The sequence below is a fragment of the Microcoleus sp. S28C3 genome (genome assembly GCF_036700785.1).
Taxonomy (GTDB): domain Bacteria; phylum Cyanobacteriota; class Cyanobacteriia; order Cyanobacteriales; family Microcoleaceae; genus Microcoleus; species Microcoleus asticus.
This window is the reverse complement of the sequence record NZ_JAUBPO010000016.1, coordinates 1-57,671: the sequence shown is the minus strand read 5'-3', so window position 1 is coordinate 57,671 and position 57,671 is coordinate 1. Positions and strand designations below refer to the sequence as shown.

Annotated in this window: 52 protein-coding genes and 1 pseudogene (1 of these 53 running past the window's edge); 18 read left to right on the top strand and 35 right to left on the bottom strand. The window is 46.0% G+C overall.

Going from position 1 to position 57,671, the window contains the following annotated elements:
• Both QUA13_RS07285 and QUA13_RS07280 read left to right on the top strand, forming a co-directional pair.
• Positions 1–355: the 3' portion of a VWA domain-containing protein gene (locus tag QUA13_RS07285; protein WP_333197708.1), read on the top strand. Its footprint begins 251 nt before the window's first position; the window shows 355 of its 606 coding nt (coding positions 252–606); its start codon lies beyond the left edge, outside the window; it ends in the stop codon at positions 353–355.
• Between the two features lie 72 nt (positions 356–427).
• Entirely contained in the window at positions 428–913 is a 486-nt protein-coding gene (locus tag QUA13_RS07280; RefSeq protein ID WP_333197707.1) for a salt stress protein, Slr1339 family, read from the top strand.
• Between the two features lie 241 nt (positions 914–1,154).
• Here the strand turns inward: QUA13_RS07280 and QUA13_RS07275 are convergent, their stop codons facing one another.
• The 8 genes from QUA13_RS07275 to QUA13_RS07240 form a co-directional block, all read right to left on the bottom strand.
• Positions 1,155–1,712, bottom strand: a complete 558-nt coding sequence (locus QUA13_RS07275) for a dCMP deaminase family protein (protein WP_333197706.1) — start codon at positions 1,710–1,712, stop codon at positions 1,155–1,157.
• 38 nt (positions 1,713–1,750) lie between these two features.
• Positions 1,751–2,185, bottom strand: a complete 435-nt coding sequence (gene dut / locus QUA13_RS07270) for a dUTP diphosphatase (protein ID WP_333185926.1) — start codon at positions 2,183–2,185, stop codon at positions 1,751–1,753.
• Positions 2,186–2,328: 143 nt separating this feature from the next.
• Entirely contained in the window at positions 2,329–3,051 is a 723-nt protein-coding gene (thyX, locus tag QUA13_RS07265) for an FAD-dependent thymidylate synthase (RefSeq protein WP_333197705.1), read from the bottom strand.
• Positions 3,052–3,187: 136 nt separating this feature from the next.
• Positions 3,188–3,370, bottom strand: coding sequence for a hypothetical protein (locus QUA13_RS07260; protein WP_333197704.1), 183 nt, complete (start codon positions 3,368–3,370; stop codon positions 3,188–3,190).
• Complete coding sequence (locus QUA13_RS07255; RefSeq protein WP_333197703.1) at positions 3,367–3,585, bottom strand: hypothetical protein; 219 nt, start codon at positions 3,583–3,585, stop codon at positions 3,367–3,369. The genes QUA13_RS07260 and QUA13_RS07255 overlap by 4 nt, the downstream gene beginning before the upstream one ends.
• A gap of 4 nt (positions 3,586–3,589) precedes the next feature.
• Positions 3,590–5,848 carry an ATP-binding protein gene (locus QUA13_RS07250; RefSeq protein WP_333197702.1) on the bottom strand — a complete coding sequence of 753 codons (2,259 nt, stop codon included), beginning with the start codon at positions 5,846–5,848 and terminating at the stop codon, positions 3,590–3,592.
• A 108-nt stretch (positions 5,849–5,956) separates the two neighbouring features.
• Positions 5,957–7,288 (bottom strand): response regulator, encoded by a 1,332-nt coding sequence (locus tag QUA13_RS07245; RefSeq protein WP_333197701.1) that lies wholly within the window; start codon positions 7,286–7,288, stop codon positions 5,957–5,959.
• Positions 7,281–10,049 (bottom strand): ATP-binding protein, encoded by a 2,769-nt coding sequence (locus QUA13_RS07240; RefSeq protein ID WP_333197700.1) that lies wholly within the window; start codon positions 10,047–10,049, stop codon positions 7,281–7,283. Before QUA13_RS07240 ends, QUA13_RS07245 begins: the two co-directional genes overlap by 8 nt.
• A gap of 115 nt (positions 10,050–10,164) precedes the next feature.
• On the opposite strand from QUA13_RS07240, the gene QUA13_RS07235 reads away from it, so the two are divergent.
• Entirely contained in the window at positions 10,165–10,356 is a 192-nt protein-coding gene (locus QUA13_RS07235; protein ID WP_333197699.1) for a hypothetical protein, read from the top strand.
• A 298-nt stretch (positions 10,357–10,654) separates the two neighbouring features.
• Here the strand turns inward: QUA13_RS07235 and QUA13_RS07230 are convergent, their stop codons facing one another.
• Both QUA13_RS07230 and QUA13_RS07225 read right to left on the bottom strand, forming a co-directional pair.
• On the bottom strand, positions 10,655–10,837 hold the full coding sequence (locus QUA13_RS07230; RefSeq protein ID WP_445242687.1) for an SDR family oxidoreductase: 183 nt from the start codon (positions 10,835–10,837) through the stop codon (positions 10,655–10,657).
• Between the two features lie 279 nt (positions 10,838–11,116).
• A complete protein-coding gene (locus QUA13_RS07225) occupies positions 11,117–11,740 on the bottom strand; it encodes a Uma2 family endonuclease (protein WP_333197697.1) in 624 nt (207 codons plus the stop codon).
• A 145-nt stretch (positions 11,741–11,885) separates the two neighbouring features.
• Between QUA13_RS07225 and QUA13_RS07220 the strand changes: the two genes are divergently transcribed.
• The 3 genes from QUA13_RS07220 (at position 11,886) to QUA13_RS07210 (ending at position 14,461) form a co-directional block, all read left to right on the top strand.
• Positions 11,886–12,455: an HD domain-containing protein gene (locus tag QUA13_RS07220; protein WP_333197696.1), complete on the top strand. Its 570-nt coding sequence runs from the start codon at positions 11,886–11,888 to the stop codon at positions 12,453–12,455.
• A gap of 50 nt (positions 12,456–12,505) precedes the next feature.
• Entirely contained in the window at positions 12,506–13,639 is a 1,134-nt protein-coding gene (locus QUA13_RS07215) for an ABC transporter ATP-binding protein (protein WP_333197695.1), read from the top strand.
• A gap of 417 nt (positions 13,640–14,056) precedes the next feature.
• Positions 14,057–14,461: a hypothetical protein gene (locus tag QUA13_RS07210; RefSeq protein ID WP_333197693.1), complete on the top strand. Its 405-nt coding sequence runs from the start codon at positions 14,057–14,059 to the stop codon at positions 14,459–14,461.
• Positions 14,462–14,535: 74 nt separating this feature from the next.
• Here the strand turns inward: QUA13_RS07210 and QUA13_RS07205 are convergent, their stop codons facing one another.
• The 4 genes from QUA13_RS07205 to rbfA form a co-directional block, all read right to left on the bottom strand.
• Complete coding sequence (locus tag QUA13_RS07205; protein ID WP_172186863.1) at positions 14,536–14,766, bottom strand: DUF4327 family protein; 231 nt, start codon at positions 14,764–14,766, stop codon at positions 14,536–14,538.
• Between the two features lie 362 nt (positions 14,767–15,128).
• The gene (locus QUA13_RS07200; protein ID WP_333197692.1) at positions 15,129–16,772 is read right to left on the bottom strand and encodes a glycoside hydrolase family 3 N-terminal domain-containing protein; all 1,644 of its coding nucleotides are present in this window, start codon (positions 16,770–16,772) and stop codon (positions 15,129–15,131) included.
• Positions 16,773–16,792: 20 nt separating this feature from the next.
• Positions 16,793–16,936, bottom strand: a complete 144-nt coding sequence (locus QUA13_RS07195) for a hypothetical protein (protein WP_333197691.1) — start codon at positions 16,934–16,936, stop codon at positions 16,793–16,795.
• Between the two features lie 3 nt (positions 16,937–16,939).
• On the bottom strand, positions 16,940–17,362 hold the full coding sequence (gene rbfA, locus QUA13_RS07190; RefSeq protein WP_333197690.1) for a 30S ribosome-binding factor RbfA: 423 nt from the start codon (positions 17,360–17,362) through the stop codon (positions 16,940–16,942).
• A 200-nt stretch (positions 17,363–17,562) separates the two neighbouring features.
• Between rbfA and QUA13_RS07185 the strand changes: the two genes are divergently transcribed.
• A complete protein-coding gene (locus tag QUA13_RS07185; RefSeq protein ID WP_333197689.1) occupies positions 17,563–17,766 on the top strand; it encodes a hypothetical protein in 204 nt (67 codons plus the stop codon).
• Positions 17,767–17,907: 141 nt separating this feature from the next.
• Positions 17,908–18,147 (top strand): regulatory protein SipA, encoded by a 240-nt coding sequence (gene sipA, locus QUA13_RS07180; protein ID WP_333067909.1) that lies wholly within the window; start codon positions 17,908–17,910, stop codon positions 18,145–18,147.
• Between the two features lie 141 nt (positions 18,148–18,288).
• On the opposite strand, the gene QUA13_RS07175 is transcribed toward sipA, so the two are convergent.
• Positions 18,289–21,654 (bottom strand): EAL domain-containing protein, encoded by a 3,366-nt coding sequence (locus QUA13_RS07175; protein WP_333197687.1) that lies wholly within the window; start codon positions 21,652–21,654, stop codon positions 18,289–18,291.
• Positions 21,655–22,188: 534 nt separating this feature from the next.
• Between QUA13_RS07175 and QUA13_RS07170 the strand changes: the two genes are divergently transcribed.
• Entirely contained in the window at positions 22,189–22,629 is a 441-nt protein-coding gene (locus QUA13_RS07170) for a pentapeptide repeat-containing protein (RefSeq protein WP_333197686.1), read from the top strand.
• Positions 22,630–22,780: 151 nt separating this feature from the next.
• Here the strand turns inward: QUA13_RS07170 and crtH are convergent, their stop codons facing one another.
• Positions 22,781–24,325 (bottom strand): carotenoid isomerase, encoded by a 1,545-nt coding sequence (gene crtH / locus QUA13_RS07165; RefSeq protein WP_333197713.1) that lies wholly within the window; start codon positions 24,323–24,325, stop codon positions 22,781–22,783.
• A gap of 239 nt (positions 24,326–24,564) precedes the next feature.
• Positions 24,565–24,822: a hypothetical protein gene (locus QUA13_RS07160; RefSeq protein WP_333197685.1), complete on the bottom strand. Its 258-nt coding sequence runs from the start codon at positions 24,820–24,822 to the stop codon at positions 24,565–24,567.
• Between the two features lie 37 nt (positions 24,823–24,859).
• Here QUA13_RS07160 and upp point away from each other — a divergent pair, with 37 nt between their 5' ends.
• The 3 genes from upp (at position 24,860) to QUA13_RS07145 (ending at position 26,605) form a co-directional block, all read left to right on the top strand.
• Positions 24,860–25,510 carry a uracil phosphoribosyltransferase gene (upp, locus tag QUA13_RS07155; RefSeq protein ID WP_333197684.1) on the top strand — a complete coding sequence of 217 codons (651 nt, stop codon included), beginning with the start codon at positions 24,860–24,862 and terminating at the stop codon, positions 25,508–25,510.
• Positions 25,511–25,739: 229 nt separating this feature from the next.
• Positions 25,740–26,207 carry a TMEM165/GDT1 family protein gene (locus tag QUA13_RS07150; protein ID WP_333197683.1) on the top strand — a complete coding sequence of 156 codons (468 nt, stop codon included), beginning with the start codon at positions 25,740–25,742 and terminating at the stop codon, positions 26,205–26,207.
• 104 nt (positions 26,208–26,311) lie between these two features.
• Positions 26,312–26,605 (top strand): TMEM165/GDT1 family protein, encoded by a 294-nt coding sequence (locus tag QUA13_RS07145; RefSeq protein ID WP_172186872.1) that lies wholly within the window; start codon positions 26,312–26,314, stop codon positions 26,603–26,605.
• Positions 26,606–26,970: 365 nt separating this feature from the next.
• Here the strand turns inward: QUA13_RS07145 and QUA13_RS07140 are convergent, their stop codons facing one another.
• Entirely contained in the window at positions 26,971–27,477 is a 507-nt protein-coding gene (locus QUA13_RS07140) for a hypothetical protein (RefSeq protein ID WP_333197682.1), read from the bottom strand.
• Positions 27,478–27,798: 321 nt separating this feature from the next.
• On the opposite strand from QUA13_RS07140, the gene QUA13_RS07135 reads away from it, so the two are divergent.
• A complete protein-coding gene (locus QUA13_RS07135; RefSeq protein ID WP_333197681.1) occupies positions 27,799–29,049 on the top strand; it encodes an MFS transporter in 1,251 nt (416 codons plus the stop codon).
• Between the two features lie 232 nt (positions 29,050–29,281).
• Positions 29,282–31,450, top strand: a complete 2,169-nt coding sequence (locus QUA13_RS07130) for an iron uptake porin (RefSeq protein ID WP_333197679.1) — start codon at positions 29,282–29,284, stop codon at positions 31,448–31,450.
• Between the two features lie 246 nt (positions 31,451–31,696).
• Here QUA13_RS07130 and hisIE read toward each other — a convergent pair whose 3' ends face one another.
• On the bottom strand, positions 31,697–32,347 hold the full coding sequence (gene hisIE / locus QUA13_RS07125; protein ID WP_333197678.1) for a bifunctional phosphoribosyl-AMP cyclohydrolase/phosphoribosyl-ATP diphosphatase HisIE: 651 nt from the start codon (positions 32,345–32,347) through the stop codon (positions 31,697–31,699).
• Between the two features lie 355 nt (positions 32,348–32,702).
• Between hisIE and hemL the strand changes: the two genes are divergently transcribed.
• Complete coding sequence (gene hemL / locus QUA13_RS07120; protein WP_333197677.1) at positions 32,703–34,001, top strand: glutamate-1-semialdehyde 2,1-aminomutase; 1,299 nt, start codon at positions 32,703–32,705, stop codon at positions 33,999–34,001.
• Between the two features lie 399 nt (positions 34,002–34,400).
• Here hemL and QUA13_RS07115 read toward each other — a convergent pair whose 3' ends face one another.
• From QUA13_RS07115 to QUA13_RS07085, 7 genes are all read right to left on the bottom strand, one after another.
• Positions 34,401–35,441, bottom strand: coding sequence for a tetratricopeptide repeat protein (locus QUA13_RS07115; protein ID WP_172186878.1), 1,041 nt, complete (start codon positions 35,439–35,441; stop codon positions 34,401–34,403).
• A 446-nt stretch (positions 35,442–35,887) separates the two neighbouring features.
• On the bottom strand, positions 35,888–36,661 hold the full coding sequence (locus QUA13_RS07110; RefSeq protein ID WP_333045652.1) for a BMC domain-containing protein: 774 nt from the start codon (positions 36,659–36,661) through the stop codon (positions 35,888–35,890).
• Positions 36,662–36,866: 205 nt separating this feature from the next.
• Positions 36,867–37,532 carry a carbon dioxide concentrating mechanism protein gene (locus tag QUA13_RS07105; RefSeq protein WP_333197675.1) on the bottom strand — a complete coding sequence of 222 codons (666 nt, stop codon included), beginning with the start codon at positions 37,530–37,532 and terminating at the stop codon, positions 36,867–36,869.
• A 289-nt stretch (positions 37,533–37,821) separates the two neighbouring features.
• On the bottom strand, positions 37,822–39,477 hold the full coding sequence (locus tag QUA13_RS07100; RefSeq protein ID WP_333197674.1) for a ribulose bisphosphate carboxylase small subunit: 1,656 nt from the start codon (positions 39,475–39,477) through the stop codon (positions 37,822–37,824).
• 111 nt (positions 39,478–39,588) lie between these two features.
• Positions 39,589–39,894 (bottom strand): EutN/CcmL family microcompartment protein, encoded by a 306-nt coding sequence (locus tag QUA13_RS07095; RefSeq protein ID WP_172186882.1) that lies wholly within the window; start codon positions 39,892–39,894, stop codon positions 39,589–39,591.
• Positions 39,895–40,152: 258 nt separating this feature from the next.
• On the bottom strand, positions 40,153–40,494 hold the full coding sequence (locus QUA13_RS07090) for a carbon dioxide-concentrating mechanism protein CcmK (protein WP_006635058.1): 342 nt from the start codon (positions 40,492–40,494) through the stop codon (positions 40,153–40,155).
• Positions 40,495–40,590: 96 nt separating this feature from the next.
• Positions 40,591–40,902 carry a carbon dioxide-concentrating mechanism protein CcmK gene (locus QUA13_RS07085; protein ID WP_006635059.1) on the bottom strand — a complete coding sequence of 104 codons (312 nt, stop codon included), beginning with the start codon at positions 40,900–40,902 and terminating at the stop codon, positions 40,591–40,593.
• Between the two features lie 626 nt (positions 40,903–41,528).
• Between QUA13_RS07085 and QUA13_RS07080 the strand changes: the two genes are divergently transcribed.
• Positions 41,529–43,403, top strand: coding sequence for an NAD(P)H-quinone oxidoreductase subunit F (locus QUA13_RS07080; RefSeq protein WP_333197672.1), 1,875 nt, complete (start codon positions 41,529–41,531; stop codon positions 43,401–43,403).
• A gap of 135 nt (positions 43,404–43,538) precedes the next feature.
• On the opposite strand, the pseudogene QUA13_RS07075 reads toward QUA13_RS07080, so the two are convergent.
• Together QUA13_RS07075 and QUA13_RS07070 are read right to left on the bottom strand one after the other, a co-directional pair.
• A pseudogene (locus tag QUA13_RS07075) lies at positions 43,539–44,018 on the bottom strand (Uma2 family endonuclease); the annotation flags it as partial.
• Between the two features lie 221 nt (positions 44,019–44,239).
• A complete protein-coding gene (locus tag QUA13_RS07070; protein WP_333197671.1) occupies positions 44,240–44,401 on the bottom strand; it encodes a hypothetical protein in 162 nt (53 codons plus the stop codon).
• Between the two features lie 126 nt (positions 44,402–44,527).
• On the opposite strand from QUA13_RS07070, the gene QUA13_RS07065 reads away from it, so the two are divergent.
• Both QUA13_RS07065 and QUA13_RS07060 read left to right on the top strand, forming a co-directional pair.
• Positions 44,528–46,039, top strand: a complete 1,512-nt coding sequence (locus QUA13_RS07065) for an NADH-quinone oxidoreductase subunit M (RefSeq protein ID WP_333197670.1) — start codon at positions 44,528–44,530, stop codon at positions 46,037–46,039.
• Between the two features lie 282 nt (positions 46,040–46,321).
• On the top strand, positions 46,322–47,488 hold the full coding sequence (locus tag QUA13_RS07060; RefSeq protein WP_333197669.1) for a CO2 hydration protein: 1,167 nt from the start codon (positions 46,322–46,324) through the stop codon (positions 47,486–47,488).
• A gap of 348 nt (positions 47,489–47,836) precedes the next feature.
• Here the strand turns inward: QUA13_RS07060 and QUA13_RS07055 are convergent, their stop codons facing one another.
• The 7 genes from QUA13_RS07055 to QUA13_RS07025 all read right to left on the bottom strand — a co-directional run bounded on the left by QUA13_RS07055 (position 47,837) and on the right by QUA13_RS07025 (position 57,349).
• The gene (locus QUA13_RS07055) at positions 47,837–48,556 is read right to left on the bottom strand and encodes a PHP domain-containing protein (protein WP_333197668.1); all 720 of its coding nucleotides are present in this window, start codon (positions 48,554–48,556) and stop codon (positions 47,837–47,839) included.
• Positions 48,557–48,746: 190 nt separating this feature from the next.
• Positions 48,747–51,203, bottom strand: a complete 2,457-nt coding sequence (locus QUA13_RS07050; RefSeq protein ID WP_333197667.1) for a bifunctional serine/threonine-protein kinase/ABC transporter substrate-binding protein — start codon at positions 51,201–51,203, stop codon at positions 48,747–48,749.
• A 170-nt stretch (positions 51,204–51,373) separates the two neighbouring features.
• Positions 51,374–52,135 carry a ZIP family zinc transporter gene (locus QUA13_RS07045; RefSeq protein WP_333197666.1) on the bottom strand — a complete coding sequence of 254 codons (762 nt, stop codon included), beginning with the start codon at positions 52,133–52,135 and terminating at the stop codon, positions 51,374–51,376.
• A 412-nt stretch (positions 52,136–52,547) separates the two neighbouring features.
• The gene (locus tag QUA13_RS07040) at positions 52,548–53,786 is read right to left on the bottom strand and encodes a HetZ-related protein (RefSeq protein ID WP_333197664.1); all 1,239 of its coding nucleotides are present in this window, start codon (positions 53,784–53,786) and stop codon (positions 52,548–52,550) included.
• A gap of 586 nt (positions 53,787–54,372) precedes the next feature.
• The gene (gene dtd / locus QUA13_RS07035; protein ID WP_172186893.1) at positions 54,373–54,828 is read right to left on the bottom strand and encodes a D-aminoacyl-tRNA deacylase; all 456 of its coding nucleotides are present in this window, start codon (positions 54,826–54,828) and stop codon (positions 54,373–54,375) included.
• Between the two features lie 177 nt (positions 54,829–55,005).
• Positions 55,006–56,136: a GTP-binding protein gene (locus QUA13_RS07030; protein WP_333197663.1), complete on the bottom strand. Its 1,131-nt coding sequence runs from the start codon at positions 56,134–56,136 to the stop codon at positions 55,006–55,008.
• A gap of 124 nt (positions 56,137–56,260) precedes the next feature.
• Positions 56,261–57,349 (bottom strand): glycosyltransferase, encoded by a 1,089-nt coding sequence (locus QUA13_RS07025; protein WP_333197661.1) that lies wholly within the window; start codon positions 57,347–57,349, stop codon positions 56,261–56,263.
• Between the last annotated feature and the right edge of the window lie 322 nt (positions 57,350–57,671).

Here is a 57,671-nt window from a genome sequence, read left to right as displayed (position 1 = left end):
GAATTTAGCTGCTGTTCTGCAAGACGCCCTGAGCAGTTATTTTCAGCGCAAAGCATCCGGTAAGACCAAGCAAAATGGGGAAACAATATTAGTGGTGACGGACGGGGAACCGGACGATCGCAAAGAAGTGATGAAAACGATTATAGAGGCTTCGCGGAAGCTCGATCGAGATGAAGAGTTGGCGATTTCTTTCATTCAAGTAGGGAATGCGCCGGAAGCGACTAAGTTTCTCAAGATATTAGATGACGAACTGCAAAGCGCTGGGGCTAAATTCGATATCGTTGATACTGTCACGATGGATGATATTGAAGGAATGACCCTGACGGAGGTATTGCTGAATGCAATAACTGATTGAGGAGGCGGGCGAAGTTTCCGTGATTATATTGGGGCCAGTTGGCCCAGCAGCATTTTTTAGGGGGTTTAAGTTATGGAATCGATCGATCGCCTGTTAGGTGAACTTAAGGCAGAGTATCAAGCATCTCAAAAAATTGCTGAGTTGAAAAGTCAGGCGTCGGTGCAAGCACAAGCGCCGTCAAATCCAACATTTAAAACATCAGATATAAATTTGTATGCTAGTCCTTTGGATCGGGATTTGGCTCAAATTAAGGCTGAGTACGAAGTGCAAAATAAAGCTCAGGAAGCAGCTTTACAGGAACCGCTTAAGGCTGAGCACGAAGCACAAAATAAAGCTCAGGAAGTGGCTTCACTTGAACCGCGGCCAGCAGAAAAAGTCGCGGGCCCGCAGTTGGAAGTACAAACGCACAGACAGAAAGTTAGGCAAGCTCAGGTTTGGCTGAAAAAGTTGGATAAGAATTCCGATGAGGGATATTGGTTCGATCAGTTTGCTTTTAAGTATTCTTCGAGGATAGATGCAGCGATCGACTATTTGCAAGCTGTGAATGAGTTTGATTGAGTCAACTACACGGTATTCACAATTTGTGAAAAGGTTTTTTGGTTAATTGCCCTCTCTATTTGTTGTAAGGACACGGCAGTGCTGTGTCTTTACAAAGCGTAAAATAAATATCATTTGTATCACGCGGGATTTAGGATACGGCACTGCCTTATCCCTACAAATGGCTAGCAAATAAATATCATTTATAGGAACACAGCACAGTTATTTCCTGTGGCTGCCACAACCACGGGGAGGATTGCTCCTATACTAAATTTTTGGACACAGATGTAGGATTCAACAAAAACAAAGCCGCCTTTTTTGCTGTATCTTCAGATAGCTGAATTTGTTTTAACTCAACAATACCTTCACTGATAAAAGTATCTCTCAAAGCAGCTTTTTCTCCGCTGTTAAAAGTCGTTTCGTAAAACACTTCTCGAATTCCAGCCGCAATGACTAATTTCAAACAATAGATGCAGGGTTCTAAAGTGACGTAAATACTAGCCCCAGCAGTAGATATACCGTGTTTAGCAGCTTTGGCGATCGCATTTGCTTCTGCGTGAACCGCCCGCGAAGGCAAAATTTTGCTGGCATCGCAACTGCTTAAACCAGGATAGCAGAAGCCTTGAGTAGTACAGTGTGCCGAACCTGACGGCGAACCGTTATAACCAGTGGCTAAAATTTGCCTATCTTTAACTATTACCGCACCTACGGGAAATGCCAGACAAGTCGATCGAGTTGCGGCTAATTTTGCCAACATTAAAAAGTATTCGTCCCAGTTTGGTCTTTGAAGGGGTTCGTAGTTGTCTGGTGTATTGTCCATTTAAAATGTAGAATTATAACTGTATTGAGACAATTGATTTATGGCGAGATTCCAGTCGAGCCAAATCCATTATCTCCCCTAGAGCTGGTACTTAACATTTTTACTTCTTCAATTTCCACGTGAATTACCGGCGCGATTACCATTTGAGCAATTTTCATGCCTTTTGTCACTTGAAAAGAAGTTTGACCGTGATTGATTAAGATTACTTTGATTTCGCCTCGATAGCCCTCATCTATTGTTCCTGGTGCATTGAGTACAGTGATTTGGTGCTTGAGAGCTAAACCGCTTCTGGGACGAATTTGAGCCTCTGTTTTTTGGGGTAATTCTATGGATATGCCTGTATTAATTAACTGGCTTTTTCCCGGAGTAATTTCTAATTCATCTATAGAAAACAAGTCCAGTCCAGCATCAGTATCATGGGCATACTGCGGGATTATCGCTAATTCATGCAGTTGCAGAATTTTTAGTTTCATTTTGTTTCTTCCTTCTACCTTCTACCTTCGGCTACAGCAGATTCCACGTTTATGAAGTATACCCCATATCGCTCAATCCCCGTAGGGACAAGGCACGGTGCGGTGTCCCTACTACACTTCATAAACCTGGAGTACGCTGTATATTACGGCGCTAGCCTTGCTTTTCCCAGACGAGTAGTTGTGTACCAATTGGCAATGTCCGGTGCCCAATTCTCAAAATGAGGCCACATCATTTCGCAGAGTTTTTGAATTTCTAGTTGAGCATTTTTCTTATTTCTCAAGTCAGAAAAATGCAGGAAAGACCTTAAATTGAAACTGACTACAAAATGCTGACGGTAGTCAAAGGGTAATTTGCCTCTGGCGTGTTCCTCGGACATACCGCCGTCGAAGTCAATTTTATAACGTTTAGCGGCTTCTAGACACCACTCTAAATCTTTTTGTCTTTGTTCGGGAGAATAGTAGTATTTTTTGCCTTCGCGGTCTGTATAATAATCTACTGGACGCAGGTAAAAAATATCTTCTATATCTTTTTTGCCGATTGCTGCATCAAGAAATTGATTTCCTGTATAGCGGAGAGATTGCACATCGAATGATACTCCTACACGATGAGTTCTCGCCTGCTGCATGACACTGTGGGGAAAGTAGCCGCAATTAAAAATAATTTGGGGATGTTCTAAGGGGCCGTAATGCCCCCGATCGCCTGCGAGGAGCCTTTTGATGATAATTTCGCCACATTCTGCGTCTGAGGGCCAGGAATCGCGATCGTCAAACACGAAATTCTCAGTATAGTCTTGATGGAGGGCTGCGTAAATTACTTGCTGAGGATTTGGTGTTTGAGAAATAACTTCTACTCGAAATCTATCCATATATATTTTTATTTTTGAAGCTCGCTATAGTTGAAAAATTTAACATTTTAAATTATTTCATAAGATGGCATTCTTGGCAAGTTTTTCAAGCTAATAATTCGTTCACAGCTACGCTAAAACCTGAGTCCTAGTAAAGTTACCCGATCGCAGCATATTCTTGAGGTTGTAAATGTTGGCCGTTAGCGCAGCCCTCGAAGAGGATCGCACTTTTTACCGTCCAGCCGCTGACAATGGCTGTTTGCCCCGTTCCGCAAATTAATTGATTTGGTTTGTATAGGGGTTTGTACTCAAATTTATTGATGAGATTTGTGGCAGTCATGGTTTACCGTTTTTTGCACCGCGTACTACTATATCAATAGTTTGGATAGTTTGAAGGGGCGATCTGGCGGAACACTTCGAGAGCTCGGATAGAATACAGCCAAGGAATAAAGAACCTTTAATGATGCTCATCTTCCTGTTGTGAACCACTCCTTTGTAGCTTGTTTCATCGACTTCAGTGCCGTGTGATGCGGCGATCGCACGGGCCAATGACAACTGCTCACTCTCTAGATAGCTCCTCATCTCTCAAATTCTGTTTGAGCGGAATTTGAATTACAAATTCCGTGCCTTCTCCAGAGTGTGAGCTGCAACTTAAAGTGCCCTGATGCCGATCGGTGACGATCTGATAACTCATTGCAAGCCCCATGCCAGTGCCACTTCCCACCGGCTTGGTTGTAAAGAAGGGGTCAAAGATTTGCTGTTTGATAGCTTCTGGAATGCCGCTGCCGTTGTCCCCAATTCGGATCTGGGCCCGACTCTCGTCGATGAGGGCCGTATGAATGGAGATTGCGGGAGTCATTTGTTTTCCCTGCTTAAACGCGATTTCAATGGCGTCAATGGCGTTAGATAAGATGTTCATAAAAACCTGATTGAGCGGTCCCGGATAGCACTCCACCAGGGGAAGAGAACCATAGTTTCGCAGGATTTCTATTCCTGGATGATTCGGCTTGGGCTTCAGACGGTTGCCCAGAATAACCAGCGTGCTATCAATGCCATCATGGATATTGATTGATTTAACTTCTGCTTCATCCAGCCGAGAAAATGTTCGTAATGCTAAGACAATTTCTTGAATTCGTCGCGCCCCCTCTTTCATTGATTCGATCAGCTTAGATAGATCGTTAACCATAAAATCTAAATCCATCGCCTTTGACTGCTGTGCGATCGCTGGTGGAGGTTCGGGGTAATGAGTCTGGTAGGCTTGCACGAGTTTTAAGAGTTCTTGAGTGTATTCATCGGCATGACTGAGATTGCCATAGATAAAATTCACTGGGTTATTAATTTCATGGGCAACTCCGGCAACTAGCAACCCCAAACTCGACATTTTCTCGCTTTGAATCAGTTGAGTCTGGGCCAGTTGTAGTTCTCTGAGGGCAGTTTCAACTTCATCCTTTGTCGCTTTTAGCTCAGCCGTGCGTTCTTCGACTCGATGCTCTAATTGTTCATTGGCTTGTTCCAGCGTGTTAAATGATTCCTGTAACTGTTGAGCCATACGGTTAAACGACTGCGTGAGTTGTTGCAACTCATACACAGATGATTCTGTCACCGCTTGGCTCAGAGTTCCGGCAGCCATTGCCGAAGATGCTTGATTGAGCTGCAAAATCGGTTGAGTAATCCAGCGAGTGGTGAGTATGCCAATTCCCAGAGAGATAGCTAGCGCCAGTAGACTTAACAAAATCGTACTTTGAGTATTGGCATTAATTTGTGCCATAAAGTCTGATTCTGGAACGGTGACAACCACCAGCCAGTCAATGCCCCTGCCATCCCGAAAAGGAGCAACTTGCACGAACTGGCGTGTACCGTTAATGGAAAACTCAAGCTGCTGAAATCCCTGGATCTGGTCAAAATCTTGAAACTTCTCTAGCAAAAATTGGCTTGTTTTCTGAGTGGTGGAATTTTCGCTATCGATCGCATTGAGTCGTTCAACCCGCTGTTCTGGAAGTTGCACAACTTTGTCTGGATAATATCGGAACGGTTTTTCGCCTGTAGAGGTGGCAATCATTTCTCCAGATCGTTCCAGAATAAAACTTTGTCCGGTTGTTCCTATTTTGAGGCTTCTGAGAAAATCCCCAATCATTGACAAGTTTAAGCTCGCCATCCACACGCCTTGCAGCTCACCTGCCTGGTTGTATATGGGTTTGCCTGGGGCAATATACATCGTTTTGCCACTGACGTGCCGAAACACTTTTCCCCAGGTTGCTTCCCTCTGCTGGACTGGAATTTTGTAGTAAGGCCGTTGGTGTGGCTCAAAGTTCGGCTCGCCAGCGCTTATGACTTCGAGTCGATCGCCGCTTGAGTTAGTACGGTAGGTTATCAGCGCACGGTTACTTTCTACTTCAGAAGTGCGGATCACGATCGCACCATCATCTTGCCGCTCAGCACCAAAAAACTCTTGGTTGGTTGTAATGAACGCTGTCAGGCTGAGATTCCTAAAAGCAGGAAGTTGTCGCCACAGGAACTTCTCTATATCCCTTCCGTTATTAAGGTCGATCCGGTTTTGGCTTCGTGCAGCTTCATAACTTTCAAACGCTTGAAAAGGAGTGGCAACCAAGTGAGTTAGATTTTGCGCGATGCGATCGCTCGTTTCGTGGCGCAACTGAGCTGCTACATCGTTCACTGCCTTCTGTCCGTTCCTGAAGGAAAGATAACCGATAATACCCACTGCGCCCACCGTTTGAACAACAAATGGGACAATTAGAATCGCCTGTAATGGCACTTTAAAGAGCTTCGGGAAGGAAGGAGGCGATGATTCATCTGGCATACTGGCATTGTTCCGTTAATGATATCTATAACAAAGGTTGAGTTCAGCGGCTGCAGATCGCCTTTGCAGCATCAGCCATCATCTTTATACCGCCGCTGCAACGATTTCTTATGCTGCGTCAACGCAGATTTTTGCCTGAATGTCTTTTACAGCGATCGCCTTCACGGGAATTGAAATCACAAACTCTGTACCTTCACCTAAATTAGAGTTGACTTCTAGAGTTCCAGAGTGTTTCTGGACTACGATTTGACGAGCGATCGCCAATCCTAGCCCTGTTCCTTGCCCCACGCCTTTGGTGGTAAACAGATGCTCAAAGATTTTTGGCTTCACCGCATCCGTCATGCCAATCCCATTATCTTGAATTCGGATCGCTGCCTGAGATTCCGACAATTGGGTTTTGACAGTAATCTGGTTGGGGTTGGCTTTGATCTGAGCAAAACTGCGTCCTTTATTTGATTCCTCAAGGGCATCGATCGCATTGGCCAGCAGATTCATAAATACCTGATTCAACTGTCCGGCAAAGCATTCTACCTGTGGCAGATCGCCATAATCTGTGATGACTTGAATTTCCGGGCGAGATTCGTTGGCTTTGAGGCGATGTTTGAGAATCAAGAGCGTGCTGTCTATCCCGTCGTGGATATTGTAATGAATGGGACGATCGGAATCCGAACGCGAGAAGGTTCTTAAACTGGTACTGATTGTGCGAATGCGATCGACTCCTTCTTGCATCGAATCGATCAACTTGGGTAAATCCTCTTGCAAGTATTCCAAGTCTATTTCTTCCACGACTTCCTGTAGCGAAGCACTTGGACACGGGAGTTCTTTTTGGTAGAAATCTATCAGTTTAAAGAGGTCTTTAATATAGTCTTGAGCAGGTTTCAGATTGCCAGCAATAAAGCCTAGCGGATTATTAATTTCGTGCGCGACACCCGCCACTAAATTGCCCAAAGCAGACATCTTTTCGGTGTGGACTAACTGAAGCTGAGACTGTTGCAGTTGTGTGAATGCTGCTTCTAAATCAGCCGTTTGCTCAGCTACACGCTGTTCGAGATTTTTAGTTAACTGCCGTAGCTGCAAATGAGTTTTCACCCGTGCCAGCACCTCTTGTTCTTGAAAGGGTTTGGTGATGTAGTCCACAGCACCCAGAACAAATCCTTTCACCTTACTGTCGGCATCGGAGAGAGCGGTCATAAAAATGATCGGAATACTGGCTGTTCTGGGATCTGCCTTCAGACGTTGGCAGGTTTCAAAGCCGTCAATTCCTGGCATTTGAACATCGAGCAAGATCAGATCGGGAGGATAAGCTTGGACTCTCTTAAGAGCGCGATCGCCATCGATCGCGGTTGCTACTTCGTACCCCGCATCACTTAAGGTTTCACAAACCACTTCTAAGTTTGCAGGGGTATCATCCACCACCAGAATTAATTCAGGACTAGACATCGGCTTTCTCCCTTGTGAGGTGTTGTTTCAGCAAGTCTTCAATCTCTTCGGCTTTAAATTGCTTCGCAAGTTGAATAACTTGTGAGGCAAAACTAGCGTAGTGAGGGTTAGAGCGAGCAATCTGCTCTGTGTGTTCTCGGAGCCGTTTTAAATTGCCTTTTTGAGCCATTTCTAGTAACGTCTTTAACTCCACAGTGGCAGGAAAAATAGTTATCTCTGAATTTTGTAATCCAGTCGTCGGAGTGGCTGGCTGAGAATTACTTGATGTCGCTTCATATTTCCACTCCAATTTTAAATGAGTGGCTAAGAGGTTAAATAATTCACTAACTTCCACTGGCTTTGCTAAGAAATCATTTGCCCCGGCATCTAAACTCATCTGTCGATCGGCTTGTGCGACTGATGCAGAAGAAACAACGATCTTCTGGTGTTGCAAATCATTTGCACTGCGAATTTGTTTGAGCAGTTCAAAGCCGTCCATCACTGGCATCACCAAATCCGTAATCGCTAAGTCAGGTTGAGACTGTCGGATTTTTTCCAATCCTGCTTGTCCATTTTCTGCCTCACTAAGTTGGAATCCTAGTGGCTCTAACAAGTTGACGAGAACGGCTCGGTTTTCCCAACGATCGTCTACTACAAGTATGCTGCGTCGTTGTCCTTCGTAACCAATAATTTGTTTTCCTGTTGTGAAGGAGTTTTGCTGTGCCCAATCGGTGGCGATCGCCAGTTCCACCTCAAAAAAGAACTGACTGCCGACTCCGGGTTGGCTCTTAACTTGGATTTGTCCGTTCATGAGTTGGACAATCCTTTGGCTGATCGCCAGTCCTAAACCCGTGCCCTCGGCTTGGCGCTGGCGATCGCCCACTTGTTCAAAAGCCTGAAAAATTTGATCCAATTGATCCGGCGCAATTCCTACGCCCGTATCTTCAACTTGAAATTTGAAAGAGCGAGTGGACGGATTGGCATGATTCTCAACTACGGCAACCTCGATCGTAACAGCACCTTTGTCGGTGAATTTAATCGCATTTCCCAGCAAGTTGAGTAATACCTGCCGCAGCCGTTTTTCATCGGCAAAAACCCCTTCCGGCAACTGCGGATCGGGATCGTAAACGAAGTCAATGCCTTTTTGGTCAGCACGAATACGGCAGATTTCAGCCACGCCTTGGAGGAATGAGGGAAAGTGAATCGCTTTAGGTGTGAGTTCTAGTTTGCCGGCTTCTATTTTGGACAAGTCCAACACATCGTTAATCAGCGTCAGCAAATGAGAACCGCACTGGTAAATGACCTCTACCCCATGACGTTCTTTTGCTGGCAATGCGCTGCTGCGATTGAGGATTTGAGCATAGCCTAAAATGCCGTTGAGGGGAGTGCGGAGTTCGTGGCTCATGTTGGCGAGAAATTCGCTTTTTGCTTGGTTCGCGCTATCGGCTACCAGTTTTGCTTCTTTCAGTTCTGCGGTGCGTTCCTCAACCCGACTTTCCAGTTTAATAAAGGAGGTTTTGAGTTGACCTGCCATCTGGTTAAAGGAATCTGCCAGCGATTCTAATTCACTAATGCCTTGCACCTGAAGTGTTTGGTCCAACTGTCCGAAGCTAATAGCCTGACTGGCTTTTTGTAGCTGCAAAATCGGTTTGGTAATCCAACGCGAAGTTAACAAACCCAGTATAGTTGTCACCGCCAAAGCCCCTAGACACAGCAAAATGGTCGTGCGAGTATTGGCATTGATTTGTGCCATAAAATCTGATTCAGGCACCACAACGACGCTCAACCAGTCGATACCTCGTTCGTCTTGAATGGTTGAAACTTGAACAAACTGCCGCTGATTTGCCAGCCAAAAATCAAGCTGTTGACTTTGTTGAATGGCGGTAAAGTTGCCAAACCGATCGAGGATTGCTTGCGCTGTGGCACGAATTACAGAATTTTCAGACTTCTCGGCGGGAATTTGTTGCAAATTATCATTTTTCAGGTCAATGATGTAAGGCTCTTTGATAGTTGAACTTGCAATCAGATTACCCGAGCGATCGATAATAAAAGTTTGACCCGTCTGCCCTACCTTTAGCTCACTCAGAAAGCGATGAATCTTGCTAGTCCGAAAGACACTATTTTGAACCCCCAACAACGTTCGATCCTCGCTATAGATTGGCTGGCATAGGGAAATTGCAGACTCTTTAGTTGCCTTGCCTACGAAGGGCTTTGTCCAGGCTGGTTTTCCGGTTTCCTGTGCAAGCGTATACCAACGTCGTTTCAGTGGGTTAAAATCACGTTGAGTTTCGATCAGGGCAATCTGTTGACCTCGATCGTCTAGGCTATAAATTGAGCGCTGCGGGAGATTCGCTTTGCTACCAATCCGAGAAACGATACTTCCATCTATTAGCTCCTCTATCGACACGCTCGTACCGTCAGGCTTGGCAATCGTCATTTGTTCGATGAGGTCTTGCCTGACTAACAGCCAGAGCATCTGCTCCAGTTTCGCTACATCGGTTAAATCTAACTGTTTCTTCTGAGCCGCAGCCACAATTACTTGTCCGGCAATATAAGGTTTTTCCAAATAGTTCAGAACTTGCAGGTTGAGGCGATCGCTCATCTCTTGTCGTAACTGACTGGCAACATCATTGACTGCCTTCTGTCCATTTCTCAGAGAAATATATCCGGTTAATCCAACTGCTGCAAAGATTTGTAGAACAAACGGGACAATCAAGAGCGATCGCAGAGAAAGTTTGCGCTTAAGTTTAAATAGATTCAGGGATAAGTTTGGCACAGACATGGTAGTGGCTTCTGTAGACAATAGACTTGAGGAATTGCTAGCTTGATGTTCAATCCACCTTGGTAGAGCTTTCAAGGTGCTTAAATTCCTGGCTAGACACCGAAACTAACAATTAATGCCGTACCTCCAACGAGCAGTCGCATTAGTAAGTTGCGAGTGGTTTTCTTTTGTCACGGAAGTACAACAATCGCTGAGTTGGTTGATATGCCGTTGGTTGGTGGAGTGGCTGGGAGGCTGCGATCGGCTCGGATCTGTTAGCCGACTTTTTTTTGTAGTAAATCGGGCGATCGTTCTGGCTCAAGTTTAAAGGCGATCGCACTCCACCCGCAATCTCTCAACCCAATTCCAATCCAAGACTACCGCTTACACAAAATCGCAGAGAAAGCCGATGGCTTCTAGTCGTGAGATTAATCTACTTACCGTTTAAGGTCAGTCATTTTCAGTCTAAACCGCATTCCCCTAATCCGAGCTTTTAGCACAACTGGTTTGATTTCTCACTTCTCGATCGCAATTTTTATTTAATAATTCTTTCTCTTCTTGAGTGACGCGAAACGTAATAAATACATCGGGCTTGGGCATTGACAGATACCACAGCTAGAGATACCTTAATTATACGGGTTAAAGTATTGAACTACTTTACCCTCTAGAAACAAGTCAGTATTTGTAGGTTCTGGAGAAAAATAATTAACTGTGAAGCCCCGCGCTGCGACTTCTTTTGCAAACACCCCTGTTAACTGCTCTACTGCTGCTTTGGTTGCTGAGTAAACGCCATGAGTCGGCAACATCAAACGGGTAACAGACGCAGAAAAATGATTGCCCGTCCACGATCGTGAAGCCGAGTTGCAGCCTCTTGCAAACCTAGAAAAACGCCTTTGACGTTGATTTGGAAAAGCGGAACGTTAGATTTAGAGCGCGATCGACTTTATTAATACTTCAATTTTACCTCTAGAGCAATCTTAAACTCGATTTTATCGCTCCCACATTCTCATTCAACCCAGTCTTAAGCTAACGTTTCTCACCGTTAGTTGCTCTTTTTATGATTTTAATAAATTATTTTAACAACTTCCTCAAGCCAACAATTCACTGACGGCTACGCTAAAACCTGCAAGCACACTTTGAGTGTTAACAACTTCATCGGCATTAAACAACCGCCAGCGTTGCCCTGCATTCACAAATATTAATCTAGCTTCAGGAAACAGCAGCCAAACTTCTAAACATCCCGATTCCAAATATTCTTGAGCTTTTGCAAATAACTCTTCGCCGCTATCTTCCGGGGAAGCAACTTCCGCTATCAAAGAAAAACTTTGGGAAAATGCTGTAAAATTGCCTGATTCTGGCAGCAGTTCAGGAGTAATGTAAGCAACATCGGGACGGCGACCCTGTTTGTTAGTGCGGCAAAGGACTTCTGTAACAACTTCTCCTCCCCGTCCGCTGGAATTTTTGTAATTTCTCCAGGATGTACATAATTTAGATTGAGCGAGACCGTGCTTGAATGTCATTCCTGTTTTCTCCAATAAGTTGCCGTCAACCCATTCCATTCTATCAACAGGCTTGACTAAAAATTCTTCTAGAGATATGACTTTTTCTCGTTCAGATTCTGGGTGAATTTCGGGTATATTTTCTAATTTTTGCTGTGATTCTGGTTCTGAGTTTTGGTCGGCATTTTTGGGTATAATTATAGTAGCTGTCATGCTCGCAACCTCTCTTTAACGATTATAATTGTACAAGCGATAGCTCTCGATCGCATCTTTACGATCTTATGGAACTTGGTAGATTTTGTCTTTTCAACTTAGCGCGACAATTTATATATCATAGCAATTCAGAAAGGTGACTTTCATGATTCTCTCAAACCGTTTTTCTGAAGCCCTCACCTATGCCGCCGAATTGCACGCTACCCAACTTCGCAAAGGTTCGGGCGTTCCCTACATTGCCCATTTGTTGGGCACTGCTAGTATAGCTTTAGAATATGGGGCAAATGAAGATGAGGCGATCGCAGCTTTGCTTCACGATGCGATCGAAGATCGAGGCGGCCCCACCACCCGCGAAGCCATCCGCCGCCGCTTTGGCGATACCGTCACAGCGATTGTAGACGGCTGTACCGACAGTGACGAGACGCCGAAACCCCCTTGGCGTCAGCGAAAACAAGCTTATATCGATCGCATTTCTACAGCTTCTGGCTCAGTGAGATTAGTCTCGGCTGCTGATAAACTTTATAATGTTCGATCGATCCTGAAAGATTCCCGTCAATTGGGTGACGTTGTTTGGGAACGCTTCAAAGGCGGCAAAGACGGTTCTCTCTGGTATTATCGTTCTTTAGTAGAAGCATTCCGCAAAGCTGAGTTAACGCCTATAGTTGAAGAATTAGACCGCACAGTTTTAGAATTGCAACAGTTTTCTGAAGGCTGAAGACTGAAGGTAAAAATCACTAATTATCAATTACCAATTACAGTCACAAAATGGCAAATGTTCGCTTAGAAAATATTACCCTACGCTACCAAAACGTCACCGCGATCGAAAACATCAGCTTCAAAATCCCGGATGGGGAATTTTGGGTATTAGTCGGGCCATCCGGCTGCGGGAAATCCACAATTATGCGGACAATTGCCGGCTTAGAAACCGCAACTTCCGGCAATCTTTACATCGGAGATAATTTAGTTAACAACATTCCGGCCAGACAGCGGGATGTAGCAATGGTGTTTCAAAATTACGCGCTTTACCCGCACATGACTGTCGCAGAAAATCTGGCTTTTGGATTGCGGATGCGGAATGTTGACCCGACTAAAATTCAAGAACGAGTCGAAACAGTGGCCCGATCGCTCTCGATCGACCACCTCCTCAAGCGTAAGCCCAAACAGCTATCAGGCGGACAGCAGCAGCGGGTAGCACTGGGAAGGGCGATCGCCCGCGAACCGAAAGTATTCCTGTTAGATGAACCGCTTTCTAACCTCGATGCTCAACTGCGAGACGACACTAGAGCAGAACTAAAACAACTGCATCAACGGCTGGGAATTACCACAGTTTACGTCACCCACGACCAAGTGGAAGCGATGACTTTAGCTGATAAGATTGTAGTTTTAAATGGGGGAAAAATTCAACAAATTGGAGACCCGCAAAGCATTTATGCCAAACCAGCTAACCGCATGGTTGCCACATTTTTAGGCAATCCCGCCATGAACATTTTGCCTGTAATATATACTAACGAATCCTTTCAAGTAGGAAATCAAGCTTTAGCCTGTCCGCCCTCGATTCAGAAAAAATTGCAGGCGAGAGAAGGACAAGGATTTGATTTGGGCATCCGTCCAGAAAATATAGAAATCTTTACGCCACAAACAGTAGAAGATGATGATTTGAAAACCGATGTTTGGGCTTTAGAAAAAGTTCCTCTTGATGTAGAGGTAAAAGTAGTGGAACCTCTGGGGCGAGAAACTTTAATTCGGGCGAGTTTGCCTTTGGTGAGCGCGGAAACTACTGTACAGTTACAAATACCTGCGAGTGTTCGCTTGCGATCGGGCGATCGCCTGAAGGTACAGCTTGACTTCGATCGACTATTTATATTTGACCCATCCACAGGTGAGGCGCTTTATCCTTAACTCGATTGAACCTAAAATCTGCAAATCTTAAATCTTAAATAGATAGGATTTGTGCACGCTGACCTCAGAAACCGGGTTTCTTCCTGTATTTCTCGTTCCTCGTCCCAAATTTTTAGTAGAAACCGGATTTCTCCACCCCATGCGTAAGTCTTGATAGACTGACTTTTGGAGCGGGGAGGTTTTTATTGCTCGTTACAAAAATTTACAGTTGACATTTATTAATTTACGGAGTAATGATACAATTAGTGTCCGCCCCAAAGAAAACTATCATCTCAAAGGCGTATCATTCCTGGCTCGGCGCGATCGCCACCTACGACTGCGCATCTTCCCGCTAAGAATCGGCCTTACGCGCCGACTTGGGAGCAACTGGCGAACCAAAAACTCATAAAAATAAAAACATTCTAGCGGCATTTTTAGATGAATCTCGACAACCTGCCTCAAATGCTGCAAACAGGATTTCACCTAACATTAGGTGCAACTTCCTTTTTAATTGAGACATTGCAAGATCCGCTAAAGCGAGAAGAAAATCTTGACAAACTGAAGTCAGATTTAGGCCAGCTCGCGGATGAGCTGTTGGAAAAAGGAGAAATGACCGATCGAGAAGCGCGGAATTTTGTAGATACTATTTTCTCTCAACCGAGGGAGCGGGAGAATGCAGACAGCGAATCTGTCTCGCCCAAGGAATCGGATGCAGCGACTGATGCTCCTCCCGAGTCGGTTGTACAGCCTGACGTAAAGCTAGAGATTCAAGAATTAACTGCACACATGGCAGCGCTGAGGGCCGAATTGGAAAATTTGCACGGCGAAAATTCCCAGGATTAAAGAATCAAGATTCTCTAACACAGCCGGAGTTGACTTGGAAACTGACTTGCAAACTTATTTAAGAGAACCAAACTTTAGTCATTGTCCCAGTTTTCAGAACCGATCAGGTCGGCAATGCGATCGCGCAGCAAGAAGTCGCATTTTTCTAACTCGCACTCCACGCAAGCCCATTCTCGGGGTGGGATGAACTGACAAAGCGTGTAGATAGGCTGTTGTCGGCTCAGCACGCCCTCGTTCACGAGGTGGCGGGCTTCATCCTGGATGACATCTAAAGAGTATTGGATTTTGATAGTGGACTGAATCATAATGCGCCCTCAAGGTTTTAGTAAAAAAAAAATTATGGCCCTGGTAATAATATAATGCAAAATTCCGGATATGTAATTAAAATTTTGTCAGTATACAGGTATACAATTCACTGCCGTCAATTTTAAAAAATTATAGGAACGATTAGTAAGTGATGGGATTTGTCTTGGGATTTTGGCCGCAACTTTTCCGCGCTAGCATACCCATCTGCTGCAAAGCTCAATTCTGAATGTAGGAACCCGCGCCCGATTCCCGGTTTCTGGATGCTTCGCCGCCAAAGCCAAAATTATTTCTTGCGAGAAACCGGGTTGATGAATTTAAGTCCTGACGCAGCAGCAAAAGAAAGATTTAGGAGTCCGGCAGTTCAAGCATTGCCGGTGGCCTCAATTCCAAACAGCACTTCTAGAGCGAGAGATTGCGCTACCGGCATCTGCCCGAAACAAAATACATAAGGAATACTCGGAGGCAAGTGCGGCAAAAATTGCTCTAAAACGTAGGGACTTCCGTAAATTAATACAGCTTGCAGTTCTCCCGTCTTTAATAATTTCTTAAACAAATCTTGAGCTGCTTGGGTCAAACCAGCACTGCCTCGGAAGCAATTGCCGCGAATGAAAATTTGCAGCAGTGTAGGAGAAAAATCCTCTGCACCTGCATTATCAGCGATCGCACCTGTGCGATCGTCAATCAGTTGCAATTTGTAACCAAACTGTTCGGGCACGGCGATCGCCGGAGTGTGGTTTCCCAAAAACTCGCACCCCAAAACATCATCTACAACAATCAAATTCCGCAAAAGCTGGTTTTCTGGAGACTTTGACACCTGCAAAGGTAGATTTCCGCCAAATTTCAAAGAATTTCGCAAAATATCGGCAGCAGTTGCCCTTGAGTCAGGATTTGCCAGCAAACTTAAGTCGATCGAGTCGGTGGATTGTAAATTCTTGCTTTCCCCCTTAGCAAGGGGGGGTTGGGGGGGGTCAGAAATCGACAAACCCACCTTTATTTTCGCTTCCCAAATTCGCTTGACAGATTCCTTGATTTGTGCAATTGAAAGCCGCCCTTGAGTGACAGCTTCGCAAACAGCGAGGATCGCCCCTTCCGGGTCAAGCGGCATCAGCAAAACATCAGCACCAGCCTCAGCAGCCAAAACAGCAGCTTCGTTGGCGCCGTATTTATTGGCGATCGCACCCATCACCAAAGCATCCGTCACGATCAAACCTTCAAATCCCAACTCTTCTCGCAGCTTCCCGATCAAAATTTTGCGAGAAAGAGTAGCAGGAAATTGGGCATCCCAAGCCGGAATCAGCAAGTGAGCACTCATCACAGCATCGACCCCAGCAGCCATCGCCTCGACAAAAGGAGGTAACTCAACCTCAGCCAATCTCGCTGGCGAATGCGGCAAAACCGGCAATTCCAAGTGAGAATCAACCGCCGTGTCTCCGTGGCCGGGAAAATGCTTAGCTGTAGTCAAAACCGGGTGCGGGCCTGCGCCGCGAATAAAAGCAGCGGCTAATTTGCTGACAATTTCCGGTGTCTCGCCAAAAGCGCGGACGTTAATCACAGGATTGTCGGGATTGTTGTTAACATCAACCACGGGTGCGAGAATCCAATTGAGACCGATCGCCCTAGCTTCGATCGCAGTGACAGCGCCCATTTGTTCGGCATATCGATCGGCTTTACCTGCATCGTGCCGCGCCACTTCGGCAATTGCCATCGGCGGCCCGAACCAAGTCGCCCCCGCGAACCGCTGGCCTACACCTTCCTCAATATCAGCCGCCAGCAGCAGCGGAAACTTGGCCCAAGACTGCAATTGGTGCGATCGAACTGCCAACTCCGCAGCACTTCCCCCCACCAAAATCACACCGCCGACGCCCAAATTTTCCAGATAATAGCGGAGTTTGCTAGCAGTTGGTTCCCATTCGGGATAGCGAATTTGGTGGTCGAACAAGTAGCCTGAAGCGCGCACCACGAACATCTGGGCTACCAGTTCTGGTAAGGAAAGATTGTCAATCATTCGATTTTAGATTTTAGATTTTAGATTTTAGATTTGGGAATCGGGAATTGGGAATCGGGAATTGGGAATTGGTAATCAGGAATTATGAATCGGGAATCAGAAATTCTTTCCTCTTTCCTCTTCCTTCTTCCTTCTTCCTTCTTCCTTCTTCCTTCTTCCTTCATAAACTAATTCTCGTCTGTTTCGTCAATTTCATCGTCAGCGAATTCTTCCTCCGCATCTAGAAGATCCGGTTTGCGATCGGCAGAAAGCTGATTCAGCAGTATCAGCATTTTATCGCCCCGTTCCAAAGAATGGTCTTCGAGAAAAATCACTTCCGGCGTCCGGCGCAGTTGCAATCGTTGGCCCAACTGGCTGCGGACGTAGCTAGTTGCAGATTTCAAACCCTCCATAGTCTCAGCCTTTGCCTCATCAGTACCGTAGATGCTGACAAAAATTTTTGTATGCTGAAGGTCTCCCGAAACAATTACATCGGTAACGCTAACCATACCGGCACCTACCCGGTCGTCCTTGATTCCATTCAGCAACATCAGGCTGACTTCCCGTTTAACCATTGAAGCTACACGCTCAATGCGACGACTTGTAGCCATAACACCTACTCCTCTACTTTCCTAATCAGCCATTTTCATCCCGATTGACAATTGTAGCGCGATCGGTCAGGGGTGTTACGGGCGATCGTCCGAGTTAGGGGTGAGATACAGCTTAGAGGAAAAAAAATGTTTGATTGCCTATAGGTGAATATATAGCTAATATAGAGAGGTAGAGTGAGAGACAGCTTAGAGGAAAAAAAATGTTTGATTGGATTGTCAAAACCGTAGCCGATGCTTCAGGGGTAACTAACCAGCTAAAGATAGCTGAATGGGCAAGATTGAACAGAACTAACCCTTTCGATATGGGAGCCAAAAACTACCAACGATGTATTCATGACTTAGGGTTAGGGGGAAAATATTATGAACTTGAATATAACGAAGATGGAAGCCTAAACTATAAATAATTTTGCCTATAACTCCCTTAATTACGCTTCATAGTTCTTCATTTTATATCATCCCTAATCAATCAATCAATCAATCAATCAAACAGAAACATTCTTTGTTAAAATTACTTTATTGCCGTGTTTTTTTAGGGAATAAAACTTATGGAAAAAGAATTTACAATCGGTCAAAAAGTCCGAGTTGTGGCGATGCCGCCTTACGTCAAAACTGCCGAACCGATGCCGATGCTGCGGCCTGCGAATTTAATTGCGATCGGGGCTGAAGGTGTTGTGATCGATCGGCGTCCCGGCAATTATTGGGGCATTCGCTTTGAAAAAGGTGCTTTTCTGTTAGACAGTCAGTACATTGAAGCGGCGGAAACTAATGTAGAAGGTAATGGGTAATCGGGAATCGGGAATCGGGAATCGGGAATTGATATCACAACTTAAAATCTCCCTTTTTATTCTCTCTTTTCCTTCTTTCCTCAATATCCCTCCGTTAAATCCGTTAAATCCCTTATACAATCGATTGCTCAACGGCCCTGTTTAAGAAGCCAGCTTAGCCTCAAAAGCCAAAGAATTAACCGTCAACTCCCCCAAAACTTCCTCTAAACTCGGAGATATGAAGTTACAAGGTTGAGGCTTTCCCAAATAATAACCTTGAGCGTAATCTACCCCAAGTTCATTGAGTTTATCCATAATTATTTGACTTTCCACATACTCGGCAATAGTTTTAATTCCCATGACGTGAGCAATTTTGGTAATAGCTTCCACCATTGCGATATCAATAGGATTGTCGGCAATATTTTTAATAAAATTGCCGTCAATTTTGAGATAATCAATCGGCAAGCTTTTCAGGTAAGCAAAGGAAGACATCCCGCTGCCGAAGTCGTCCAAGGCAAACTGGCAGCCGAGTTCCTTGAGTTGCCAAATTAAGCTTGCTGCTTTGCTGAGATTAGCGATCGCTACGGTTTCTGTAATTTCAAAACAAATTATTTCTGGCGGTATTTGATGGATGGAAAACTGCTCTTGAATAAACTCGATAAACTTTTCTTCGTTGAGGCTGTCCCCAGAAAGGTTGATTGAATAAAGGCTGGGATACTTGCCAAATGAGAATTTGGGATTAGACAAAAGAGAGCAAGCAGGGAAGGTAACTATTTTATCGCTGTCTACCCCGGGGTTTTGGACAAATAAATTGGCCGTAAAAATTTTAGATAAATTGCTAAATAAAGTGCGAATTACCCAGCAGTCGATGGCGTGCATCAAGTTGTAGCGTTCGGCCGCCGGAATAAACGCCATCGGCGACACCAACTGACCGGTTTCAAGCTGGAGGCGGAGCAGGATTTCGCAGTGGGTTCCGGTGGTTGGAGAGTTGAGCAAATGTACGATCGGCTGAGAGTACAAGCAAAAGCGATTCTCTTCTAAAGCTTGATTAATTTGCACCACCCACTCGGTTTCGCCGTGCTGTTTGATTAATTCTAGATCGCCCGCTTGATAAACCTGCACCCGGTTGCGGCCTTTATTTTTAGCAGCGTAGCAGGCCATATCGGCCGCGCTCAAAACCGCAGATGTCGATACTGTTTTGGGATTAATTGTTACCAAACCGATACTGACACCGATCGAAAAAGTTTTGTCCTGCCACCCAAACCGGAATCCCTGAATGCTTCGCAGCAGCGATTCTGCAACATCCAAGCCTCGTTCGAGGGGACTGTAATACAGGAGTACAGCAAATTCATCGCCGCCCAGACGCGCCAAAATATCGGTTTGGCGGATTTTGCCTTTAAATAGCTGGCTGACTTGGCGCAGCAATTCGTCGCCAGCAGCGTGACCGGAAGTGTCGTTAACTATTTTGAAGCGATCGAGATCCAGGTAAAGCATAACGTGTTCGTGCCCGTAACCTTGAGCACTGTGCAGGGCTTGTTCTAGCTGGTACTCAAATTCGCGGCGGTTGACTAATTGCGTCAGGGGGTCATGAGTTGCCTGCCAGGTGAGTTGTCGCGCTTGAGTTCGCACTTGGGTAACATCTCGGAACACAACAACGGCCCCGACAATTTTGCCGCTGCTGGCGTGGATGGGGGCGACGCAGTGGTCGATCGCAAATTCCTGGTTGTTGCGGGCAATCAGCAAGCTGTTGTGCCTTTGGTCAACAATCCGGCCTTCGCACAAAGCGATTTCGGCGATATTTTCGATCGGCAGTCGGGTAGTTTCGTCAATTATTCTGAGTACGCTGTCGAGGGGCAAACCTTTAGCTTCCCAGGTAGACCAACCCGTGAGTTTTTCGGCAACTGGATTCAGGGTGGAAATGCAGCCGTCGGCATCAGTAGCGATTACGGCATCGCCGATCGATTGTAGAGTAACCTGAGCGAGTTCTTTTTCTTCAAAAAATGCTTGTTCCATGCGCTTGCGATCGCTAATATCCCGCTGCACGGACACCCAGTGAGTGACGTTCCCGGATGTGTCGGCAATGGGTACGCTGTTGAGTTCGACCCAATAAGTTGAACCGTCTTTACGGTAGTTAATCAATTCCACGCGTAGGGGTTCTCGGCGAGAGAAAGCACGGCGAATTTTAGCGACCTGGGTCGGGTCGCTGTTTGGGCCGCGCAAGCAACTGGGGGTTTGTCCGATGATTTCTTCGGGTAGGTAACCCGTCATTTGGGTAAAAGCTTCGTTGGCATAGATGATGCTGGGATCGGAGATATCGCTGTGTCCCGCATCCATAATCACGATCGCGTCGTTAGCGTTAACTACGGCAGATTCTAGCAGTTGCAGCCGCACCTCGGCCCGCACGCGGGTAGCGATTTCGCTTTCTAGTGTGGCGTTAGTCAAGCTGAGTGATGCGATCGCTTTTTGCAATTCGCTAGTCTGTTCTACGACTGAATCGTGCAGAACATCGATCGCCCCGGACATTTCCATCGGGTCAAGTACCCGCAGTAAGTTGCTTTGAGTGACTATTCCCAGGAGTTCTCCCCGTTCCCCTGTTACTACCAACCTGCGCACTAAACGCTGCTGCATTTCAAGATGAGCTACCCACAGCGAGTCTTCTTGCTTGAGACTAAATAGGGGGGTACTCATCACTGTTTGGGCGATCGTTTGCGACAAATCTATATCTAAAGCTTGAAATTCCACAATATCCCGTTCTGTGACTATACCTACTGGAATGGGGAACGGCAAATTCATCGATAATTCTGTTGATTCCGTAATTACCACGCAGCTAACCCGGTGCTGCGCCATCAACTCGGCTAAAGTCATAACTGAGGCGGATCGAGGCGCTTGAATGACTTGTGCGGTCATTACTTCTTTCACGCTGCGCATTTTTAAGATATTTCCCGGTTGCAGCATGGCTTGGCGAATGCTTTCCGGCGTAATTACTCCTAAGAGTTGACCCTCACTGTCCAATATTGGCAAATGCTTAATTCTTCGTTGCCGCAGCAGAATTAGGGCGCTGAAAATGTCTTGAGTCTCGGATTTTGTCAGAGTTGCTGCCGGCTGCCTCATCACTTCTGCGATGGTGACACCTTTTAAGTTTTTGCCCGAAGCAATCAAATCGACAAGATCCCTCTCGGTAAAGATTCCTTGCAATTGAGAATTTTGAGCAGAGTGCGAGGATAATTTTTCGAGAGATTTTTCCACGACAAAGACGCAGATACCTGTGGCGTCTCTGAAGGCACTTGAGGTGGGGGCATTTACGATTTCTGTTAGTTGCTGGTAGATATCGCTTGGTGGAATGTCTGCGTTTAGAGAGCAACTTCCGCGCCATTGGCCCATCAGGGTAATTACTTCTGCTAGTGGGGTATCGGGCGTAACTGTCAAGGGGTAGGGGTCAATTACTTGATCTAAGGTTGGCAGATACTTAGAGGAATCGTTTTTGAGCATATTTAATTTAGTTTTGCGATCGCGTTGATTCTGCGACATTCCAAAAAAGCGCTGCTTTTCAAGCACTAGGTTAATTTTTACAGCGCTGCTACTGAGACCTAATTAAAATTTCTTGTTAAGAATGCACCCCGCTCTTTGGCTGGGGATCTGGTCGGTGACAGCTCTCCGTCTACCTATAAAGTTATAAGCGGATCTTTATTTTAAGTTAAATTTTCTGTCCCGTGACACTTTTATTAAAAATAATGTATTAATTTTGAACTTTTTGCGATCGGATTGCTGGCTAAAATCATCGATCGCAGCGTTAATCATATCCATCTTCAGAAATACACATCTGTTAGCTTTAGTAGCTAACCTAGAAAGGTTACTACGAAAAAGCACTGTATTAAGTTCGGCAGTGTTAAGTTTTGCCCAAGTAAGTTTTGCGAGCTTTTCGAGACCATCTGTGGCTTGTCGAGGGGAATGGATATCACAGCCAATCTGTGAATTCGATCGCAAATTCCGAAAACAACCGTGGTAAGATTGTAGATATAAACAGAAGAACTTCAACACACAGTCTGGTGAGGAAAAGGGATTATGAAACGCCATCTATTAGCCGCTACTTTTTTAATTACTCCCTTACTTTTGGCAGGCCCGGCTCGCGCTGAAAATCCCGCTCACGTCAAACAGTTATTGTCAACCGGGCAATGTTTTCAGTGCGACTTAGCTGGAGCAGATTTAACGGGAGCCCATCTAATTGGTGCTGACTTGAGAGAAGCAAATTTACGAGGAGCAAACCTATCTAAAGCCAACCTCGAAGGCGCTGACTTGACGAGTGCTAACTTGACGGGTGCTAACTTAACCGCAGTTTTCCTGACTAATGCCAGTTTAAATTACGCAGACCTCGATCGGGCAAATCTGACCGCCGCCATCATTAACACCACTGACGTATCCGGCGCATCAATGGAAGATATGACCATCACTGAGGCAAAAATCTACAATACTCAAATTGGCGTCGGCGGCAGCTACGACCAGTAAACTCCTTAAAAGAATGGAAAACGCCAATTTTCAGTTTAAAAACCCGGTTTCTCCCCAGAAACCGGGTTTTTAATCTTTTTGTAGGGTGGCCGGAGTCTCACAGTTTCTCTCGTATTTCAAGCGAACAATCTGACGCACCTTACCGCTACCGCTAAAAACCCAAATCAACGGCAATTCGGTGCGCGCAAGCAAACCCAGAAAACGCCACCGCATTTAAACCCTGTCCGGGAAACGTACTGTCACCCACACAATACAAACCAGGCATAGAAGTTCGATTAAACGGCATTCCCAGCAAACCCATTAACTTCTGTCGCGGAATCGGCCCGTAAGTGCCGTCTTCGCGCCCCAAAAAGCGGCGGTGAGAACGCGCTGTCCCCACTTCCATATAATCCAAACCCGCATCTAAACCGGGAAAAATCTTTTCTAATCTTTCAATAATTCTCCCTGCGGCCTCTTCCTTTTTATCCTCGTATGCCTGCTGCGAAAGTCCTTCCCAATCTTCCATCCAACTCGACGTAAAAGCGTGAACGATATGATATCCTGCGGGAGCTAAATCCGGGTCGAGCACGGTCGGAATTGAAACCAAAACAGTTCCCTCCGGCGCTTCCATTTTGTCCCAATCTTCTAACAAAATGTGGTGGCAGGCACTACCGACAGGGATTACGCCTGCTTCCACTCCCAAATGCAAACTCAAGAAACTGGGGGCTTTTTGATAGCGCTGCTGCCATTTCTTTTCGCTCGCGGGCATCTCTTCTGCAGGCAGCAATTTCTCAAAAGTATCCCACCGCGTGGCGTTAGAAACTATCCGCTTTGCCCGGTAAACTTCGCCGGTTGCTAGCTCAACTCCGACAGCGCGGCCGTTTTCTGTAAGAATTTTTTTCGCCTTAGCTTTGTATTGAATTTTCCCGCCGCATTTTTCTAATCCTTCTACTAATTTTTGGGCAATTTGACCGACTCCGCCTTTGGGATAATTTATGCCGCCGTAATGTCTGTCGGAAAATACCATTCCGGCGTTAATCATCGGCGTCAAGTCTGCGGGTACTACAGACCAGTAGTAGCATTCCATGTCGATAAATTTCAGCAAAGTAGGGTCTTTTATGTAGCGCCGCGCAATGTCGCCAGTATTTTGAGGCAGATATTTTACTAATCCCAAACAGGCTAAAGGATTCTGAAAAAAGACTCGAACCAGATATCCGGGTTCTTCTAGGGATAGCAATTCCATGCCGTTGAGGCAGTTAAAGACGTTCCAGCATTCGCCGTAAAATTTGTGGATTCCTTCGCGTTCGTGAGGGAACCTGTCAGTTAATTCTTGCAAGTATTTATCATAAGCCTGGGGAACTTCAAGTTCCAAGCCGCTGGGTAAGTGATAGTGAAGCTGTACGGGGTCGGGAATCGTTTCTAAGGTGACGTTGACTGCTTTCAGGGCGCGGGTGAGGAGGTTGGTGGTGCCGCGCTGTCCGAAGCCAAAAATCATGGAGGCGCCGACATCGAATCTGTAGCCTTCTCGATCGAAATATCCAGCGCTACCCCCCGGAATTGTATAGCTTTCGAGCACTAAAACTTTGGCTTTCTTAGCGGCTAACTGGGTGGCTGTCACGAGTCCGCCAATGCCGGAACCGATGACAATTACATCAAACTCTTGCTCTGTTGGGCGGGAGTTGGAAGAAAATAACTGGGATTGGGTAGGAGCTGACATTGCGTTAAAAATCTTAATAATTTCCATAATATTACAGTCGATCGCCGTCGCCGAACTCTTGCCTCTGCCATTTTCCCTTTGTATATGTAGCCTTCTGCCTTTTTTCCTTTTCCCTCTTCCATCGGACTTCTTCCTTCTTCTTTCCCCAAAAAAAATGCGGGAACAGTCTACCATTGCCGACTGCCCCCGTCTGCCGATCCTTTGAGAGGAGAACACTGAAAATTACTATAGCCTTGTTGCTAATTAATGTCAATACTATTAGAAAAATATTTCAATAAGCCGATGGAGGTCGATCGGCGAATGGGTTGTAACGGACGGCTTGTGCTTGTCGCCACAGTCCGGCAGGAGTTTGAACTCGCGACGGCAATCTTGAAAATGGTGCTCTTCGGTCGATTCTCGCTCTCTGGGTTGTATGCGCCCTCAAGGATGTGATAAGTTGCACAGAGCGATCGATCGCCGGTTGGCGAATTTCTCGAAGAAGATCGACCGCACCGCATAAAATCCCTCAAACCTAGCAATCTCCCCAATTTTCTAATGTCCCTGCAACTGCGCGTTTACGTTCCCCCGCATCCGTTAATTAAACACTGGCTGGCTGTCGCCCGCGACGCCGCTACCCCCTCGGTACTTTTTCGTTCTGCGATGACAGAATTGGGAAGGTGGCTGGCTTACGAGGCGATTCGAGAATGGCTGCCGACAGTGGAAACAACGGTGCAGACGCCTTTGGCAGAATGTCCGGCGACTTTTATCAACCCGGAAGCTCCGTTAGTTGTGGTACCGATTTTGCGGGCGGGTTTGGCACTGCTGGAAGGAATTCAGACGGTTGTGCCGCTGGCGTCGGTTTATCACCTCGGCATGGCAAGAAATGAGGAGACGCTGGAACCGAGTTGTTATTTGAACAAGTTGCCGGCGCAGTTTATCCCGGAAACGCGGGTGATAATTAGCGAGCCGATGCTGGCGACTGGCGGCACGATTGTGGCGACAATGCAGGAATTGACGAAGCGGGGAATTGACCCAAACTTGATTCGGATTATCTCTGTGGTGGCTGCTCCTCCGGCTTTGAAGAGGCTGAGTGCAGAGTACCCGAGTTTGATTATTTATACGGCCACGATCGACGAAATGCTGAACGAACAGGGCTTTATTGTACCTGGTTTGGGAGATGCGGGCGATCGAACTTACGGTACGTGAACCAATCAGTCAGCCAGTCAATTTTAGATTTTAGATTTTAGATTTTAGATTGACTCGACAGATAAATCTGGGGGCTTGTATCCCTTTTTGGGTGCGGTGAGTTGTTCCAGGAATCAGTTGCTGAAATCTCGGGAGAAAAAGATGACCCTGGTTTCGTAAAAGCAGGTACAGAGAAAGTTAGAATCAAAAGTACAATTCAAAAATAAATAGCGTTTAGCACTCATTGCCCGTGAAACTTGATTCTGTTCCGCCAAGCTTGTCTGCTTCTGACTCAGTAAACCTCAATTATGATTTGCCACAACAGGTACAAATACAAATAAAAGAGGTTTCTGAGATTTGTGCTGCTTTAAACCCGGAACCCGCTGAACTCTCAGTGAGTGCAAATCCCGATATTTGTCAGGAACCAAATAAACTGAAGTCGAAGCAGTGGGCAATTTTTGCTTCTACTTTTGCAACTATTTTTTTAGCTGAAATAGGAGACAAAACTCAACTCGCAATTTTGCTGATGACGGCTGAATCTCGGGAGCCTTGGATTGTGTTTGCCGGTGCGGGTTCGGCTTTGATAGCAACCAGTTTGCTGGGAGTTTTGCTGGGAAGGTGGCTGGCAAGTCGGATTGCTCCGAGAACTTTGGAGAGAGCTGCAGGAGTGATTTTGCTGGGGATTGCGGCTGTTCTGCTGTGGGAAGTGCTGGGTTAATTGTCAATCGCCCTGACTTTAACCACCTTATATGGGCAAGGTGCGCTGAGGCGCACCCTACATATACTGTCCGAGATTTCTTAATTAACTAATAACTAAAAAACATGGATTGGCAACTTTTGGGAATAAGTTTTCTTACAGTTTTTTTGTCAGAATTGGGAGACAAAAGTCAACTAGCTGCGATCGCCCTCGGCAGCAGTTGTAACTCGCCGCGGGCTGTATTTTTCGGTACGGCGTCGGCGTTGCTGCTGGCGAGTTTAATCGGCGTTTTAGTTGGGCAAGGCACGGCAGAGGTATTGCCGGAGCGACTGGTAAAGGCGATCGCGGCGATCGGATTTGCGGTGATGGGCTTGCGCCTGCTGTGGCCGAAAGCAGATGTACCGGAAGCATCCGAGTAAAGCGCCGTCAGTCGATTTTAGATTTTAGATTTTAGATTTTAGATTTTAGATTTACTCTACAGATGAATCTGGGAGTTTGAAAAAGAGTCTAAAATTTTTAGTTCTTTACGACAGGATTCGTTCGCAAGTATCCGTTTTTGGGCGGATTTAGGAAACTTGACAGTAGAGTTATTGCATAAATGTTCGATCGATCGGGAAACCGCAGATAGAACGCAGGTGCATTTCAAGATAGGAGAGCGAATGCCTGCAATTCAACCATAGTTTACGAGCGCTAAAATTTAATAAAAAATTAGCAGCGGGCGTGAATTCATGCCCGCTGCTAAAGGTTGAGTTTTTCTCAACTCAACATCTGAGGATTGTGTTGATTAAACTTGGTTTTGGTAGCACCAGCCGATCAGCGTACCGGCGACAGCCAACTTCAGCACTTCCAAGCCAAAATAGCCTTGGTGCAGTAGATTCATCCCGGTAGGCACTTCTGCTGCAGAATCGAACAGATTTAGCTGAATTCCCAAGGCGCTCATTTGGGGCGTCAGGGCGTAGGTGTCAATCAGGGCGATCGCCAGAAGTACCAATGATAATAAGATTGCTGTGCGGCTGCGCTTGCCGAAGTCACCGACTAAATTGCTCAAAACCATCAAACCCGTTGTCACCAGGCCCGAACAGATTAACTCAACGCGGTTGAATCCCCAGAACATTAAATTTCCGGCCGTTGCAAATTCGGGAGATGTCATCATGCCAGATACGTAGAGACTGGGCATAATTACTAGATCCAAAATCAGGCTAACGCTGGCCCAGAAAATTAAGGCCACCATGACAATTGCTTGCCAGCGAGGTTTGAGTGATTCCACTCTTGATGTTGTAATAGCTGTCATATAATTAGACCCTCTAAAATTTTATTCTGCCTTTTCTAGAGTTTAACTAACTTTTTTATAAAATCGTGTTAAGTATTTTTAAATTAATGGTAACTTTTGTGTAACAGAGCCTGAAGAATTGTTAAGCTCAATGATGTTTGTCATCACCTGCGTTAACTAATACTAATTCGGAAAAAGTACGGAATAAATTAATAATTACTCACAGAACTTACGCACTGCGACCAAAGACACCGGGTTTTTGGTCGTGATTAAAGGCTATAACGTATGTTCATAAAAAAACCGGGTTTCTGCGTCCAGGACTAACTCCTAATTTAACTGTATATGCCTAAATTTCAATTATCATCTTGGTTTCCCCGTCTCCCCCATCAAGTCTGGATTCTTGCTGCTGGCAGATTCCTCTCCCAAAGCGGCACCGGTTTTACTTTATTTTACGCGCCCATATTTTTTGTCGATCGCGTCGGTTTATCTGCTACTGCTGTTGGGATTGGTTTGGGTAGCGGTTCAGTTTCGGGAATATTCGGCAGAGTTTTGGGCGGTTCTTTTTGCGATTCCAAATTTTGGGGAAGGCGGCGAACTTTATTGCTGGCGGCAATTATTGCTGCTGTGGCTTCTTTTGTACTGGCGGCTGCTAATGATTTTCCTGGTTTAGTTGCGGGCAATTTACTGATGGGTTTGGGCGTGGGTTTGTATTGGCCTCCAACCGAGACGATGGTGGCGGATTTAACCGAGGGCGAACAGCGACAGGAAGCTTTTGCTTTGACGAGGCTGGCTGATAATTTAGGTTTGCAAGTTGGGATTATTTTGGGGGGTTTATTGATTGAGGTAACGGGTAATTATCGATCGCTCTTTATTATTGATGGTATCTCGTTTTTAGTGCTATTTGCGGTAGTTGCGATCGCGATCGCCGAAACCTACAAACCAGCTAATTCAGCGGATAGAGGCAGCAAAAATCTGGAAAATGGCTGGATAGTGGCGCTGAGCGATCGAAGTCTTCTAGTCTATGCTTTAGTAAATACTTTGTTCACATTATATATTTCCCAAATCCAAACCACAATGCCGCTCTACTTTAGCAAGTTTGTCGCGGTGGGGACGGAAAAAGGTTTTTCAACAGGTACAATTACCGTTTTGTTTGCTTTTAGCACGTTTTTAACTGTGGCTTTGCAACTGCCAGTTGTTAAAGCTTTGAGGCCATTTTCCCATCCAAAAGCTTTGATGATTTCTGCGCTGCTATGGGGAATGGGATTTATTGCGATCGGCTTGACGGGAATGGCTGCAACGGGCAATCTATTGTTAGCTGTTTTAGGCTTGAGTTTTTTGTCGGTGGCGACTGTTGCTTATACGCCTTTTGCTTCGGCTTTGGTGGTGGATTTAGCGCCGGAGTCTTTGCGCGGCGTGTATTTGGCGGTTAATTCTCAGTGTTGGGCGATCGGCTATTTAATCGGGCCGCCGCTGGGCGGTTTGGCTTTGGATAGAGGTAAATGGGCGGCGGATAATTTTTGGTTGGGTTTGGCTTTGAGTGTGGGCGCTGCTATTGTTATTTTGCAAAAGCTCGATCGAATGTTAAAAAAATAGTTGCCTAAATACCTGTTCTGTGATACATTTTTATCTCTTTTTTTACAGAGGATCGATCGAATGTTAAAAAAATAGTTGCCTAAATACTTTTTTTGTGATAAGTTATCCTGCTATTTCTTAATGAAAAACATAATAATTATGAATTAAAAACTTTGGGATTGTGGATGCCAAATAGATTTATAATTCTCGAAACATAAGAGCAATTTTACAATCTATTTAGTGAGGAGCTGTAATGAAAGCACATCTACTCTTTAGTGCTAGCGGAATAGGTTTAGTTTATCTACTTGTCGGTTCTCTACCATTGGCAGCGATGCCTCTCGTCCCTGAGAAACAGACATTAGGTACTGAAGAATTGAAACAATTAGAGACTGAAATCAGCCTGGATACAAGTAGTGTTGACAATGCGGTCAAAATTCCGGGAATAGATGAATTCAAACCCGCCGATGCAGTGGAAGTTGAAAACACGGGCGATCGCCCCGTCTCAACAGCCAAGGAACTCGCGCCTCTCCCCCAAGACAGCCCTCAACTCAATGGGCCACAAACAGCAACATTTACCGCTGAAAATACGCCGGAAAACTCATTAAAATTAGCTGAAAAAGCAGGCAACTTAGAGCCAGCCTCAGTTACAGAAGAAATATCTGTTACCCCTTCCCAAAACCAGCAGACACCAGTAGAATTTACGGCAGAAACATCAGTCATTGCTGCCCAAAACCCAGCCGCACCAGCTATTGCCCAAACAGGCATATCTGCACCAGTACCAACAGAAACTTCTACTACCCAAAAGTTGGCTGAAATCGAAAACAGCAGTTCCTTAGAACCAGCAGCAACCAACAGCGAAACCGAGGGGTCGATCGAACTACAACAAGTAACATCTGTATCTCAACTCTCCGACGTGCGCCCGACGGACTGGGCATTTCAAGCCCTGCAATCTCTAGTAGAAAGATACGGCTGCATAGCAGGATATCCAGACGGCACATTCCGAGGCAATCGGGCAATGACTCGCTACGAATTTGCCGCCGGTTTAAACGCTTGCTTGGATAAAGTTAGTGAGCTAATTAAAACAGGTACAACCAACTTAGCAACAAAGGAAGACTTAGCCGCATTGCAAAGATTGCAAGAAGAATTTGCAGCAGAATTAGCCACTTTGCGGGGTAGAGTCGATGCTTTAGAATCTCGTACAGCCGAACTAGAAGCCAATCAATTTTCGACAACAACTAAACTCAGTGGCGAAGCAATTTTTAGCGTTGCCGATACTACCAAAAACAATAACAGCGATACTCAGACAGTCTTAAACTACCGAGTGCGCTTGAATCTGCTGACCAGTTTTACAGGCAAAGATACCCTAATAACTGGCTTGCAAGCTTACAACATTCGCAGCTTCGGGCCTAATTTAGGTTTGTCAACAGGGGCATTTAGTGCTTTGTCCGACAGTCAGGCAAAGCTGAGTTTTGAACCGCAATTCCCAGGAATTAATCCTGAGACTCTATCTAGCATTGACGCCAATACTGTTGAACTTTACAAGCTGCTTTACGTCTTTCCAGTTTCTAATAGTATCACTTTATTTGCCGGCCCGAAAGCAGAAACTTCTGACGCTTTTCAAGCTATTACTCCCTTTGCTGGAGAAGGGCAAGAAGCCGTCTCTAGGTTTGCAGGTTATAACCCTGTAGTCCGCGTATCCGGTGGCACTTCAGGCAGGGGTTTGGCATCAGCAGGCGGGTTTATTTGGAACATTTCCCGCAAGCTTAATCTCACAGCTTTGTACGGCAGTGCAAATGCAGCCTTGCCCGTTGATTTAGGCTTTCCAGCCACGCCTTTAGGAGCAGGTGCATTTGAGGGAAGTACGGTGGCTGCGGCGCAGTTAACTATTAAACCTACCAGCAGTATCGACATAGGTTTAAATTACGCTTACAGTCGCCACAAAGTGAATATTCTTGCTACAGGATTAGGTGATGCCGATTTGGGTTCTATTTTGGGATCGGATAGAGAACCTGTTAACGGTGGCGTGAGGCTCAATTCCTTTGGCGGTACCGCAACTTGGCGGTTTTCTCCGAAAATTGCTATTTCTACCTATGGAGGTTGGATAGTTGCTGACGCTGAAAGAAGCAATGCTTCTACAACTTTCACCAGTTGGATGGTAGGTTTCCATTTCCGAGATTTGTTCGCACAGGGCAATAATGCAGGTATTTTGTTTGGACAGCCACTCGATCGCGATTCAGTAAGTGGCGGTGCTCGCTTTCAGCAAAACAAAGCAACTCCTTACCATTTAGAAGCTTATTACCGCTTCAAAGTCAACGATAATATCAGCATTACACCCGGAGCTTTTGTGCTGTTCAATCCTGAAGGAACTAAGGATAATGACACTGTAGGGGTGGGAGTCCTGCGCACCACTTTTACCTTCTAAAGGCAGTCGCGATACTATCTGCAATTGCCAGGAATTGATACTGTTGCCGCTTAAGCAGTGCTAACCTAAATAGGACTTACGCACGAGTACGCATGGGGGCCGAGAAACCGGGTTTTTTTACGAAAAGACGCGTTCGAGCATCGCAGACTTGGTAAAAAACCCGGTTTCTGAGCGTCAGAGTGCGTGCAGGACGGCAATTATCAATTACCAATTATCGATGCCCAATTACCAATTCCCAATTACCGATTATTTTCGTCGATCGTCCAATTTGCGGTAAACTGCTCTCAAATCAACTTGATGGTGAGCCAAAGCAACCAAAGTGTGATAAAATAAATCCGCAACTTCCCCAGCAATTCCATCTTTATCGTCATCTTTGCAAGCCATTACAACTTCCGCCGACTCTTCGCCAATTTTCTTGAGAATCTTGTTGTCGCCACCCTCGAACAATTTGCAAGTATAAGAACTTTCGTTAGGATGGTCGCGCCGATCGCAAATTACCTCAAATAATTGAGATAACATATCTCCAGGCGGCGGTACAATTTCTCCGTCAACTTGGTGAAAACAACTTCTTTCTCCGGTGTGACAAGCAATATCTCCAACTTGTTCGACTGTTACCAACAAAGCATCGCTATCGCAATCGTAACGCAGCCCTTTGACATTTTGAACGTGTCCCGAAGTCGCGCCTTTGGGCCACAATTCGGAACGAGAACGGCTCCAGAACCAAGTTTGCCCGGTAGAGAGCGTTTTTTGCAGCGACTCCCGACTCATCCATGCCATCATCAAGACTGTACCGTCCAAATAATCTTGGACGATCGCAGGCACTAAACCGCGATCGTCGTAACGAATCTTTTCAATTGGGATCGATCGGCTCAAACTCGATAAATCATTAGTAGACATAATTTTATTTCAACTTGGTAATATAGATTAACGCTTTCCTGTCGGAGATTTTTTTTAATTAACCGCAGAGAAGGCAGAGGACGCAGAGGAAGAGAAGAGAGGAGATTGAGGAAGTGATGGACAAATTGTCAAGAAGTATTTTACAAAAAATTACACTTTAGCGCGATTCCCTACGGGATAGCTTCGCTTCACGGTGCTAGTGCGACAAAGCCTAAAAAACCCAAGCTAGTATTGCTACTCATTGGTTTGTACCCTAAAATCTATTAGAATAGTTTCCTTGAATCGACCTAACCTTTATGTTGAACTGGCTATAAAATTATTCTACCAACAACAGACGTTCACTAAGGAGAAAACATTGGTTTCCACAACCTTGAAAACGACCAAATCAGAAGAAATTTTCGCCGCCGCCCAGAAGTTGATGCCAGGTGGCGTCAGTTCCCCCGTCCGCGCCTTCAAATCCGTAGGCGGACAGCCAATCGTCTTTGACAGGGTAAAAGGAGCTTACATTTGGGATGTTGACGAAAACCAATACATCGACTACGTAGGCACTTGGGGCCCGGCTATCTGCGGCCACGCCCACCCAGAAGTCATCAAAGCCCTTCACGAAGCTTTAGAAAAAGGTACGAGTTTCGGGGCACCGTCGCTGTTGGAAAACGTGCTCGCGGAAATGGTCATCGATGCGGTTCCCAGCATCGAAATGGTGCGATTTGTCAACTCCGGCACCGAAGCCTGCATGGCCGTTTTGCGGCTGATGCGAGCCTTCACCGGGCGCGATAAACTGATTAAATTTGAAGGCTGCTATCACGGGCACGCCGATATGTTCTTGGTAAAAGCAGGTTCCGGCGTGGCAACTCTGGGCCTTCCAGACTCCCCGGGCGTTCCGAAATCCGTTACCGCCAACACCCTCAACGCTCCCTACAATGACTTGGAAGCAGTAAAAGCTTTATTTGCCGAAAATCCGGGCCAGATAGCAGGCGTAATTCTCGAACCAGTTGTGGGCAATGCCGGTTTTATTACCCCGGATGCAGGTTTTCTCGAAGGCCTGCGGGAAATTACCAAAGATAACGGTGCTTTGTTAGTTTTTGATGAAGTAATGACCGGTTTCCGCATCGCCTACGGCGGCGCCCAAGAAAAATTCGGCGTTACCCCGGATTTGACAACTTTGGGTAAAGTTATCGGCGGCGGTTTGCCGGTGGGAGCTTACGGCGGACGGCGCGATATTATGGGGATGGTGGCTCCTGCTGGGTCGATGTATCAAGCAGGTACGCTTTCGGGTAATCCTTTGGCGATGACTGCTGGGATTAAAACTTTGGAATTGCTGCAAAAACCCGGCACTTACGAACAGTTAGATAAGATTACGAAAAAACTGTCCGACGGATTGCTAAAAGTTGCTAAGGAAGCCGGACACGCGGTTTGCGGCGGGCAAATTAGCGGGATGTTTGGCTTGTTTTTTGCGGCTGGCCCGGTTCACAATTACGATGATGCGAAAAAGTCGGATTTGACTAAGTTCAGCCGCTTTCACCGGGGAATGTTGGAGCACGGAATTTATCTTGCTCCTTCGCAGTTTGAGGCAGGATTTACTTCTTTGGCTCATACTGATGAAGATGTCGATCGAACTTTGGCCGCAGCGCGTGAAGTGATGGCGAGTATTTAACGTGTGTAGTAAGGACGTTCGTCCTTAAAACTCAGGAATAAATGATTGAAGTCCTTGCTGTTTTTTTTGCAGTAAGGACTTTCATTTTTAACTGGTACACAATCCGCGTTAAAAACCTCTCGATCGGGGCTTGCGCAGGGGGCTAGAAAGCCGATTCCTACGAGATTTTGCCACGACGACTCACGAGAAATATACGAAGAAACTGGCTTTCTGAGGTATTGTTTTTTTGCGATGACCTACTTAATGAAAAATGACTAATGACTGCTGAGTCATGAGACGTAAATTCCATACATTCGCTCTCCTATCTTGAGATGGCTTTGCGTTGCATATGCGGTTTCCTATCGCTCAAAATTTTATTCACTAAGCCTCATGGCTACTGACTACTGACTGCTAACTAATTCAATTATTGATAAATTCACCTTCACAGATAATCGAGTCTCTGTTCTCCAAATCTTCTTGATTCCATACCGCGTTTAATGCTGCGGAACTTAAGGAAGTTGACATCGTATTTAAGGTTGTGTTGTAGTATTCTACAGCATTATTAAGTTCCACCTGTGGCGCTTCTTTGAAGTACGAATTAATATCAGGCGTACACCGCTGGGCTTGGTAGTATACATAAGCTTCAGCATTAATGCACATTACTAAGTAAAAATCCTTATTTGCTGCCGTCACATCTCCGAGTTTATAGAGCGCTAAACCCCGGTTGAGATAAGCTTTAACATAGTTCGGATCGAGTTCCACTGCTTTGTCAAAGTCTTCAATTGCAAGCTGCATTTGTTTTAATTTATAGCGAACGCAACCTCTGTTATAATACGCATAAACATTTTGTGGATCGATGCCCAGTGCAGTGTTGTAATCGGCGATCGCCTGCGTGTTGTCTCCTAATTGGTGATAACAGAGACCGCGATTTATGTAAGCTTTGATATATTTAGGATTCAACCGCAGCGTTTCATTAAAGTTCTCCGTTGCGGCCTCTTTTTCTCCCAAAAGGTAGTAAGCGCGCCCGCGGTTGTAATAGGTTTTATAATTGTGGGAATTGATAGAGAGAGCTCGATTGTAGTCTTCTATTGCTTCTTCGTAATGTCCTAAATTAGCAAGTACGAGTCCTCGGTTGTTGTATATAGCGTGGTTGCCCGGCTTACTTGCTAAAGCGCAGTTGAGATCGTCAATGGCTTTTTCGTGTTCTCCTAGATGGCGCCAAGCATTGCCTCGATTCAGGTAAGCCTCGAACAAATTAGGATTGATATCTAGCGCTTGGCTGAGGTCTGCGATCGCTTTCTGGTAGTCTTTCATGTAATAGTAGACTAAGCCGCGATTGTTATAGGCTTTGGCATCGGCAGGGTTGAGTTGCAGGATGCGATCGAAATCGTCGATCGCCGCTTCATAGTTTCCTTTCTTGGCGCTGTGCAAACCGCGCTTGTAAAATTGTTTGAGGTTCATAGGTCAACTTTCAGGAGTGCTTGATTCTGGGGGTTGATTCCTTTGCTGCCAGTTTTGAGTTGAACAACGGTTAAACTTCTCTTTTTGTGCCACCCGTTATTAGATTACCCTCAAATTGATGGTAGGCTATCTACCGGAAACAGGATTTTAGGTTCATTTTAACAGCAGTTAAATCCTGTGGAAAGAGTCTGCACCTCGGCTGGATTTACTTCGTCAGTTCCATTGTTTAGGCGATCGACTCGATCTTAAAAGCCTAGTTTTAGTTGGTGTTCTGTGTCTCTTGATACGGCTGCGATCGGCTCGATCGCCAAATTAAGTTTGAGACAGCTACTCAGTATAAATTGTTGCACCCACTCCCACCGAGTAAACTTTATATTTTTTTGAGAAACTTCATCTGAGTATTTGCAGCAGCACGTCTCTACAAAATTTTGTTGCCTAATTACGAATTACCGATTGATTTCCTCTTCCACATAAACAGTCAATTTCTCCAAATCTGGAAGTTCGATCAATTCTTGTTCTTTTTCCTTAACCGACACGGGCATCATCACAGGTTTACGGTGTTCGATCCAGCAACTCGCCAGCGGTAAAGTTTGTTCCAAATCTTCCAAAGGCCTCGGAATTACCATCACCGCGTTCAACTCGCCAATTCGCTCAGCTTCGTACATCCCGGCTTCTACGGCTACTGCTACATCTGCAACTGCACCGCGAATAATTGCCGTGCACAAACCCGCGCCGATTTTCTCGTAAGCTGCCAAGTGTACGTCTGCGGATTTGAGCATAGCATCGCAAGCGCCGACCATTGCGGGAAATCCCCGGGTTTCGAGCAAACCGATCGCCTGATTGCTAAGCCGAGAATAATTGCCGCTTTCCGAAAGCTCAGTCAGGCGAAAGCCGATCGGCAAAACCACTTCCAAATTAGCCAAGGGTCTAGGAATCACCAACTTAGAAACAAACTGCCCGAACTGTTCGGCAGTTTGAGCTCCAGCTTCCACAGCCAAGCGCACGTCCGAAATTCTGCCCCGGACGATCGCCGTACAGTGACCGGAACCAATTTTTTCGTATCCTACCAAAATCACCCCTGCCGACTTCAGCATCATGTCAGCAGTCCCGACAATTGCCGGAAAACTCTTGGTCGATACCAAACCCAAAGCAGTGTCTTTGAAGTATTCCTGGCGCTGCGATCGCTCTTCGTGACTGTTACGATCTGTTTGTCCGTCCATCTTCTATTACCCTTAGAAACTTCCCAAAATAAAAATTTGTTGATAGTTTATAGTTTCTCAGATGAGAAGACCGACTGCACGAGCTACAAGACACAGATTGCTGCGGCAAGGCCTGACAAATTGCTGAGCTACCAATAATATGAGATTACCTATTTATATTTGATCTTTCTGCCTTCAGCATAGCTGCCTTTTGCCGAAATGACGGCTACCCGGAACCGCCCGATAAAGTTTGACCGTTTTCGTCCGATCGATTAAAAGCTTGCCGGTGCGGAAACAGCGTCCCCAACAGCCGATTGATGTGAGCTTGACCGTACAGAATAGTTGGCGTTTCGCCTGGTTGCGGAGGCTCTGCGGCGGTGGATTCCGGCGGGTCTGGGGCCGTCTCCGGGGCAGTTTGAGGCGGTGTTTGGGCGGGTTGTGGCGGCTCGATCGGCTCGATCGGTCGATCGACTGGTGGCGTAGTGGCTTCGGGGGTTTCTGGTGATGTTGGCGCTGCTGCGGTTGCTTCTGCGGCCGCTTGGCGGCTGGTATCTCCGATTAGAGAACCTGCTGGTATAATTTGCATTTGGTCGATACAAGGATCGATCAGTGTCGTCCCCGCCCCAATACAGGCATTTGCCCCGATCGTTCCCGCACCTACCACCAGCACCCCTGCACCCAGAATAACGCCCGCCTCGATTGCCAGAGTACCTTCACGGGCGTGAAGGATAACTCCCATACCGATACAGGCACCGGCGGCGATCGAGATCCGGCAGCCCAAATCTGCTTGCAGGATTGCTCCAGGGGCGATCGCCGCACCCTCATTCACAACTACATCGCCACTCATCAAAATCTGAGAGTTGCTACTTAATTGCAGTGGCGATAAATACATTCGACTTCACCATGAAAGGAGCTATTTTTTTCGATAAAAGGACTTTAAATTATGGGTTTTTTCGACTGATAAATTTAACCATGTCAATCTAAGAAACGATAATTTACTAATACTGAGAAGCTTGATGCTTTAACGTTTTATAGAAACTTTCAGAAGATTCTAGATTTTGACCAACATTTCTCAATCGAGCTTTATAACTATCTCAAATCTAACTTCAATCCGCTTGGGTTTCTCCCGTTGGCCCCTGTGCGAGGGCTTAACGGGAGAAACAGGCTAATTACCAGGCAAATTAAGGTCGTTGGATAATTTCTTCGAGTACCCGGCGCTTCGCCTTGGAGTCGATGCCAAGCAAGCGGACGTACTCGCCGCTGTGTTCTTTGAGACAGCTTTCGAGGGCGGAAATCACTTCGGATTCGCGGTTGGATGCGATCGGCGCGCAACTGCTCCAAGAACCGGTACGGAAACGGCGCGCGTCGGCGTGTTCCGAGCCAATTTTGTAGCCTTGGGAGAGTAGGTTGCGGATTTGGTCGATCGTCTTGCCGGTCAAACTTCCGCTGCTCGCCGAACCAGTCGAAGCTGCTTTGTATCCCGATGTTGCTGCCGACTTAGATGTTGCTCCCGGCTTAGCCGATTGAGCAACTGGGCCGTCGGGACGCTGAATAATTTCTTCAACTATGCGCCGCTTAGCTTTCGGGTCAATCCCGATCAAGCGCACGTACTCGCCCGGGTACTCGTTCATCACAGATTCCAAAGCGGCGATCGCCTCAGATTCGTTTCTCACTTGTAGCGAAGGCCCGCTTTGCCAAGAACTGGTGCGGAAGCGGCGCGCGTCGGCGTGTTCCGTCCCCACCTTGTAGCCTTGAGCTAGCAAGCCGCGAACCTGAGCCACTGTGTCGGCACTCAATTTTCCGCTTGACACGGAACCGCTATTGTGGTATGAAGCTTGTTGTGCAACTTTACCGTTAGATTGGTGAGTTTTCGCACCGTTAGAACCGTTAGAGCCGTTGTCTCCCGGTCTTTGGACGATTTCTTCTAGTACGCGGCGCTTGGCTTTGGTGTCAATCCCGATCAAGCGGACGTATTCTCCTTGGTGCTCAGCCATGCAAGCTGACAGAGCCGCGATTACTTCAGAGTCGCGCTTTGAGGAAATCGGGCCGCAAGTGCGCCAAGAACCGGTCCGGAAGTGTCGCACGTCGGCGTGTTCGGCTCCGACGCTGTATCCTTGAGCTAGTAAATTGCGGATGCTATCGGCAAGAGTTGAACTCAATTGGGTGCCGGCATGGGTAGAATATTTGGTTTGAGTCATATTTGGGTTTTTAGTTTGTTCGTTGCGAATTGGTGCTAGACAGGCGATGTTCTCAGCGCAGCGATAACCCGTTCTCAGAGCGTCATTGATGCCGATGACATGGGTCGCAAATTGAACGTCAGAATCTAGAACGTCAGGCAAGCGATCGGCTTGCTTCTGATTAGTGATAATGGCTCCCGAAGGTACGTACTTACCGGGGGGAATCTCCACATCTTTAATTAGTACGTGCATCATCACAATGCAGCCGTTGCCCACTCTGGCATTGAACACCGTAGAGCGAAAGCCGATAAAGCACTCGTCGCCTACGTAGGCAGGGCCGTGAATTAAACTCATGTGGGTGAGGGAAGTATTTTTCCCCACCCACACAGAATAAGATTTGTCGTCATCTCCTGTGACTCGGCCTTGTTCTAGGCCGTGAATCACTACTCCGTCTTGAATGTTGCTTCCTTCTCCAATATAAAAAGGAGTGCCTTCATCGGCGCGGATAGATGTCCCGGGGGCAATCATCACATTAGAACCGATATGCACATCCCCAATAATGTTAGAAAAGGAATGTACGAAGGCGGTGTCGTGAATTTTAGGCTCAGCCAAGTTTTTCGACCAAGGCGTCGGGGGAGCCGCAACATTGCGGACTGCCATAAATTAAGTTCTCCTAAGCTGAAAAATCTTTTTGTTAGTTGTTAGTTGTTAGTTGTTAGTTGTTAGTTGTTAGTTATTCTTCCACTAACTGCTAACTGCTAACGGTTGCAACTAGCGGTACGGGTCGTCTTTTTTACTGTAAATGAGGCGATTTTCTACATTGACAGTATCTATAATGCCTACTACCAGAGCATCGATCGGACGGTTTTCGCTTCCGGGCGCGATCCGGGCTGCGCTGCCTCGGGTCACTAAAACCCATTCATCGATACCAGCGCCCACACAGTCAGCGGCTACCTCATATCCGGGAACTGGGGAACCTTCCTCATCGATGAATTGCAGCAGTAGAAATTTCGATCCTCTCAGTGTCGGCTCTTTTTGGGTACTGACAACTGTGCCGAGAACTTTGGCCATTTGCATTTTAGGTAATAGGTAATAGGTAATTGGTAACTGTCATTTTTACACTGTCACTTGTCTTTTTTTAATTAGCTTTACTCAGTCCGCTGTCCGCCGTTTAGAGTTCTTCGTCTAGTAACTAATGAATGACTAATGACTAATGACTAATAACCAATATCCCATGCCCTCCTCAATTAAAAATTAAAAATGCTAAATCAAAAACATCGCGATTTTTAATTTTTAATTTTTAATTACCTAATGCCCCTTTGCCGATCGCCTATCTTACGATCTGTTGAGAGGGCGAATGCCGCTGACGCCTTCGCGGAATTGTTCTACAGCTTCGGTGTAGCGAATCGGCAGCACGTACTCCAAGTTTTCGTGAGGGCGGGCGATAATGTGGGTGGACATCACTTGTCCGCCGTTAACGCGCTTCACTGACTCTACTCCAGCGGCGACCGAAGCTTGCACTTCCGAGACATCTCCTCTGACAATGACTGTAACGCGAGCGCTACCAATTTTTTCGTAGCCTACCAAGGTGACGCGGGCTGCTTTGACCATCGCGTCAGCAGCTTCTACAACTGCGGGGAAGCCTAAGGTTTCGATCATGCCAACTGCAATTGCCATTGGTTTTACTCCTGATTGAATATTTGGGGAACTAAACAGTTAATTTTTGACGATCGCACTAATTTTCGTCAAACGAAATTTCTGTGCGCAAAGAACTTAGTAGCCTCGGAACTGTTCTACTGCTTCTGTATACCGAATCGGCAGAACGTATTCTAGGTTTTCGTGGGGGCGAGCGATAATGTGGGTAGAGACGACTTCTCCGCCGTTCACCCGCTTGACGGATTCCACTCCGGCGGCCACTGAGGCTTGGACTTCCGACACGTTGCCGCGCACAATTACGGTGACGCGGGCGCTGCCGATTTTTTCATAGCCCACGAGGGTAACGCGGGCAGCTTTGACCATAGCATCGGCAGCTTCCACAACAGCGGGAAAACCTTTTGTCTCAATCATTCCCACGGCAATTGACATTTTTGAATCTCCTAGAGGATTAGTGAAATTACCGTTACAAATCTTTGAGAAATCTAAAAATTTGGACGGGGAGGCCCACATTATTTAGTAATGCAGTGTAAAGCTTCCTATTCTTTAAGAATAGGGGAAGCTGTCCACCTTGACAATATAAACTAACATCATAATGTTTAATAACAAAAATTAAAATTTTTTATGTTACTTCAAATAATTTAATATTTATTTAATAAAGTTAATATAAAAACGAGTAGATGCCGACAGGGATCGGGGATTAGAGTAAGTAACAATACTTATCAAGTAGAGTTCGGTATGTGAAGCCGGAGCTGAGCATTGCCGGGAAACTTGGGGATTTCAAAAAGGGGGATCGCGGGGAAATCGGCAAAAAAAGCAGTCTTGGCAGATCGGCAGGCATTTTTTTCTTTGAGTGCCGAGCCTGCTCAGTCGGTAATTTTGTATTGAGATAATTATCTGTTTTGATGCTTTAATGTATAGTTAATCTTGTTGAGTGCAAATTATTTTGCCAGAACTATACGATCGGCTTTAGTTAAAGTTTTAGGGTATCGCACGATCGCCCGCGACTGTTTTTGTATAAACGCAGCCGGTAATTTGAAGTTTAAGGGATAGATTAAATGACTCAATTTCTCCTCCAAGCCTGTTGGTGGGTACCTTTATATGGCTTAATAGGCGCAATTTTAACTTTGCCGTGGTCTACGGGAACCGTTCGCAGAACAGGGCCCAGACCGGCGGCTTACTTCAATTTGCTGATGACGGTGTTGGCTTTCATACACGGATCAGTTATTTTTACAGCGACTTGGGATCGACCGCCCCAACAGTTGCTCGTGCACTGGGTGCAAGCAGCCGATTTAGATTTGTCTTTTGCAATAGAAATCTCCACGGTCAGCGTCGGAGCAATGGAGTTAGTTAGTGTTCTGAGTTTGTTAGCACAAATTTACGCTCTCGGCTACATGGAAAAAGACTGGGCGCTAGCTCGATTTTTTGGGCTGATGGGTTTTTTTGAAGCGGCAATTAGCGGCATTGCCATTAGCGACTCGCTGCTTATAACTTACGCTTTGTTGGAAATGCTGACGCTTTCAACTTACTTGCTAGTCGGGTTTTGGTACGCTCAACCGCTAGTAGTAACAGCGGCTAGAGATGCGTTTTTAACAAAGCGTGTAGGAGACGTGCCGCTGCTGATGGGAGTAGTGACGCTTTCAACTTTAGCGGGAAGTTTGAATTTTTCCGATTTGGAAAAATGGGCGGAAACTGCAACTTTGTCTCCCGTAGTGGCGACTCTTTTAGGTTTGGCTTTAATCTCCGCACCTACGGCCAAGTGCGCTCAATTTCCCTTCCATTTGTGGCTCGACGAGGCGATGGAAGGGCCCAACCCGGCTTCGATTATGCGGAATACGGTAGTTGTGGGCGCTGGGGCTTATGTTTTGATTAAACTTCAGCCTGTTTTAGCGCTGTCGCCGGTCGTAGAGGGGGTGCTGGTGGTTTTGGGCGCGGTGACTGCGGTTGGCGCTTCCTTGGTGGCGATCGCCCAAATCGACATCAAAAGAGCACTATCGCATTCTACCAGCGCTTCTATGGGTTTGGTGTTTATCGCCGTGGGGCTAAATCAAGTTGACATTGCTTTGCTGTTGCTGTTCGCGCACTCGATCGCCAAGGGCTTATTATTCATGAGCGTAGGGTCAATTATTACCACAACTAACACTCAAGATTTAACAGAAATGGGTGGGTTGTGGTCGAAGATGCCTGCCACGACTACGGCTTATTTAGTAGGCGCTGCGGGGATGGTAGCGCTGTTGCCTTTGGGCAATTTTTGGGCGATGCGCCGCTGGCTCAACGGTTTTTGGACGGTGCCTTTGTGGCTAGTAATTGTGTTGCTTTTGGTTAATGGTTTGACGGCGCTAAATTTAACTCGCATTTTCGGTTTAGTGTTTGTCGGAAAACCGCAGCCGAAAACTCGCAGAGCTCCAGAAGTTGGTTGGCCGATGGCTTTGCCAATGGTAATTTTGACGGTGATGGGGCTGTTAGTGCCTTGGATGTTACAGAAGTGGCAACTATTAATTAGTTGGAGCGGGCCTTGGGCGGAAACGGGAGATTTTGATGCTTTAAACTTGCTTTTGAAGACGCTGGATACGCCGCTGTTGATGTTATCTGGGTTGATTGGCTGTGCGGTTGGGGTGGCGATTTATTGGTACGGGGTGTTACCTCGACCGGTACGGCTACCTGTTCCGGTTTTGCAGGATTTGTTTGCTTACGATTTTTATATCGATCGAGTTTACCGCTTGACTGTCGTTTGGGCTGTGGCTTCTATTTCTAAAATCAGTGCTTGGACTGACAGGTATTTGGTGGACGGGGCGGTGAATTTGTTCGGTTTGGCGACAATTTTTAGCGGCGAAGGGTTGAAGTACAGCGGCACCGGTCAGTCGCAGTTTTATGTGTTGACGATTGCGTCGGGGGTTGCTGTGTTGCTGGGGTTGATTATTTGGCAGTTTTAAACTGTAGAGGTCGGCAGATGATTTTATTCTGGGTTTGTCTGCTTTCGATCTAATTTTATGCAACTTTAAACCGCAGATGAGGGCAGATGAACGCAGATGATTTTATTCTGGGTTTGTCTGCTTTTTTATCGAGTTTTACTCAAACTCGATCGGCCACAATTCGGCAACCGGAACTTCCCAACCGGGCAAAATATCGGGAATTGCAATCGTCTCGCCATCTCTCAATACAACTGGCTCGGCTGTCGGAGTGTAAATTGTTACTGTGCGCTTGTCCGGGTCGATTAATATTCCGACTTTGGCTCCGCTTTCGATGAATGATAGAATTTTTTATCGCAGGAGTTTGAGGCGATCGGACTGAGATTTGATTTCTACAACTAAGTCGGGAACGAGTTCGGCAAAATACCTTTTACTTTGTTTGAGGCGATCGGCAGCCACAAACGAAACATCGGCAACTCTCAGATCGGAATTGGGGAGGATAAACCCGCCGCTAGACTCAAACACTCGTCCGAGTTTGCGGGGTTTAACCCAGTTGCCCAAAAGTCTGACTAACTCTGCCCCTATTTCGCTCGATACAATGTCTGATGGGCCCATAATGATAATCTTTCCGTCTACGAGCATTGGTGACAATTTAAGACTTAATTGCATTTGTCAATCAGTAATATTACTCAAAAAAACTGCTTTTTTAGGAGTGGAAAATTCACGATTTGAGAGAGAGTAAGTATAAATATCACCCTCGGCACGATCGCACGATCGCCCAAATCTCAGTTTTATGCCCAAAATCCGAGTAAAGGTTGAGCATAATTGCTGATTGACAAATGCTTTCTTAGCTTAACTTGTTACCAATGGTCTATGAGTTCTAATTGGTAGTCTAGATGTGCTTCGCAAAGTATACTTTCCAGTTGTTCCAAGTCGGCAACTGTTAAGGGGGTGGAAGGATAGTCGGATTTAATTTGCAAATCTTCCAGATCTGTGAGACTTTCTGTAAGACTTGAGGTCATGGGACGGTTCCAAATACATCTGAAGCTATGTTAAGAAAAAAAATAGCCGATCGCTTTTATATTTAGTTGCTTTGCGTTAATGTTAAATATAGTTTAAAAATCTGTAGTAAAGGAAAGTTTTAATTGATGCTCAGTGCTTTAATCTGGATACCAATGTTGGCTGCCACCGTGATTGGGTTGTGGCCCGGTTCAGTGAGTTCTAAAATAGTTCGGAATGCTGCGATCGCCATTGCGGGCATAACTTTGATTCTCTCGGTGATTTTGGCAACTCAGTTCGATCCCAGTACGAGTCAGTTGCAGTTTTCGGAATTTATTCCTTGGATAGATGCTTTGGGATTGAATTACAATCTCGGCGTTGATGGTTTGTCTCTGCCTTTGGTAATTTTAAATACTCTGCTGACAGGGGTGGCAATTTACGCTACGGATGAGTCGATCCGCAGACCTAGATTTTATTATTCTTTGATTCTGTTAATTACCGGCGGCGTAACGGGGGCTTTTTTATCTCAAAATTTGCTGCTATTTTTCCTGTTTTTTGAGATAGAATTGATTCCGCTTTACTTGTTAATTGCGATTTGGGGAGGCGAGCGCCGGGGTTATGCTGCTACTAAGTTTTTAATCTATACTGCTTTTTCGGGCATTGTACTGCTGGCTGCTTTCTTGGGAACTGTTTGGCTGAGCGGTGCTTCTAGTTTCGATTTGGTTGGTGGAGCGGGCGCATTGCATTTGCAAGGAGGATTGCCTTTACCTTTGGTAAGGCAAATTATTTTACTGGCTGGGGTGTTGCTGGCTTTTGGGATTAAGATGCCTTTGGTGCCTTTTCATACTTGGCTGCCGGATGCTCACGTAGAAGCTTCGACGCCGGTTTCGGTGCTGCTGGCGGGGGTGCTTTTGAAGCTGGGAACTTACGGGATGCTGCGCTTTGGTTTGGGTTTGTTTCCCGATGCGTGGGCGGTGGCGGCGCCTTGGTTGGCGAGTTGGGCTGTGGTAAGCGTGCTTTACGGGGCGAGTTGCGCGATCGCCCAAAAAGATATGAAAAAAATTGTAGCTTACAGTTCGATCGCTCACATGGGCTACATTTTGTTAGCTAGCGCCGCAGCTACTCCGATTAGTATGTTGGGAACTGTGTTGCAAATGGTTAGCCACGGTTTAATTTCGGCGCTGCTATTTTTGAGTGTCGGCGTTGTTTACAAAAAATCCGGCACCCGCAACATCGATGTGCTCAAAGGTTTGTTCAATCCCGATCGCGGTTTGCCGATGATTGGCAGTTTAATGATCCTCGGCGTGATGGCAAGTGCGGGGATTCCGGGTTTGGCTGGATTTATTGCTGAATTTTTGATATTTCGGGGCAGTTTGCCAGTGTTTCCCGTGCAAACTTTCCTCTGCATGATCGGCACTGGTTTAACTTCAGTTTACTTTTTAATTATGGTCAACCGCGCCTTTTTCGGCCGCCTTTCGGATTTGGTGGTAAATTTGCCACAAGTCCGCTGGAACGATCGCATTCCTTCGCTGGTTTTAGCAATAATTATTGCAATCATGGGAGTGCAGCCGGGAGTTTTAGTTGCTTTGAGCGAGAAAACTGCTATCGCAATGGTAGCTCCTGGGCCCGCGCAAGTTAAAGTTTCTCAAAACTTAGACTGATAGGATGTCCGGTCGATCGACCGCACTCCAATTCGTTTGTAGTGAGTATGACAGTCATCAGAATTGTATGATGACTTGCATTCCTCACTACAAACAAACGCACCCCGCAGAAACCTAAAAAACCCACTTTTTTCGAGATAGAGTGCCTCCAGGAGATTAGGTATTTTTATATCAAAATAAAGTAAATATTTGTGTTTTTAGGTAGTCAACCTTGCCAAAAATGATATAATACCAGAACTATAAGCAGTAAGAAAATAGTTATTAAACTCAGGCTGAATCCAGATGAAAAGTACCGTATTAAAACCGTCTGTCCATCCCCTAGCCGCATACATTGATGTCTTAGAATCAGGCAAAGCTTTGCTGCCTGAATCGGTGGAAAATGTAGTAGAAGTTGTCGGGGTTCTGAAAAGTTATGGTATTGTTTTAGATGCCTATTCTCGAAATCTCAATTACATTGCTGAAGAACAGTTTTTAGTGCTTTTCCCGTTTTTTAAATATTTCAATGGGGAAGTCACTCTGCCGAAGTTAATACGCTATTTGTGGCACGATCGCATTAATTTTGAGTATGCGGAGTATTGCATGAGAACAATGCTTTGGCACGGCGGCGGGGGTTTGGACAGTTATTTGGATTCCCCGGAATTTAGCACTTTGGCCGACAAGGCGATCGCGGCTAAATTGAAAGGCAATTTTTTCATGCAGGGACTTCACAAAGCATTTCCCGATTTTTTGCCGGAACAAGTGCGGATGCTAGCTTACTACACCGGTCTCGGTCAGTTTTGGCGGGTAATGAGCGATTTGTTTATGGACTTATCTGATTCCTACGATCGAGGGGAAACTAAGTCTATTTCTGATGTAGTTGATTTTGTCAAAGCCGGTTTAGTCGCCGCGGCCAGCCTACCAATTACCTACAGCGTCAAGATTAGCGGTCAAGTCTACGATATACTGCCAGCGACGGCTAATTTGACATTTTTACCAGATGTAGCCGTGCCTTATGTAGAGGCTGTTTTCTTTCGGGGCACTGCGTTTTTTGGCACAGTTTCATACAATGCTCAAGCGCATCAAATCCCGGAAGAACAAAGAGAATTTGCCTACGGGGCTTTGTTTGCTGACCCTTTACCGATTGGAGGTGCAGGGATTCCACCCACTCAATTAATGCAAGATATGCGGCATTATTTGCCGGAGTATTTGCACGAAGTTTATCGCACTAGCTGTCGGGGTGAAGACGATGTGCGGGTGCAAATTTGTCAGAGTTTTCAAAAGTCGATGTTTTGCGTGACGACGGCGACTATTTTGGGTTTAGCACCTCATCCCATGAATACATCGGATTATGAGGAAAAAAAGGCTAATCGGGCTTATTTGGAAGGTTGGATGGATCGATTTGGGAATTCTCGCTTGGATTGGGCAAATCAGCCCACTAATAGGGCCTGTCAGTTGTTCCCAGAACGGTAGAATTGCGACTGTTTTTTAGAGCGAAAAGTCTCTAGGAGTTGCAACAATATTATCGGCTTTGGCAATTGCTTTCCTTTGGATAGCGAAAGCTCATCCTGGCGATCGCAATGAGATCACCTCCAGTAAAATAGCCGTTATAAGGCAAGTAGTGAAAGCTTCTGTCCTCTGATTTTAATGAGGACTTCAGTCCTCGCTACAAACCAATTTTATAGTGGTCATTTGAGCGGACATAGTATGACAGGGTAAGCTGTTTATTTTCGGGTCATTGGGATTGCTTTCATAAGAGATCGCTCCGCTAACGCTTAGGCTTGCAATCACAGGATAAAGCACTTGTTATTTCCGAACTATTTAGATTCGGACTAGAAGACTCAGGCCGTGAGAGTCGGTTCCGCAAGTTCCAAGCAAGCCGTGAGTTTCTGCTAAATCTTTGACTAAAGCTGTTTGTTTGGGACTCGGTTTCCAAGGATTTGGATTACCGTAGGCATAGTAGGTTTCTACGCCGTCAATTCCTAAACGAGCGGCTTCTGGGATGAGTTTATCTGCGGTCGATCGATACCGGCAAGGATGTGCTAGAACTGCTAAACCTCCTGCTTCTTGAATAGCTTCAATTAGCATGGCGGCTGAATAACAATAAGTGCCTTCTGTGCTTTTACCTCGTAGGTATGGTTCAAGACGGGGATTTTGCGGATCAAAGGCGTAACCGAGAATGTGTACGTTATTGTTGAGCAATTCGGCATTAATTTCAGCACCTGTCCAGAGAGTAGGTGCTTCGCTATTTTTGTCGGGATGGTTTAATTTCCAATTATCCAGCCAAATTTGAGCTTTAACGTAGCCTTTGGTGCTGTGGTGGTCGGTGATAGCTAACCCTTTGAGGCCGCAGGCTATGGCTTGTTCCATCAATTTCTCTGGCTGCAATTGTCCGTCGGAGTAGACTGTGTGCATATGGAAGTTATAGGAACCGGGACAGCTATCGGCATCAATTGTCTGCAAGACTTGTTTGAGTGCTGAGATATTTTGGGCTTCAGGTTTGAGACTAGAATCGTGGCAGGGAGCGAGATTGACAGTCATAAGGGTTTCTATAAAAAAAACTAGCCTTGTTTAATATATCCAATAAATTGATATGTTGCACCGATCGCGATAGTCCCAATAGCTATTTACCGTGGCGCGGGGGCGGGTTTATGAGATTATTGATTTTAGGCAATTATGGTTGGTAAAACCTGCCTCTACAGGTTTGTTGAGAATGCCACAAGATATTAATTCAATCGCATTTTAAACCGGCGGCTGCGGCTGTGGGAAATTCGATCGGCACAAATGTAACTCCAAACTGTTCTCTCGAACACGGAACAATATGCGCCATTCCTTTAGGAGGGTTTTTCCGATTTCCAGTCTTTGAGTCAAACTCAATTATACCTGTAGCTCCCTCGGCTTTAAAGTTTGGATCGGCTAAGGTTTTTTGCATTCCTTCGCGGCTTGGTTCAGGCTGCATTTCTACTAGAGCTTTAATCAATGTCCGACTGGCGTCGTAGGTTAAAGCCGATCGAATATTGACCGGGCCTCCCCACAATTTTTCAGCGTTTTGAGGGAATTTTTTGTCAAAACTGATTAACGGATGCCAAAACACGGATATGCCCAGTTTTTCAACAGACTTTAGCTGTTTTGCTACTTCTAACGTTCTCGGTTCGTACAGCGTCCAGGGCCCGACAATCCAATTGCGATCGCCGTTAGCTTTAATCATTTCGATCGCATTTTCTACGGAACTGGTGACTTGAGCGTCGGGAATCACAAGTAAGGCTGTTTTTCCTAGTTTTTCAACTTCTTTGATTGCTGCTTCGGCGTTAAAATAATTTTTTGATAAGTCGTAATAATTACTGATTCTCAAAGTTGCGCCTCCTTTTGCTTCAAATTGCTTTTTGAATTCTTCCCACACAGAAGCGCTGAACGGACTGTTGGGATTGTAAAATACTGCGACCTTTTTTACCCCTACAGAAATTAGTTGATTTACTAAATCTTCAGCTTCTATGCTAGTTGTCGGAGCCGTCCGAAAGAAATATTTTCGAGGTTTTCGCGTCAGTTCTTCTGTTGTGCTTCCCGGAGAAATGGCGACGAGTTTATTCCGATTGTAAATATCTACTGTTTCCACAGTCATGTCGCTGGTGTAGTGTCCGATGACTGCTATAATATCGGGCTGAGCGACCAAATAATTAGCCCTTTTAACTGCGTAGGATTTGATATTTCCGTCATCAGCAATGATGACTTTTAGACCTTTTTTATTAATAGCTTTGGGTTCAATAAAGCCTTGACCCGGAAAATCTTTATTGCTGCTGTCATTGGGTTTGATGAGACCTAAATTAACTTCGGTTTGAGCTTGAGCAATGCCGCGCAGCAGTTCTTCGGCTAAATTTGCGTTGATGATGCTGCCGTCCTGATTTCTGCGGATGGGAACAACAATTGCGATCGTGTAATATTCTGCATTTATTGCCTTCAGCAGGGCATTGTTGATGTAAATTAAAGTTTCGGGATCTCTGCGGTCTTCTCGCCAGGACTGTTTGAGCAATTTTAAAGCTTCGGGGTAATTGGAGTCGGCAAACTCATTGATTCCCCTTTGTTTTGACCACAGGGCGGAGGTTTGCACTAAGAGTTTTTCGCCCGAACTTACACCATCTGCGGAGGGTGTAGGCTGCGTTTGTCCCGGGGAAATTCTGGGGATTAGCGGGGAAATTCTGGGGATTAAAAGTACGATCGCCAATGCAGCGGCCAGCCCCGCAACTGGGAACAACAACCAGCGAAAGTTCCATCGAGCTAATCTACCTGGTGGCTGTGGCAATGCGATCGACTGTGGCAATGGGCTCGACTGCGGGAATTGCAGCGAATCCAAGGCTTGCAACACCTCAGTAGCAGATTGGTAGCGCTGCTGAAAGTGGTAACGCACCATTTGATTTAAAATATTTCTTAGACCATCGCTAACTTGTACCGGAGGGTGATCGGATGTTGAATAATGCCAGACAATTTCGCAAGTTTCGGGGTCGGGTGGCAGATTGTTGGGATGTCGCCCGGTGAGGGCTTGAATCGCGATGATGCCTACTGCATAAATATCATTGTAGGGTTGCGGGGTAGAGTGCGGATTGTATTGTTCGGCAGGCATATAACCCCTGGTGCCGATCGCCTGCGATGTCAATATTTCACCTGTAGTGTTACAGGTCAAAGTGCTGATTTCTTTGACAGCTCCAAAATCAATTAGAACAATTTGACGATTTTGTGTACGCCGCATTAAGTTAGAAGGTGTAATATCGCGGTGAATAACATTTCTATGGTGAATAAAAATTAAAATTTCTAGAATTTCTCGTAACAAGGCGATTACATCTGCTTCCGTCCACTGCTGCCGTTGAATGAGTTCTTGACTTAGGGGAGTTCCTTGAATGTATTCTTGAACTAAGTAAAAATTGCCATTTTCCTCAAAGTGATTGAACAATTCAGGAATGCGCGAGTCATTGCCCAGAGTCTGTAAAGCCATAACTTCCCTTTGAAATCGCCTCCTGGCTTGTTCCAATACTTGGGGATATTCGGATTGAGGAAAAGGAATTTCCTTAATCACGCACGGGGGATTTTCGGGGTTTTGTATATCTTGAGCGGTGTAGGTTCTAGCAAATCCTCCCTGTCCTAATCGAGCGATGATTCTGTAGCGTCCGGTCAGTATCTTTCCGGGATTGAGACACATAAATTTTATAGTTTCTTATGGAGGTGCGATCGCTGATGTTGATTATAAGCTTTTTTGTTGCCAGATACAGCTTGGCAACATATCAAATTCGTCTGTGTCTATATCAAAAACACTATAAATCTCAGCAATTCGCAACTCTACATTAGTGATGACTGATAATTAATTATCAATTATCTTTCTGCTAACTTGCTGAGTACAAAAGCAGCTAAAAACCCGCAGACAGTAATTAATCCAGCAAAATCGTGAGTTTCCTCGAATGCTTCGGGAATCATGGTATCTGAGATCATTGCTAAAATACCCCCTGCTGCTACGGCGGTAGTTGCGGCTATTACTTCCGCAGAAAAGTGGCTGAAAACCGCATATCCTAACAATGCTGCGATACCGGAAATAACTGCGATCGCGCCCCAAACTCCAAAAACGTAACCGATCGATCTCCCTGCTTTTTTCATGCCGGCGGCGCTGGAGAGTCCTTCGGGAATGTTGGAGAGGAAAATTGCCGCTACTGTCACCCAACTGACAGCGCCTCCAGAAATCATGCTGACGCCAATGACGATCGACTCCGGTATCCCGTCTAACAGCGCGCCGAGGGCGATGGGTAATCCGCCATCGCCTGACTCTGTTTTAGCTGGGTGCAAACTGCCCGATCGCTTGCGGTGTTTTGCTCCCTGTTTATTCAAAAACCAATTGGCGGCTGTGTAGACAGCAGCGCCCCCCAAAAAGCCGATCGCCGTCGAGTCGAAACCGCCGCGCTTGTAAGCTTCATCCATCAGTTCAAAGGATAGCGCTGAAATCAGCACACCAGCGCCAAAAGCCATAATTGTCGCTATCGCCCGCTGAGGAATGCTCGCAAAGTAACCCACCGCCGCTCCCAGTAGCAGCGCCGAACCCCCCACTAAACCCCAAAATCCTGCCTGCAACCACACTGGAAACATCAGCCGCACCTCAAAGGAAAAATTTTTATGCCCGCTGGAAAATTATATAGTTTTAATTGCGGGACGACAGCGGATACAGCATTTCTCAACCGAGCGAGGTACTGCCTCTTTAGCAAGCAATTTCCAATGACTAATGACTGATGACTAATGACTGATGACTAATGACTAATGACTAATGACTAATGAATAATGACTAATAAAAACAAATTCCCCGGCATCACCGGGGAAGGAAAAATATTTAAAAAAGTAATGTTGTTTTAATAAATTGAATTTGCCAAAAAGCGGCGATAAATTAGTAGCAGCCCTTGTTAATTTGAGAGCGGACGCCGGGGCGGGCATTCCTGTGTAGGTGCCGCACCCGATCGCATTTTCCAGTCTCAAGAAAACAGTTGCATTCATATTTGAGTACCAGTTAAGCTTGGCTGCTGTTGCGAGTCTGGCTTGCCAGCTCCAACAGTTGCGCCCAGCGTTTTTGGACTTGTTTGGGAGTGCATTTGAGCGCGGTGGCGATCGCCTTGTCGCTTTCTTGATTCCGCTTCATTTCTAACAGTTGCTGCATTTCCGGCGACAGTTGAGCGCGAAATGCTTCCCATTTGTCAGAAGTCATTCCCAGCTTTTGATCGACATCAGCACCCAGCCATTCGTGAACGAGTTTCCAATTTTGAGTGCGGGCAAATTTTTCGACGTGGTACTTAAACCGCTGTTGCAAGTAGTCGCGCTGGCGGGAAGACAAACCGAGAACTTGATCGATTTCCGAAGCCGAAAGGTCTTGCAATTTTAAAGTGAGGTAGTCCACGCATTCGGGCTGATTTTGGGCTTCCAGATAGGCGATCAATTCCGAGACTACTCGATCGCGCAGCACAGCATCAGCCGGATCGACAGTTTCCGATACCATTTGCTCGCGCACTTGTTGCAGCGCCGGAGAGCGGCTGTACATTTCCGCATCTTCTCCCTTGCCCGACTCTACAGCCATTTCAATGTCGATCGCAGTTTCCGGAGGCTGGCCCTTGGCAAATCCTTGAGCGCGCAACACGATCAGGCGCTGGCGGTTGCGGCCGGGCAAACCGATTTGGCGCTTGGCGTAGTGTTCGGTAAAAGCCATGTACTCAGCCAATTCTAGCTGCGTGCGGGGCTGGTAGGTGACATCGAGTTGGTGTTCCCGGCGGAAAGCTCGCAGAGATTCGATGTAAAAGCCTTGCAAAAAGTCTTCAATCATGTTGTAGCGAGCTTGGAAGTTCAAGTTCGATCTGAAGGAAGCAACATGGCGGTAAATCATCGCCGCGAGGTGAGAGTGCAGTTCGACGCGGCCTTGTTTGGAACCGAGGCGGTAGTATTGCAGGGTTTTTTGCAACCGGTGCTCGGCCAAGGTGATTTGCCAAGCTTCAACTTCGCCGGAAATTTGGATGCGATCGCTTTTTTGGCAAATCCGTTCGACTTCCTTAGCAATCCGCATCGCCACTGGTTGAGCGCTGCGACTGGCAGTTTTCATTTCCGCTTGCAATTCTTTGAGGGCGAAGTTAGCCAAAGCGAGAATATCGATGCTGGGAAGAGTATTGATTTCGGCGGTTTGTTCGCTGGAGGCGGCCGGAATGCTGTTGAGGTCAGAAGCGGTGTTGCAGTTGACGGTGTTGGTGGCAGCTTTGACAGTCATGGCGTTTATCGGGTGGTAGGGCACAGCGGGTGTGCGAGGACATTTGTCAGAGAGTGAGGCTGCAGTTGCTGGCGGTTTCGCTTGCTGTGCTGATTCAACTCTCTATACATTGAATGTTACGGAAGTAGAGATAACCGCAGTGATGCCAGTGTTCCACTCTCTCATGCAACAGTTTTTGGCTGCTGAATCTGATTCTAAGCGCTGACTGTGGGAGATATGTTTTATTGCCATTAAAGCCTTACTGTACAAGCATTCTGAGCTGTTATGCGGGTGTGGCGATCGCGACAAAGATTGACGGTGTTCCGGGGCCGCTGAGTGGACAATCTAATAACTGGCTATTTGAGGGTTGGAGATTGTGGAATCGAGACTCGGCAGGGTGTAGCTAACTGCAATGTATTATGAAGCTACGCAACAGCAGTTAGGAAACCCGGTTAATCTGCAAATTTGATGTTACCTAGGTAGACGGGAATCCCTACAACGGTCTTTTTTGAATGAACCGCTTTTGACATGAAAAGGACGCCAGCGAAGAGAAGAGAAGAAAAGTAGTAGTGTAGGGTGCCCGCAGAGAGCTTTGTTTGCAAACAATTCACCCGGATTCTCTCTCTAATACCAAAGTCACCGGCCCGTCATTCTCGATCGAGACTTGCATCATCGCTCCAAACAAGCCTGTTTCGACTTTTAAGCCGCTCTGGCGCAACTTTTCTACAAATTTCTCATAAAAAATTTCGGCTCGTTCCGGAGCCGCTGCTCGATCGAAGGAAGGCCGCCGACCTTTGCGGCAGTCGCCGTAGAGCGTAAACTGACTCACAACCAGCAACTCACCGCCGATGTCTTGTACGGACTTGTCCCAGCGGCCGGTATCCCTAGCCGAGTCGGGAAACAAACGCAATTCTAAGCATTTGCGAGCCATCCAATCGAGTTCTGCTTCGGTGTCGGTATCTGCAATACCTACAAGCAAGTTAAGTCCGCAGCCAATTTTGCCGACAATTTGACCGTCAATTTCGACTTGAGATGATTTGACTCGCTGGATGATGACTCGCATGGGAAATTAGAAATGCTTAAATTTAAAACTAAAAATCAAAAGGTAAACTTACCTTTTGAATAGGAACGATCGAAAAAAACCCGGTTTCTCGGATAAATCTTGGTTTTGACCGCGAAGTCTCGACGAAAAAACCGGGTTTCTAGCCAGCGCACGTCTGTTCTGTTTAATTTTCAACCTTTAGTTTTTCCCAAAACCTTTGCCGCGACTGGTTGAAGGCATACAAAGACAGTTTTCGAGTTGCGATCGCAAATTCTCGGTATCCAAACCCTGACCGATGAGAACAAGCTGGTTCTTCCGCTCACCTTTCCACTCGCCATCGTCCATCGAAAATCGCTTGCCGCTCAAATGGAAAATATGCCGTTTGGGACTTTCTTCAAACCACATAATCCCTTTCGCGCGAAACACGTTTGTTGGCAGTTGGTGGTCTAAGAAATATTGAAATTTCCTCAGAGAAAAGGGCTTGTCGCTCTGGAAAGAAATTGAGGTAAATCCGTCATTTTCTAAATGGTTGGAGTGGTCGTGACCGTGATGGTCATGATGGCCGTGGTCGTGATGGTCGTGATGGTCGTGATGGTCGTGATGGTCGTGATGGTCGTGATGGTCGTGATGGTCGTGATGTTCGTGACTGCTAGGAGTTTCCTCAGATTGGAAATATTTGTCAGATTCAAATAATCCTACACTGAGGACAAGTGGCAGTGGAACTTGCGATTTTACAGTTCGCAGAATTCGAGCACCTTCTTTGACATCGCGAATCTTAACTTCCAACAAATCTAAATCTGCTTCCTCAACCAAATCTGTTTTGTTGAGGATAATTATATCGCCGTAAGCTATTTGACTGTAAGCTGCTTGAGAGTTGAACAAATCTAAGCTGTAGTTGGCTGCGTCTACTACTGTAACTATCGAATCGAGACGAGTCAGATCGCGAAGTTCTGTGCCTAAAAAAGTCATCGCTACTGGCAGCGGGTCGGCGAGTCCGGTTGTTTCAACTACTAGATAATCGAGATTTTCTTGACGTTCCAGAACTTTGTAAACTGCATTAACTAAATCTTCATTAATTGTGCAGCAGATGCAGCCATTGTTCAGCTCAACCATGTTATCCTCGGTGGTGACAATCAGTTCGTTGTCGATGCCGATTTCGCCAAATTCATTTACCAAAACTGCTGTTTTCAAACCCTGTTGGTTGGTCAGGATGTGGTTGAGCAGGGTTGTTTTGCCGCTGCCGAGAAATCCTGTAATGATGGTAACGGGTAAGCCGTGTTTGGGAGCGTCCATCGCCAGTTCTGTTTCGGACTGAGTTGTAGATTGCATAGCTTGAATGTCAAATAAGGTCTGAAACTTAAACTTGTTGTTCTTATTGTATCTTATATGAATTCCGAACAGCGCGTTACCAGCGCTAATTCTCGGAAGTTGCCAACAATGCGATCGCACCTGTTTAATTGGGCGATCGAATTGTTGGCAAAAGTACCTCTATGAGTTGGTCTGCAACGTGTTTCCAGGTAAACCCACTCGCTACAAATTTGGGGCCTGCTTCCCGAGAGCGATCGCACAACTCCGGCTGTTCTATAATATTTTTCATTAAGGCGATCGAATGTTCTAAATCTGGCATCAGGCGAAATATCGGGCGATCGTTAGAAGTACCTTCTTGAAACGTACTTTCGACGTGCCAAGCAAAGTCTGGAGTTGTAAAATCATCCGTCGGGCCACCTTTAGTGCAGATAAGCGGCAAGCCGCAAGCGATTGCTTCTAGTGCTGGCAAATTGAATCCTTCTGCTAAATAAAGAGATACATAGGCATCGGCTGCTTGATAAAGTTGAGCCATTTTTGCAAAAGGCAGTGTTTCTCCTATGTAAGCCATGCGCGGCAAAACTTTTTCTGCTTCGTCAAATGTCAGTTCGTCTATGTTTTGAGCGATCAGAGAATCCGACTCATATATTGATTCTTCTCCTTTCAATACTAATCTGGCTTCGGGATAACTTTCAACTACAACTGCGAAAGCTTTTAACAATAAATCGATGCCTTTATTGGGAGATCCTGCACCGACATTCAAAAATACAAATCCGTCCCATCCTAGCTGTTTCCGCAAAGCTTCGCGTTCCGATTTTGTTAAAGGTTTGTAAATATTCGGATCGATGCCGCAGGGTATGACAATTGTGCGATCGGGATTCGCACCGCTGCGGATAAATCCGGTTTTCGACCAATGGGAAGGCGTAATAATAATTATATCGGAGTTGCTGTGTCCTTCGCGGAGGGAAGCTGCGCCCGTTATTCTAAAGTTTTCGTTGTGCAGAATTCCCCATTCTGTTGTGGCAAACAAGCACGTCCGTTTTGTGTTTGAGGGTGCAAAATTGTAAGGTACTGAGATCCGTAAGGTAGCGTCTGCTTTTAGAGACGCGGAAGGGTGAGGAATATTTTTTATTGCTGCTTCAGCAGTTGCGTCTAACAAACCGGTTGCTGGCTGCCAATTTTCGTCTAGATAGGGGATATCTTTGTGGAAAATTTCTAAGTTGGGATATTTCAGCATTTCTAGTAGCTAAAATTGATTGGCGATCGCGTAGGAGTGCGGCAAAAAGCGCCAGCATCCAACAATTATACGCATTTATTTGTTGTTTATTAGTTGTGATTTTTTACAGATAATCATCACCCTTACCAATGCCCTAAGTAAGTCGGTGAGAAAAAACCAAACTATGTTAAAATAAGTAAACATAGAGAATACGTCTACTGAGGTAACTCAATATATGGGCGCTAGATTAAGGGTATTTCTCAGTCCAACAGTTCGGACATATTTTGGGAGAGTCAGGCTCTGAGAGAGCCGTATTCTAGGAGTTTTCGGTAGTTTGGATTTA

Bases quoted from the DNA above. Each gene is read 5' to 3' on its own strand.
- QUA13_RS07240 (WP_333197700.1), bottom strand. From the start codon at position 10,049: ATGTCTGTGCCAAACTTATCCCTGAATCTATTTAAACTTAAGCGCAAA.
- upp (WP_333197684.1), top strand. From the start codon at position 24,860: ATGTCCCTGCAACTGCGCGTTTACGTTCCCCCGCATCCGTTAATTAAA.
- QUA13_RS07170 (WP_333197686.1), top strand. From the start codon at position 22,189: ATGAAACGCCATCTATTAGCCGCTACTTTTTTAATTACTCCCTTACTT.
- hisIE (WP_333197678.1), bottom strand. From the start codon at position 32,347: ATGTCTACTAATGATTTATCGAGTTTGAGCCGATCGATCCCAATTGAA.
- dut (WP_333185926.1), bottom strand. From the start codon at position 2,185: ATGAAACTAAAAATTCTGCAACTGCATGAATTAGCGATAATCCCGCAG.
- QUA13_RS07215 (WP_333197695.1), top strand. From the start codon at position 12,506: ATGGCAAATGTTCGCTTAGAAAATATTACCCTACGCTACCAAAACGTC.
- dtd (WP_172186893.1), bottom strand. From the start codon at position 54,828: ATGCGAGTCATCATCCAGCGAGTCAAATCATCTCAAGTCGAAATTGAC.
- QUA13_RS07095 (WP_172186882.1), bottom strand. From the start codon at position 39,894: ATGCAAATGGCCAAAGTTCTCGGCACAGTTGTCAGTACCCAAAAAGAG.
- QUA13_RS07210 (WP_333197693.1), top strand. From the start codon at position 14,057: ATGAATCTCGACAACCTGCCTCAAATGCTGCAAACAGGATTTCACCTA.
- QUA13_RS07185 (WP_333197689.1), top strand. From the start codon at position 17,563: ATGTTTGATTGGATTGTCAAAACCGTAGCCGATGCTTCAGGGGTAACT.
- rbfA (WP_333197690.1), bottom strand. From the start codon at position 17,362: ATGGCTACAAGTCGTCGCATTGAGCGTGTAGCTTCAATGGTTAAACGG.
- QUA13_RS07060 (WP_333197669.1), top strand. From the start codon at position 46,322: ATGAAAAGTACCGTATTAAAACCGTCTGTCCATCCCCTAGCCGCATAC.
- QUA13_RS07085 (WP_006635059.1), bottom strand. From the start codon at position 40,902: ATGTCAATTGCCGTGGGAATGATTGAGACAAAAGGTTTTCCCGCTGTT.
- QUA13_RS07175 (WP_333197687.1), bottom strand. From the start codon at position 21,654: ATGTCGCAGAATCAACGCGATCGCAAAACTAAATTAAATATGCTCAAA.
- QUA13_RS07135 (WP_333197681.1), top strand. From the start codon at position 27,799: ATGCCTAAATTTCAATTATCATCTTGGTTTCCCCGTCTCCCCCATCAA.
- QUA13_RS07115 (WP_172186878.1), bottom strand. From the start codon at position 35,441: ATGAACCTCAAACAATTTTACAAGCGCGGTTTGCACAGCGCCAAGAAA.
- QUA13_RS07200 (WP_333197692.1), bottom strand. From the start codon at position 16,772: ATGATTGACAATCTTTCCTTACCAGAACTGGTAGCCCAGATGTTCGTG.
- QUA13_RS07260 (WP_333197704.1), bottom strand. From the start codon at position 3,370: ATGACTGCCACAAATCTCATCAATAAATTTGAGTACAAACCCCTATAC.
- QUA13_RS07235 (WP_333197699.1), top strand. From the start codon at position 10,165: ATGCCGTACCTCCAACGAGCAGTCGCATTAGTAAGTTGCGAGTGGTTT.
- sipA (WP_333067909.1), top strand. From the start codon at position 17,908: ATGGAAAAAGAATTTACAATCGGTCAAAAAGTCCGAGTTGTGGCGATG.
- QUA13_RS07025 (WP_333197661.1), bottom strand. From the start codon at position 57,349: ATGCTGAAATATCCCAACTTAGAAATTTTCCACAAAGATATCCCCTAT.
- QUA13_RS07050 (WP_333197667.1), bottom strand. From the start codon at position 51,203: ATGTGTCTCAATCCCGGAAAGATACTGACCGGACGCTACAGAATCATC.
- QUA13_RS07080 (WP_333197672.1), top strand. From the start codon at position 41,529: ATGACTCAATTTCTCCTCCAAGCCTGTTGGTGGGTACCTTTATATGGC.
- QUA13_RS07275 (WP_333197706.1), bottom strand. From the start codon at position 1,712: ATGGACAATACACCAGACAACTACGAACCCCTTCAAAGACCAAACTGG.
- QUA13_RS07280 (WP_333197707.1), top strand. From the start codon at position 428: ATGGAATCGATCGATCGCCTGTTAGGTGAACTTAAGGCAGAGTATCAA.
- QUA13_RS07045 (WP_333197666.1), bottom strand. From the start codon at position 52,135: ATGTTTCCAGTGTGGTTGCAGGCAGGATTTTGGGGTTTAGTGGGGGGT.
- QUA13_RS07100 (WP_333197674.1), bottom strand. From the start codon at position 39,477: ATGGCAGTCCGCAATGTTGCGGCTCCCCCGACGCCTTGGTCGAAAAAC.
- QUA13_RS07250 (WP_333197702.1), bottom strand. From the start codon at position 5,848: ATGCCAGATGAATCATCGCCTCCTTCCTTCCCGAAGCTCTTTAAAGTG.
- QUA13_RS07065 (WP_333197670.1), top strand. From the start codon at position 44,528: ATGCTCAGTGCTTTAATCTGGATACCAATGTTGGCTGCCACCGTGATT.
- QUA13_RS07160 (WP_333197685.1), bottom strand. From the start codon at position 24,822: ATGCGGTGCGGTCGATCTTCTTCGAGAAATTCGCCAACCGGCGATCGA.
- QUA13_RS07145 (WP_172186872.1), top strand. From the start codon at position 26,312: ATGGATTGGCAACTTTTGGGAATAAGTTTTCTTACAGTTTTTTTGTCA.
- QUA13_RS07070 (WP_333197671.1), bottom strand. From the start codon at position 44,401: ATGACCTCAAGTCTTACAGAAAGTCTCACAGATCTGGAAGATTTGCAA.
- QUA13_RS07030 (WP_333197663.1), bottom strand. From the start codon at position 56,136: ATGCAATCTACAACTCAGTCCGAAACAGAACTGGCGATGGACGCTCCC.
- crtH (WP_333197713.1), bottom strand. From the start codon at position 24,325: ATGTCAGCTCCTACCCAATCCCAGTTATTTTCTTCCAACTCCCGCCCA.
- QUA13_RS07130 (WP_333197679.1), top strand. From the start codon at position 29,282: ATGAAAGCACATCTACTCTTTAGTGCTAGCGGAATAGGTTTAGTTTAT.
- QUA13_RS07140 (WP_333197682.1), bottom strand. From the start codon at position 27,477: ATGACAGCTATTACAACATCAAGAGTGGAATCACTCAAACCTCGCTGG.
- QUA13_RS07205 (WP_172186863.1), bottom strand. From the start codon at position 14,766: ATGATTCAGTCCACTATCAAAATCCAATACTCTTTAGATGTCATCCAG.
- QUA13_RS07195 (WP_333197691.1), bottom strand. From the start codon at position 16,936: ATGAAGGAAGAAGGAAGAAGGAAGAAGGAAGAAGGAAGAAGGAAGAGG.
- QUA13_RS07245 (WP_333197701.1), bottom strand. From the start codon at position 7,288: ATGTCTAGTCCTGAATTAATTCTGGTGGTGGATGATACCCCTGCAAAC.
- QUA13_RS07055 (WP_333197668.1), bottom strand. From the start codon at position 48,556: ATGACTGTCAATCTCGCTCCCTGCCACGATTCTAGTCTCAAACCTGAA.
- QUA13_RS07040 (WP_333197664.1), bottom strand. From the start codon at position 53,786: ATGACTGTCAAAGCTGCCACCAACACCGTCAACTGCAACACCGCTTCT.
- QUA13_RS07225 (WP_333197697.1), bottom strand. From the start codon at position 11,740: ATGACAGCTACTATAATTATACCCAAAAATGCCGACCAAAACTCAGAA.
- thyX (WP_333197705.1), bottom strand. From the start codon at position 3,051: ATGGATAGATTTCGAGTAGAAGTTATTTCTCAAACACCAAATCCTCAG.
- QUA13_RS07220 (WP_333197696.1), top strand. From the start codon at position 11,886: ATGATTCTCTCAAACCGTTTTTCTGAAGCCCTCACCTATGCCGCCGAA.
- QUA13_RS07105 (WP_333197675.1), bottom strand. From the start codon at position 37,532: ATGTATTTATCGCCACTGCAATTAAGTAGCAACTCTCAGATTTTGATG.
- QUA13_RS07110 (WP_333045652.1), bottom strand. From the start codon at position 36,661: ATGGACGGACAAACAGATCGTAACAGTCACGAAGAGCGATCGCAGCGC.
- QUA13_RS07090 (WP_006635058.1), bottom strand. From the start codon at position 40,494: ATGGCAATTGCAGTTGGCATGATCGAAACCTTAGGCTTCCCCGCAGTT.